This is a genomic window from Thalassococcus sp. BH17M4-6 (assembly GCF_049323015.1).
Classification (GTDB): Bacteria; Pseudomonadota; Alphaproteobacteria; order Rhodobacterales; family Rhodobacteraceae; genus Puniceibacterium.
In genome coordinates this window covers 1-54294 of the sequence record NZ_JBMPGU010000006.1, presented here as the reverse complement: position 1 = coordinate 54294, position 54294 = coordinate 1, and the positions used below count along the sequence as shown (strand labels likewise).

Sequence of the window (54294 nt, the reverse complement as noted above, 5' to 3'; positions counted from 1 at the left end):
GCGACGGGTTCGTGCCGCAGCTGCAGACCTGGCTGGACGAGAGCGGGGTCGATGCCCGGGTGGTGAACGCGGGCGTGTCGGGCGACACGACGGCAGGCGGGCTGGCGCGGGTCGAATGGTCGCTGGGCGCGGACACCGATGCGATGATCGTGGCGCTTGGGGGCAACGACCTCTTGCGCGGGCTGGACCCGGCCTCGTCCCGGCAAAACCTCGACGGCATCCTGCAGGTGGCCGAGGCGCGCGATCTCGAGGTGCTGCTTGTCGGTCTGCGGGCACCCGGCAATTACGGCCCCGAGTTCCAGCGGTCCTTCAACGCCATGTATCCCGAGCTGTCGGACACCTACGACACGCTGTTTGAGCCGGATTTCTTTGCCGGGCTCGCGGGGGAGGGCGCAAATCCTGCCCAGGTGCGCGGCTACATGCAGGCGGATGGCATCCATCCCACCGCGGAAGGCGTCAGCCGTATCGTGGCCGAGCTTGGCCCCCGCGTCGCCGAACTGGTCGAACGGGCTTCGGACTGACATGCCCGGGCGGCTGTTCCTTACCTCGTCCCTGGCCCGCGTGGCCGAGGCGGCCGGGGTGGAGCAGACGCTGGACGCAGAGCCGCCGCGCCGGAATATCGCGCCGGGGCAAGAGGTTGTGACACTTGGGCCAGAGGGGTTGCGACGCATGCGCTGGGGGTTGATCCCGCAGGGGCGGCGCAATGCGCGGGGGCGCCCGGTGATGGAGACCATCGTGAACGCGCGGTCGGAAACCCTGTTCGAGAAATCCGCCTTTGCCGGGGTGTCGCGCTGCGTGGTGCCCGCCGACGGCTGGTACGAATGGACCGGGGCGAAGGGGCGCAAGCAGCCCTGGGCGATTTCCGACCGGGACGGCGGGCTGCTGTGGTTCGCGGCGATTTTCGACATCTGGGTGGGGCCCGGGGGGATCGCGGTGCCGCAATGTGCAACCGTGACGTGTGATCCCAGCGGCGACGTGGCCGAGATACACGACCGGATGGGCGTGCTGTTGTCGCAGCGCGATCTGGCGCTTTGGCTGCGGGGGGACGAAGCGGCCGTGCGGCCCCTGATGCGCCCCTGGCCGGACGGAACGCTGCGGGTGGAGCGCGCCGAGGGTGTGGATTGGGCCGCGTCCTGACGGCTCAAACGAAAACGGGCGCCCCCGGCAGGGACGCCCGAAAATTCTTGCTACCTTTCGAAACCTCAGGCGAGGGCGAGGTTGATCGCTGCCTCGCGGCCATCACGGCCGGGTTCGATATCAAAGGTGACTTTCTGATTGTCGGCGAGGCCGGTCAGGCCCGAACGCTCAACAGCAGAGATGTGCACGAACACGTCCTTGCTGCCGCCGTCGGGGGCGATAAAGCCGTAGCCTTTGGTGGTGTTGAACCATTTGACGGTGCCAGTTGCCATCGTCTTTGCTCCTTCGTTCAGCTGCCCGCGGGATTGCGGCAGATCGGCTAGGTCAGTGACAGATCGAGTTGACTGAGCCTTGAAGGAGCAGTGGGGTCGATAGTGGTAACGTCGCGCCCTTTTTTATGCGGCCTGACCTGAGTCGTTGCAAGCGAAAGTTGATTCGCGGCCCGTCCCGGCGGTTTTCCGTGCACGGGTCGGGGTTTGTGCCCAAGTTACGGTCGAGTACCGTGTTGCGCACAGCCCCTTGTCCTGCGTCGCAGTCGCTCCATCTGCGAAGGAAACAACAAAGGAATGCGTGCCATGTCCGACGCCAAGGATGCCAAGAACCACCGGATCGACCCTGCCGTTCTGGATGCCCGCTACAAGGCCGCGGTCGCCGATCTGCGCCGCACGCAGCGGGTCGAGGACGGACAGGCAGGCGCGCTGGTCTATGCCGCGCTGGCCTATGGCGATGCGCTGGAGTCGAACAGCCTGTTTGCACGGGCATCGCACGTAGCCAAGCTGTTATGCATTGCGGCGGTGTTCGTGATCCCGAACCTGCTGGTGATTGCGGTCTTGCTGTAAACTGTCTGAGAGTGACGTCATTTGCCCGACTTTCCGGGCGTTACACGTCAGCCATTTAGGCTGAAAGCCTCGACCCGGAATAGGTCACAGATCTTTTACGTTTGTCAGGTAGGCGTCAGGCCCGGACCACGGATCCGTCGATTTCGTCCGATGACGGGCGCGTAAGGCTTAGGACGGCCATCAACGTCGCCATGGCGAGGCTGATGCTCAGGTAAAGGCCGAAGGCCGACAAGGCCGACAAGTCCCACATCAGCCAACCGGTGACCGACGCGAAAAGTCCCAGAACGCTTCCGATCACCAAACCGACGATTGCCATGCTTTCCATCCTTCGCTTGGTAGGACTATGCCCGTTTATTCCTTACCATGACATTAAGAACGGCGAAATCTGGCAAGATTAAGGCACGGGGGGGGCAGGACTCTGATCGGCGCGGAGTTTCGCCGATATCGCGCGTAAGATGTGGCGGGGTAGGCGGATAATCGTCCGACGTGTAATCTCTGAATACTCGGTTTCGCCCGCCAAGAGGCGCAAATAGTCCTGACGAAGCGCGGATGATTCGCGGAATCCGCGGATGAAACCGTGCCGGAAGGTCGGCAGGAACAGCAGCGGCCGAATCAGCCGCGACTGGGTGATGGCCGCATGAATCGGCTTCAGGGCGTTGCGGTAACGCGGCAGCGCCGTAGACGGCTGGCCTTGCGCCAGGGCGTCAATCGCGGCCTGCGCCGCCTCTTGTCCACTCTTGAGAGCAAAGGCGATGCCTTCGCCTGTGATTGGATCGACCAGCCCCGCGGCGTCGCCCGCCAGCAAGGTCGGCCCGCGCCCGGGCACGCGGCGAAAATTGCCAAAAGGCAGGAACTGACCCTTGATCGGCTGATCGTCCGGCAGACCCAGCTGCGCCAAGTAGCGGCGCAGGTTCGCCTTCATGTCCGGATTGCGGGACAGCACGCCGCCCACCCCTATGGTGCGGCCGCAGGTCTTGGGGAAGTCCCACCCATAGCCCCATTCGGCCGCGCCAAAGTCGATGCGCAGCTCGGTCCGGGCCGGGTGGTCCGACGGATGCTCTACCTCGAGCGCAAAGCCGATGCGGCGTTTGTCGAACGGCTGGCCGTAAAGCGCGCGGGCAGTCGGGCTGCTTACCCCGTCGGCGGCAATCAGCACGTCGGCGCTGAGGGTCCGGTCGCTCAGCGTGACCGTCGCGGTCGCGGGGGCGATGTCGGTGACGGTCGCGCCAGTGACATCCTCGGCCCCGGCGTCCAGGGCGGCCTGCATCAGCGCATGATCCAGCGTGCGCCGCATGGTCATGTAGAGCGGCGGAACTTCCGAATACCGGCCCAGCTCTTCCCCGAAGGCGCAGAAGGTGACCGAGCTGCGGTTCAGCATCGGGGCGTCCGGATGCTCGGCCCCGAAGATTTCCCGGAAATAGCGCATGGACCGACCGGTAAAGCCGCCTCCGCAGAGCTTGTTGCGGGGAAAGCGATGCTTGTCGATCAACGCTACGCGCAAGCCTGCCCGGGCCGCCGTCACCGCGGCGGCGCTGCCGCCGGGGCCTGCGCCCAGCACTATGACGTCGTATCGGCTCATGCCGACCGCCCTCCGGCGGAGTGGATCACAGGACGGTGACGGTGGTGCCGATCGGAACCCGGTCGTACAGATCCTTGACGTGCTCGTTCAGCATCCGGATGCAGCCGTTCGACACCGACCGCCCGATCGACCGTGGCGCTGTCGTGCCGTGGATACGGAAATATGTGTCGCGTCCGTTCTGGAAGAGGTAGAGCGCGCGCGCGCCCAGCGGGTTGCCCGGGCCGCCCGGCTGGACATAGTCATTGCCCTTGAACTTGGCGTAGGTCCGCGGCTCGCGTTCGATCATCTCGTCGGTGGGGCGCCAGGTCGGCCATTCCTTCTTGACCTGGATCTTGGCGGTGCCGGTGAACTCCAGTCCAGCCTTGCCAACGCCGACACCATAGCGCAGCGCCTCGCCCGGGGCGGTGATGTAGTAAAGAAAATGCGCCTTCGGCACGATCAGGATCTGACCGGGTGCATAGGCTTGGGTAAAGCTGACCTTCTGGGGTGTGAATTTCTTGTCGACCTGAAATCCCTGTGCCAGCGCGGGCAAAGGCAGGGCGGCCGCCGCGGCAGCGGAGGCAATCAATGTTCGGCGTGTGATCATGGCAGCGCTCTTTTCGGGTTTGCGAATAATGTAACGGAGCGAGTATTTTCGCATTTGGTTATTGTTTCAACACTGCCCGGGGCAGGTCTGTTCCGAACTGTGGCAAAGTTCGCGCGGTTTGGATCACGCGGGCGTGAGGCAGTTCTGACAGATCGCGCAAACGAAAACGGCCGCCCGGGAGGGCGGCCGCAGAACCGTTTCACGCCAAAGGCTTATGCCAGAGCGAGGTTGACCGCGCTTTCGCGGCCGTCGCGACCGGTTTCGATGTCGAAGGTGACCTTCTGGTCATCCTTGAGGCCGGTCAGGCCCGAACGCTCAACGGCGGAGATGTGCACGAACACGTCCTTGGAGCCGCCGTCGGGCTGAATGAAGCCGAAGCCTTTGGTTGCGTTAAACCATTTCACTGTGCCGTTGGCCATGTGAAGTATCCTTTGTTTTCAACGCTGTCCGCAATATGCGACAGCCCGGCGAGGTCACGTTCGAATCGAAGAACTGCGCGCCGGTGAAGGAAAACAGAAGGTCGAGTAGAAGATCGTCAGCCATGGCCACATGACAGGTCGCGCGCGGAACGGCAAGAAGATTCGCGGGGTCTGTGGCCGAATCGCCGTTTCGGTCGAGCGGTTCGGCGCGGGCATGAGGATGGACGGTGGCGACGTGGCGAGATTATTTTCGCGAGCCTCTAGGCGGCGATACGGGACAGTCGTATTTTAGGGGGTGAAGGCGCGCGACTCGGATGACTTTGCCCGAGGGCGGAAAAGGGAGATCGCGGCGCCGGTTTCGGAGACAATCATGCATCTTCTCGAAGGGGTGGCGGCCATTCTGGTGTCGGTCTGCATCTATGCCTGGGCCTATGGCAAACATCACGGCCCCGGGGCGCCGGGCTGGGCCAAGGGCCAGCTTTTCGCCTCGCTGATCAGCGTTTTGCTGGTCGCCCTGTTTCCCGTCGGCGCGGGGTTCGTCGCCTTGGGCCTGACCGAGGCGATGACGCCCGCAAGCTGGGCCGGACTGGTGGCGCTGGCGGTGCTGCCGGTGGCGATCTGGAAAGCGGTGCCTAGGCTGGCGCGCCGCGCATAACGCAGCCTTGACCCTGTCCGAGGCAGGCTGCGGGGATGTCCTGTTACCAGCGTCCCCGCCGCGCCGCCGCGCGCGTGTTCTTTACCGTCTGCCTCGCCCGGCCCGGCACGCGCCTGCTGACGGACGAGATCGTAAGTCTGCGCGAGGCTGTCAGGGTGACGCGGCAGAGGCGGCCCTTCGGCATCGACGCCTGGGTCGTGTTGCCGGACCATATGCACGCGGTATGCACCCTGCCCGAAGGCGATGCGAACTATTCCGACCGCTGGGGGTCGATCAAGGCGCGGTTTTCGAAATTCCTGCGACTGAAGCAAGCAGAGGTCCCGGTGGGACAGAACGGCAAGGTGGGTTACAAACCCACCCTACGCCCGGCGGACGCCTCGGGCCTGACCGAGGCGGAGCGGCTGCGGCGGATACGCAGCGCCAGCAAGCGCGGCAAACAGGATGCGGGGATTTGGCAGCAGAGGTTCTGGGAGCATCACATCCGGGATCAGGCCGATTACCATGCGCATGTGCGCTATTGCTGGATCAATCCGGTAAAGCACGGGCTGGTCTCCCGAGCTGCGGACTGGCCTTACTCGTCGATCCGTCGGGACATTGCCGCAGGCCGTGTCGATCCGCAGTTTGTCGGAGAGATCGTGGATGGAGATTTCAGTGAGATCGCAGCGCCCGGCGAAGGTGCCGACCAGCGTAGGGTGGGTTTGTAACCCACCCTACGGCTTTCCATCAGCGTGCAGCCTGACCCGCTAGGTGGCTCTACCGCGTGAACTTCTTGTGTTTCATCCGCTTCGGCTCTGCCGCATCCGGGCCGAGGCGCAGTTTCTTGTCTTCCTCGTAATCCTCGAAATTGCCTTCGAACCATTCCACATGCGCGTCGCCCTCGAAGGCGAGGATATGTGTGCAGATGCGGTCGAGGAAGAACCGGTCGTGCGAGATGACCACGGCACAGCCGGCGAAATCCACCAGCGCATCCTCGAGCGCGCGCAGGGTTTCGACGTCAAGGTCGTTGGTCGGCTCATCCAGCAGCAGCACGTTGCCGCCCTCTTTCAGAAGCCGCGCCATGTGCACGCGGTTGCGTTCACCGCCCGACAGGAGCGAGACCTTCTTTTGCTGCGTGGTGCCCTTGAAGTTGAAGGCTCCGCAATAGGCGCGGCTGTTGACCTCGGCATCGCCCAGCTGGATCAGCTCCGCCCCGCCCGAGATCGCTTCCCAGACGTTGTGATTGGGGTCGAGGTCGTCGCGCGACTGATCCACATAGGACAGCTGCACGGTGTCCCCCAAGGTGATCGAGCCTTCGTCCGGCTGTTCCTGACCGGTGATCATCTTGAAGAGCGTCGATTTGCCCGCGCCGTTGGGGCCGATCACGCCGACGATGCCGCCCGGCGGGATCGAGAAGGACAGATCCTCGATCAGGAGCTTGTCGCCCATGGCCTTTTTCAGGCCCTCGACCTCGATCACCTTCGATCCCAGACGTTCGCCGTTGGGGATGACGATCTGCGCCTTGCCGACGCGTTCGCGTTCGGACACCTCGGCCAGCTTTTCATAAGACGAAATCCGCGCCTTGGATTTGGCCTGCCGCGCCTTGGCGCCCTGCCGGATCCAGGCCAGTTCGCGCTCCAGCGTTTTCTGCTTGGCCTTGTCTTCGCGGGCTTCCTGCTCCAGCCGCTTGGCTTTCTGGTCGAGCCAGGCGGAATAGTTGCCTTCGTAGGGAATGCCACGGCCACGGTCGATTTCCAGGATCCAGCCGGTGATGCTGTCGAGGAAATAGCGGTCGTGGGTGACGATCAGGATTGTGCCCTTGTAGTCGATCAGGTGCTGTTGCAGCCAGGCAATGGTTTCCGCGTCGAGGTGGTTGGTCGGTTCGTCCAGCAGCAGCATGTCGGGCGCGTCGAGCAGCAGCTGGCAGAGCGCCACGCGGCGGCGTTCACCGCCCGAGAGCGTGGTGACGTCGGCATCGTCGGCGGGGCAGCGCAGCGCCTCCATCGCGATGTCGATCTGGTTGTCGAGCTCCCACAGATTCTCGGCGTCGATCTCGTCCTGCAGGGCGGCCATCTCGTCGGCCGTCTCGTCCGAGTAGTTCATCGCCAGTTCGTTGTACTTGTCGAGCTTGGCTTTCTTGGCCGCGACACCCAGCATGACGTTCTCGCGCACGGTCAGCTTGGGGTCGAGTTCGGGTTCCTGCGGCAGATAGCCGACGCGCGCGCCCTCGGCGACCCAGGCTTCGCCGGTGAAATCCTTGTCCTGGCCGGCCATGATCCGCATCAGCGTCGATTTACCCGACCCGTTGACGCCGACGACGCCGATCTTGACGCCGGGCAGGAAGTTCAGCCGGATGTTTTCAAAGCATTTCTTGCCGCCCGGATAGGTCTTGGAGACACCGTCCATGTGATACACGAATTTATAGGCTGCCATGTGAATGCTCCGTTGCGTGGGGATTCCCGCGGGGGGTTGGCGTGCTCTTTAGGGGATTTCGCGCGGCCTTGCCAGAGGGGGCAGGGCGGGCGCGGGCGCAAAAGACGTTGAAATTGCCGCCGGTCCGGTGTTTTTCGGGAGGGTGCCGCCGCCGGGAGAGCCTTGCCCATGACCACGCCGTTGACCTCTTCGGGGCTGTCGCTGCGGGCAGGCATGACCGTGGGCCTGCTGGGTGGGTCCTTCGATCCGCCGCATGCGGGGCATGTGCATATCACCAAAGAGGCGCTCAAGCGGTTCGGGCTGGACCGGGTCGTGTGGCTGGTGAGCCCGGGCAATCCGTTGAAACCCGACGGGCCTGCGCCGCTGGAGCGGCGAATGGCGGCGGCCCGGGCGATCATGGATCACCCGAAGGTCATCATCAGCGATGCCGAGGCGCGGCTTGGCACCCGGTTCACGGCCGCCACGCTCGAGGCGCTGATGATGCAGCACCCCGGGGTGCGCTTTGTCTGGCTGATGGGGGCGGACAACCTGGTGCAGTTTCACCTTTGGGACCGGTGGCGCTCGATCCTGGAGGCGGTGCCGGTGGGGGTCATCGCCCGCCCCGGAGAACGGACCGGCGCGCGCCGGTCAAAGGCGGCCCGGATGTACCGGCATGCCCGCATCGCCGGGCGCGCCGCGCGGCTCTTGCCCATGGCCGAGGCGCCCGCCTGGTGCTTCGTCAACGTGCCGATGGCCGATATCAGCTCAACCGCGATCCGTCAGCGGGGCGGCTGGACGAAATGACGCGCGCCCCAGCCGAGCCGAAATCACCCCGGACCCGATGATCACCGCCAGCCCGGCCCAGGTCAGCGCGTCGGGCAGGTCGCCGAAGATCAGCCAGCCCAGGACCGTCGCGGCGATCAGCTGGAAATAGACCATGGGCGCAATCGCGCTGGCCGTGCCGATCCGGTAGGCCATCAGCAAGAGCAGGTTGCCTGTCATCGAGAAAAGGCCCGAGGCCAGAAGCAGCAGCGCGGAGTCGGCGTCGATCACCGGCAGGTCGCGCAGCGCCAGCGGGGCAAGGAAGACCACCCCGGCCACCAGTTGTGTGAAGAGCAGCGCACGGGGGGCCGCCAGATGCGTCAGCGCGCGAGAGGCGGTGAGATAGGCGCCATAGAACACCCCCGCCAGCAGCGCGAAGAGCAGCCCCGGTTCGGTCGAAAAGCCGGGGCGCACGACCAGCAGCACGCCCAGAAAGCCCAGCCCCATCATCATCGACCGCAGCGGTGTCACCGCCTCGCGCAAGAGCAAGGCCGACAGGGCATAGCTGACGATCGGCCCGATGAAGAAGGCGGCGAAAACCGATGCGATGGGCGCCGTGGAAAGGGCGGTGAGGATCGAAAGGATACCGCAGGACAGCAGCGCCCCGCGCCCCCAGATCCGCCAGTCGCGAAACAGCCGGAGCGATCCGGCGGGCAGGAACATCCCCATCACCAGCGCGCCCAGCAGGAAACGCGCCCATCCGACGAAGGCCGGGCTGAAGCCGAATTCCGATGTCAGCAGCTTGCCCGCGCTGTCCCCGGCGGGGATGCAGGACATGGCGACAAACATGAGCGCAAGGGCGGTCCACATAACCGCTGCGCTATCACGCAGACGTGCCTTGCGAAAGTCGGCTGAGGCGGGTGGTGGTGCTTGTCTCGCCCCGGCGGCTCTGGTTATCTCTGCCGCATGACACGTCTGGTTTCCCGCAGAGCGTTCCTGTCGGGTGTCGCGGCCCTTGCCGCGACCCCGGCGTTCGCCGATCCGCCCCTGACCTCGCTGCGCCCGGTGGCGCGGGGCGAGGATCTGCTTCTCAAGACGCTGAAGCCTGTCGAGGCGCTGATCCGCGACGCGCGGCTGAACGGCACGGTCGGGTTCGCCGTCGCCGACGCGCGCGACGGTGCGCTTCTGGAAGGGCATGAACACGCGACCGGCCTGCCGCCCGCCAGCGTCGCCAAGGCGCTGACCGCATCCTATGCCCTGGACGTGCTGGGGCCGGCGCATCAGTTCGTGACGCGATTGCTGGCGACCGGCCCGGTGGCGGACGGCGTCTTGCAGGGCGATCTGGTGCTGGCGGGCGGCGGCGATCCGACGCTTGACACCGACGGGCTGGCACGGCTGGCGGCCAATCTGAAAGCAGCGGGTTTGCGCGAGGTGCGCGGGCGGTTTCTGGTCTATGGCGGGGCGCTGCCCTTTACGCCGGTGATCGACCCGGGACAGCCCGACCATGTGGGGTACAACCCGGCGGTGTCGGGGCTGGCGCTGAATTACAATCGGGTGCATTTCGAATGGCGCCGGTCGGGCAAGGGCTATGCCATCAACATGGATGCGCGGTCCGAAACCTACCGCCCCGATGTCGCGATGGCGCGCATGGTCGTGGTGGACCGCAAGGCGCCGCTTTACACCTATCGCGACGCTGGTGTGCGCGACGACTGGACGGTGGCGCAATGGGCGCTGGGCAATGGCGGCGCGCGGTGGCTGCCGGTGCGCAAGCCCGAGCTTTACGCGGGACAGGTGTTCCAGACCTTTGCCGGGTCGCAGGGCATCCGCCTCAAGGCGCCCGAACAGATCGACAGCCTGCCCGAAACCACAGACATTGCGGAACTGCAAAGCGCGCCGTTGCGGATCATCCTGCGCGACATGCTGAAATGGTCCACCAACCTCACGGCGGAGATGGTGGGCCTGTCGGCCACCAATGCGGTGCAGGGCGAGGTGGCGTCGCTGACCGCCTCGGCCGCGGCGCTGAACCAGTGGGCCAAGGAAACGCTGGGCCTGAACGATGTGGCCCTGGTGGATCATTCGGGTCTGGGCGATGCCAGCCGCATTTCGGCCGCCGACATGATGACCGCCATGGTCGCTGTGCGCCGCCGACTGGGGCTCAAGCCGCTGCTCAAGGCCTTTCCGATGCGCGATGCACAGCGCAATGTCATTCGGGATCATCCGCTCAGCGTGCATGCCAAGACCGGCACGCTGAATTTCGTGAGCGGTCTGGCCGGCTTCGTCGATCTGCCGGACGGGCGCGAACTGGCATTTGCCATCTTCGCCGCCAACAGCGCCGAGCGCGACCGGTTGAGCAAGGCCGAACGCGAACGGCCCCCGGGGGCGGCGGACTGGAACCGCCGGGCCAAGGGCCTGCAGCAGGCGCTGATCGAACGCTGGGGCGTGCTTTACAAGGCGTGACCGGCGGCGGCGTCAGTTCTGGATCACGACACGGACGTTCTTCATGCCGACCTGGCGCGTCAGTGCGAACAATCGCGAGGCATGATCGGGATGCAGCCGCACGCACCCGGCGGAGGCGGGGCGGCCCAGGCGGCTGATCTGGTTGGTGCCGTGGATCGCGTAATTGCCGCGAAAGAAGATCGCAAAGGGCATGGGCGCATTGTCATAAAGGCTCGACTTGTGGTGCCGCGACAGGAACTGCGGGGTAAAGGTGCCGCGCGGCGTGACCTTGCCGCGCCGCGCGGTCGACACCGGCCAGCGGTACGCGACCTTGCCATTCTGGATCACGGTCATGGTCTGGCTGGACACGTCGACCTTGGCGACGAGCGGCGCGGCTGCGCCCAGGATCGGAAGCAGGCACAGCAGCAGGGTCAGAATGAGGGTAATCGTCATTCGGTTTGATTTGAGGTGCATGGAAATCTCCTGGTCAAAAAGGCAGACTGAATGAAACGGGCGGTAATTGCCCTGTTCTCAGACTACTCTTTTTTGCCAGCGATACCAGTCAGGTATTCCCGACTCTGCCCGGGGATCAGGCCCGCATGTGCCGGGCGCGGGCGCCGCGTTCGATCGCGGCGGCGTGCAGCCGGTCGAGGTTGAGCTCGTAGCGGATTTCCTCGAGCAGGCGCAGTTCGGTTTCGTCCAGCGTGCCGTCGGCGGCGGCGACGTCGCAGGACAGCGCATAGGCGGTTTCGAAAAGCCGCTCGGGCAGGCCTTCGCGGATCAGGCCAAAGAGCGCGTCAAGGCCGTCCTCCTGTTCGAAGAGGTCGAAGACCAGCTGCGCCATGATGTTCATCCGGTCGATGTCGTATTCCGCAAAGATCGGCAGGTTGTTGACGGCGGACTGGATTTTCATCAGCTCGGCGGTCCGGATGTCCTCGTCCGAGGCGGACACCGCGATCATCAGCGCAACGAGGCAGTCCTGCGCGCTCATCGGGTGGGCGACGGGGTCTTGAAGCTGGTCTTGCACCTGAACGGCCTTCCTGCCTTGGGTCATCTGCCGCGCAGATTATTGACCCTTCCCGCCACCCGCAATAGGGAGTGGGCGCATGTTGACAGGGGCCCGGCGGGGCCCCGCCCAAAGGAGTACCCCGATGTCCGATCTGCGCGACGCTGCGATGACCTCAAAGGCCTGGCCTTTCGAAGAGGCGCGCCGGGTGCTCAAACGCTATGAAAAGGCGCCGCCCGAAAAGGGCCATGTGCTGTTCGAGACCGGCTATGGCCCCTCGGGCCTGCCGCATATCGGCACCTTCGGTGAGGTCGCGCGCACGACGATGATCCGCCGCGCGTTCGAGCTGATTTCAGACATCCCGACCCGGCTGATCTGCTTTTCCGACGATATGGACGGTATGCGCAAGGTGCCCGACAACGTGCCCGACCCGCGCCAGCTTGACGCACACCTGCAAAAGCCGCTGACCTCTGTGCCGGACCCTTTCGGCACGCACGAAAGCTTTGGCCATCACAACAACGCCATGTTGCGGCGATTCCTGGACACCTTCGGGTTCGAGTACGAATTCATCTCGGCCACCGAATTCTATGCCAGCGGCCAGTTCGACGAGATCCTGCTGCGCTGCGCCGAACGCTATGACGATCTGATGAAGATCATGCTGAAATCCCTGCGCGACGAGCGTCAGCAGACCTATTCGATCTTCCTGCCGATTCATCCCGAAACGGGTCGGGTGCTCTATGTACCGATGAAGCATGTCGATGCCGCGAAGGGCGAGATCACCTTTGACGACGAGGATGGCCGCGAATGGACGCTGCCGGTCACCGGCGGCAATGTGAAATTGCAGTGGAAGCCCGATTTCGGCGCCCGCTGGGCGGCGCTCGGTGTGGATTTCGAGATGTACGGCAAAGATCACAGCACCAACACGCCGATCTACGACGGCATCTGCCGGACGCTGGGGGTCAAGCCGCCGGAGCATTTCACCTATGAGCTGTTTCTGGACGACGCGGGCCAGAAGATCAGCAAATCCAAGGGCAACGGGCTGAGCATCGACGAATGGCTGAGCTATGCCAGCACGGAGTCGCTATCGTATTTCATGTACCTCAAGCCCAAGACCGCCAAGCGGCTTTGGTGGGACGTGATCCCCAAGGCGGTGGATGAATATCACCAGCAGCTGCGCGCCTTTCCGGATCAGGATGCGGCGCAAAAGGTCAACAATCCGGTCTGGCACATCCACGGTGGCGACGTGCCGGAAAGCAAGATGGTCGTGCCCTTCGCGATGCTGCTGAACCTCGCGTCCGTTTCGGGCGCCGAGGACACCGAAACCCTTTGGGGATTCATCCTGCGCTATGCGCCAGACGCGTCGCCCGAAAAGAACCCGGACCTTGATCAGGCGGCGGGTTTCGCGATCCGCTATTACGAGGATTTCGTGAAGCCCAAGAAGGTCTTCCGCGCCCCGGACGAAAAGGAAGAGGCGGCGCTGCGCGATCTGGCGGCACGGCTGCAGGCCTATGACGGGCCGGTCGAGGACGAGGCGCTGCAAACATTGGTCTTTGCCGTCGGCAAAGAGCACGGGTTCGAGCCGCTCCGTGACTGGTTCAAGGCGCTTTACGAGGTGCTGCTGGGCGCGAGCCAGGGGCCGCGGTTCGGAGGATTCATCGCGCTATACGGCGTGGAGGAAACGATCACGCTGATCGAACGGGGCCTTGCGGGCGAGCTGAGCTGAAACTTTGGCCGTCCGGGTTCCGTGCTTGACGGAAGGGAAAGGGGACATACCCTTTTCCCATCCGCCACAGGAGCGCCGCCATGAGACAGATCCTTTTCGCCCTCATTGCCTGCATCGGCCTGAGTCACGGTGCGCTGGCCCAGACCCAGTCGGGCGCTGACGTTCAGGACACGATCCAGCGTCAGCTTGATGCCTTTATGGCCGACGATTTCGACACCGCCTTTACCTTTGCGGCGCCCAACATCCAGGGCATGTTCGGCACGCCGGAGAATTTCGAGATGATGGTCAAACGCGGCTATCCGATGGTCTGGCGGCCCGCAGATGTCACCTTTGGCGATCTGCGTGACGACGGCGCGACCGTGGCGCAACGGGTGATCATCCGCGACCAGAAGGGCGCCACCCATGTGCTGGAATACACCATGGTGGACCAGGGCGGCATGTGGCGGATTGCGGGCGTGCAGATCATCCCGCAGGCGGGCGTTGCGGCCTGATCCCGGTCCTGCGGCCTCGGGCGCGCAACAGCCGCCGTCACGGTGCCCCCGGACGGCGTTAAGACCTGATCGGTAGTTCCCTTTCCCAGATGGGCCCGCGTGCGGCCCGGTGCCAGGAAAGGGACAGCGATGAACAAGGCGATTACCGACGGCGTGGTTCTGATGCCGCCAGAGTTTGGCGCGGGCCTGGGGGTCTGGGCGCGCGGCGACGGGGTGCCAGGATCGGACACCTACCAGTCCATCGCGACCGCCGCCTTCGTGCCTGCCGACCAGGATTTCGGTGGCTGTCTGGAATTGCAGAAGACCCAGAGCGTTCAGAAAATCCGTTACATGGGCGAAACGCCGCTGCTGCCGGGGTGCTATCTGCGCGTCACCGCGCGGGTCAAGGCGGTTGCGGGCAACCTGCCCGCGGTGCGCATCGCTGGCTGGGCCGGGGCGGCGGGCGGCGGCCATGTGAACGGCCTGACCGAGGTCGGCCCCGCCACCACGATCACCAACTACGGCGAGGTGGTCGAGGTCAGCGCCATCATCGGCGCGGGAAACCGCACCGGCGTCGACATGGTCTGGGGCGTGCAGCCGATCTACGGTCACTTCGGACTTGATCTGACCGGCCCCAACGGCGGCATCGTCCGGGTCGACGACATCGTGATCGAGGACGTGACCGAGGTCTTTCTGCGCAACATGCTGAGCATCGTGGACGTGCGTGACTTTGGCGCCATCGGCGACGGCAGCGCCAACGACAGCGCGGCCTTCGAGGCGGCGGATGCGGCGGCGAACGGGCGGCGGGTGCTGGTCTCGGCAGGTACCTACCGGCTGATACAGTCGGTGACCTTCGAAAGCCGGGTGACGTTCGAGGGCAGCGTGATCATGCCCGACAACGCCATCCTGTCCCTGACCAAGGATTTCAACCTGCCGACCTATATCGATGCCTTCGGCGGGGACGAGGAGTTGGCTTTCAAGAAGGCCGTGCAGTCGCTGATGAACAATGCCGACCACGAAAGCCTCGACATGGGGGGCAGGCGGGTGTCGGTCACCGCCCCGATCGACGTGCATGCGGCGGTCAACAACCGCCCCACCTATGCGCAGCGCCGGGTGATCCGCAACGGCCAGCTGCGCGCCGAAAGCACCGGCAACTGGGCGCCCACGGTCGTGACCAGCCAGGCGCGCTATGCCGCCAACGATCGGTTCAAGCTGACAAATGTGACAAATATCGCCAATGTCCCCGTCGGCGCGCTGGTAGAGGGCAGCGGCGTGGGCCGGGAAATCTATGTCCGCTCCAAGAACGTCGCTGCACAGGAGGTGACGCTGTCCCAACCGCTGTCGGACGCGGTGGGCACCCAGAACTACACCTTCACCCGGTTCAAGTACCTGCTGGATTTCAGCGGTTTCGCCCGTCTGGACCAGCTGGCGCTCGAGGATATCGAGTTTCAGTGCGCCGAAGAGGCCAGCGGCGTGTTGCTGGCCCCGCTGGGCACGATCATGCAGATCCGCGACTGTACCTTCAACCGGCCGGGGCATCGCGGCATCACCTCGCACGGCGAGGGCTGTCAGGGCATGCTTATCGACCATTGCCAGTTCATCAGCGCCGAAGGCGGCGCGCTGACGCAGAACCGGACCTCGGTGGCGATCAATACCAATGCGAACGACGTGAAGATCCGCAATTGCCGCGCCTCGCAATTCCGGCATTTTGCCGTGGTCAGCGGCGCGCATTCGGTGATCGCGGGCAATCACTTCTTCCAGGGGGACGATTCATCGAACGGGCTGCGCTCGGCCGGGATCGTACTGTGCCTGCGGGCCTGCAACGCGTCGATCACTGGCAACTACATCGACAATACCTTTATCGAATGGACCAACGAACGCGAGCCCGAGCCGGATTTCAGCGGCGGCTTCGGCTTTGCGGGCCTGTCGATCACCGACAACGTCTTCCTGTCGTCGAACGTCGCGCCGTGGTTTTCGTTCATCGTTGTGAAACCTTACGGCGCAGATCAGTTCGTCAACGGCCTGAACGTGTCGGGCAACACCTTCCGCTGCGTGGGGGCGACGATGAACCGGGTGGAGCGTGTGGACACGTCGTTCGCACCGTTGGATTTCAACCGGCTGAAAAAGATCTTCTTCAGCGGCAACACCTATCACAACATCGAATACGGGGCCGAAAATCCGCTGGTCGTGGCGCATTCGCAGAATACCCATGAAACCGTGTGGGAGGTCGAAGGCGGCCCGCGGCTGCCATTCAACGGCTATGCCAAGGACGTCGATGCGGTGGTGCTGCGCGGGCGGCTGCGCAATTCCGCGAACGTCAGCCGGTTCGACAATCCGCATGTCGAGGTCCTGCAGGGGCCGGGAAAGGATGTCGTGCACCTGACCTTTTCGACCCCGGTACGCGGCGATGTCAACGTGACGATCCGGGCGGACTGACCCGTGTTTGCGGCCCGGCCCCTTTGGGGCCGGATCATTCCTCCAGGTCGGCGGGGCTGAGCGTGTAGGCCTTGCCGAACCCGCCGTTGAGATGTCCTGCGGTGATATCAAAGCGCAGCAGCGAAAAATCCGCAAAGCCGATATAGAGTTTCGCCTTGGGCTGTTGCGTCAGGTAGTGCGCCGCAAGCGCGGCGTGCCCGTCTTCGCCGTGGCGCTGAAATCGCGCGCGCGCCTGAAGGCTAAGGCGTGGATGGGTCAGCGGATCGCCTTTGTCGCCAGGCTCCCCGAGCAGCAGGGCGCAGGCCGGATCGGCCTTGAGCGCGCGAGTGTGATGCGACAGGTCCGACACCAGCGAAAGGGGCAGGCCATCGGGGCCGGGGACCACGGCAATGCGGCTGATCATCGGCGTGCCGGTGTCGGGGTCGGTCACCGCCAGCGCGCCGAAGCGCGCATCGCGGATCAGGTCGCGGGCCAGCGCCCGGGCGTCGTCATCGGTGGGGCGGATCGGATCGGTCATGACCACAATCGTAGCGCGGTGCGCGGCCCGCCGGTAGGGGTCAGAAATGCTGCCAGAGCCCCAGCTTGATGCCAATCGTCTCATCCCCTTCCAGGCCGTAGCTGGCGCCGATCTCCAGCAGACGCGACTTGCCCAATGGGAACAGCACCGACGGCGCAATCCGCACGTAGGGATCGTAAAGCGCGGGCGCGCCGGACTGGATCTGCATCATGTATTTGCGCCCCTCCGGCATCGTCAGCCCCACCGTCAGGTCCATCTTGTAATCGGTCCGCCCGCTGTCGATCCTGATCTCGGCGAGGGTGTCGAGCGCCAGCCAGCCATAGGCGTCGCGCCACTGGAACGCGCGCCCAAGCGCCAGCCCGGGCCGCAGGACCGGCGCGCGGTCCATCCGCCCCAGCCCAAGCTCGGCCGCGATCTTGAATTGCTCGGTGCTGCCGGGCAGGGGCAGGCGCAGAAAGGCCACTGTCTTGCCCACCCCCGATTCGGACCGCCCCAGATCCAGGCCCAGGGTCAGGCGGTCGCTCAGCCCGTATTCCGCGTAGGTTCCGTAGTATTCGCCTGTGGGTTTCTGGGCGCTGAAATCCTGCGGCCAGGACAGGCGCAGGTCGGAAGAGACGAAAAACGTGCCCTTTTCGCGCGGCCAAGCCCCGGCCTGGGCCTGCGATGCGCCCAGTCCAAGCACCAGCAGGATTGCGCAGATGCGGATCATCGAAACCTCCGCCGCCAAGGCTAGGGTCGGGGAGCTTAAGACATGGTTAACCGGTGTTCATCCGCCGCCCCATGGTCTTTCTGATTCTGCGCGTGCAAAATGCCGCTTGGTAAGCAACAGAATCGGGGTTCTGGCATGGCAGGATCGGTCATCACGGTGGCGCAGCAGAAGGGCGGGTCCGGCAAGACCACGCTGGCGGCCAATCTGGCCATCGGCTTTCTGCGGCAGGGCAAGCGGGTGGCAATGGTCGATATCGACCCGCAGGGCAGCCTGGGCCGCTGGTTCATGACCCGGCTCGACGCCGCCCCCGACGCGGTAGAGGGGCTGGAATTCGCCACCTCGTCGGCCTGGGGCATCACCTATGAATGCCGCAAGCTGGCCGACACCCATGACATCGTCATCGTCGATACCCCGCCCAAGGCCGACAGCGATCTGCGCCCGGCGCTGCGCGCCGCCGACCTGGTGGTGGTGCCTGTGTCGATGAGCCATGTGGATCTTTGGGCGACCGAAGGCGTGCTGGATCTGGCCCGCCGCGAAAACAAGGAGGCGCTGGTGGTGATCAACCGCGGCCGCGCGGGCACCCGGCTGGCGGGGGACGTGGCCGAGGCGGCGCAAAAGCTCAACGCGCGGATCGCCGCAACGCAATTCGCCAACCGCGTCGTTTATGCCGAGGCGTTGGGAAAGGGCCGCGGCGCCGCCGAGGGGGCCAAGACCCCGGCGCGGGCCGAAGTCGATGCCCTGACCGCCGAGGTGGCGGAAGTGCTTGGCGAAAGCTGAGAGTCGGGCAGATGTTGAACGGCCGGAAACCGATTGGTTTCAGTCCGGTGGTAATTTCTTTGGCGGCGGCGAAGCACGGGACATGTTGTCCGGTGCGAGCCCAAATTGAGACCCCGACACCCTTCCGCCACCTTTTGAACCAGGAGGGCATCTGATCTTGTCAGACGCATGGGAGGGGATTGAATGTGACTGGCAGAAGGAGCCGCTTCCTTCTGCCAGGGCGAAGGCGACGGCAGAACGACTGGTCACGGCTGCGCGGATAGCCAGGTTTCCTCCTGAAGCCGCTCAAACAGGGTACGCGTCGACTGTTTGCCTGTTTTGGGATTCGGGTCGAATAGAAGTCGAGGTCTTCCCTGAAAGTTTCGAGCTATATCTTTTCCCGACGGCGGACTCCGGGGGACGTTTTTCCGTCGTGGAGTTTGAAGCGAGCGATCCGAAGGTACTGGACGCACTCCTCTCTGAAATCAGAAGAGTCCGATCCTTGGGAACTGAATGACCGCTCCTTCCTGCATAGCCGACCTTTCGGTGCGCGCAGGCATGCGCGGACCCCGCTACATTGCACACAAATGTCCAGATTGCCTTCGGCGGGCTTGACCCGATCGCTTGCCTTGCACCGAAAACCGGTTTCGTCCGCCCCGATTGCGCTTTACACCCGAAGGGCACAAAGCGGAGCCTGCCATGACCGACCTCGACGCCCTGCGCGACCTGATCCGCGCCGACAGCGCCACGCGGGGGCAGCCGATTTCAAAGCTGGGATATTTCTGCGCGCCCTTCCGGCCCAAGGATGGGCCGTTTGCTGACCGGGTCATCAAGGTCTATCGGGGCCTCAAGGATGCCGCGGCGCTGAACCGGCTGGCGCAGTGCCACGACGACTATGCCCAAGCGCTGCGGCAGGCCGGCGTGCCCTTGCCGGAAACGGAGTTCCTTCTGCTCGACATCGACGGCACCCGGGTGCCGGTCATCGTGCAAGAGGCGCTGCCCGCCGACAGCATGATGCGCCCGCAGATGCAGCGCGCCGATCTTGATGGCACCCTGCGGATGATGGAGGCCGCAGGCGACGTGATCGCGACCTTCTGGAACAACGCCGACCAGTTCGACACGCGCATCGGCTTTCACCCGTCGATCCGCAATTTCGCCATTCTGGACGGCAAGGCGGTGTTCTTCGACACCTTCCCGCCGCTCATCAACTATTCTCGCGAAGAGATGGGGCGCATGCTGCTGCAGTTTTCCGACAAGGCGCTGATGCGTTGGGTCGGGCCGCTCCTGCGGAAAAAGGTCACCGGCATCCAGGACGAATGGTATTCGCCGCCTGAAACGCTGGTGGGGCTGGTGGGGTCGGCCTGTCGGCTGCGCCCCGACGATGCGCAGGCCTATCTGGACTGGGGGCGGGCGTTCACCCGCCGCCGCATGGCGCGGTGGCAGGACGAGGCGCTGGCGGGTTTGTCGGAACCGCCGCGCCTGCCGGGCTACTGGACCGGGTTCCGCAAGCTTCTGGGCCTTCAGGGCGAACCCAACGTCTGAGGCGCGCAGCCCGGGGGCCACCACGGCCCAAAGCGGCATCCCTCCCTGATCTGGATCAAGGCGCGTGGCCTTCGTCACGGGCAATCTCGGGTCCAGCCAAACAGGAGAGACCGCCATGTACAGTAACATTCTTGTCCCGATTCTCTTTGATGACGACGACCGCATCCGGCACGCGATGGACGTGGCGAAACTGCTGGCCGGCGAGGACGGCGCCATCACCCTTCTGCACGTGATGGAGGATATTCCGACCTACGCGGTCAGATACCTCAGCGACGATTCCCTGAAGCTGGCGCAAGAGGCGATATCGAACCAACTCGACGCGCTGGCGGCCAGCTTGCAGCATGCAAAGGGGGTTCTCATCCACGGCCATTCCGGACGATCCGTGCTGGAATATGCCAGCGCAAACAGCAACGACCTGATCATCATCGCTTCGCACCGACCGGGGATGCAGGACCTTTTCCTGGGCTCGACCGCGACGCAGGTGGTGCGGCATGCGCAATGCGCAGTACATGTGCTTCGCTGAAGATTGACATCATCTCTGCGCGTGTCATGTGACCGGGCAGAGGTGACACATGACCGAAACCGAACTGGCCAAACGTGACAAGCTCCCCGATGCGCTGCGCACGCTTCTGGCAGATTTCCCGCGCGATGAATGGCAGGAGCATCCGAATTTTGCCGGGCTCGTGGCTTTCTGGCTCGACCGGCACATGATGTTCCGGCAGCTGACACAGGCCCTGCAGCACGACGCAGAGGCCGCCATCGACCGCAAGCTGGATCCGCAGGCGCACAAGGCGCGGCTGTCGCGCTACGGCGGGATGCTGGTCAGCAACCTGCACGGACACCACCAGATCGAGGATCATCACTATTTCCCGGTGCTCAGCGGCAAGGAACCGAGCCTGCAACGCGGCTTTGGCATCCTTGATGCCGATCACCACGCGATGGACGGCCTTCTGAACCGCTTCACCACCTCCGCCAACGGCGTCTTGCAGGATACCGCCGAACCGGGCGCTTTCCGGTCGGAATTGCTGTCCTTCGGGGCTATGCTGCACCGGCATCTGGAGGATGAAGAGGATCTGATCGTGCCGGTCATCCTCAAGCTCGGGCCGGAGGGGCTGCAATGAGAGCTTTGATTTTTTTGGGTTTTCTGACTCTTCTGACCGGCTGCGGCGTGCCCTTCGTGCCGCTGATCTGATCGCTCCCTTCTTCGGTTTCCAATCACCTCAGAGAGCACGAGAGACTGGTCTCTCGTATGCCGCAGGCATGTTCGCCTACGCAGGTTGCGCCGGATAGAGCGCATGACATTGCGCCGTTTCCGTCGAGGCAGTGCGCCGAAGGCCCGGCAACGCGCGCGCGAGTTCTCTCTGCCGCGCCGTCAACGCCCGCACATCCACCGGCACCTTGCGCGTCACAGGCTGCATGTCCTCGCGAAAGCAGGGATAAACCCCGCCACCCGCGATGCGGCAGGTCGCGCGGCGGGTGACCTTTTCAAACCGCGTTTTGTAGACGAACCCCCGCTCGAGGTCGCGGGCGTTGCGCGCCTGTTCGGCCAGCGCCGCGCGGTAAGGCGCGGCGGCATCGGTCTCGCAAGCCTCGCGCGGGGTGGCGCAGGCGGCGAGCATCAGGGCGGCGCAAAGGAACAGGGGTAGACGTGTCATGGCATCAGTCTATCCGCTGCGGGTGGCGCTGAGAATGCAAACCTCACCTCCTCGCAGCAGCGTGACCGGGGACACCCGCTCAGTTGCGGATCACCACCGCGTTGATCTTGTCCCAACCGTTGTCGGCGTTGGAGTGAAAATCGATCTCGACCACGTCCCCGGCCTTGAGGTCCGCGGGCACCACGTCGAGGGTTTCCAGCGACCACACGGTCTTGTCGGTCAGGACCATGACATTGGCGACCCGGTCGAAGGCCAGGACGGTGCCCTGGGTGCTGTCGGCAAAGGCGGGCAGGGCGGCAGAGGCGAGAAGGGCGGAGACAAGAAACGCGCGCATGGGCGATGATCCTTCGGATCGAGGGTGCAGTTGCGCTGGGTAAATGGGATGGCCGCGGCGCCGCACAAGAGGCGCGCAAGGGTGGCCTGAAACTAAACTTCCCGCAGTGCCGCAAACCAAAAAAGCGCGGACCCCGAGGCCCGCGCTCTTTGTTGTTCTGTCGGGTCCGAGCGTCGCTCAGATCCGTGCCGATCCACCCCGGGGGCCTGCGACCAGCCAGGCGATGAAGCCAAGCACCGGCAGAATCAGGATGACCAGGGTCCACACGACTTTCGCAAGGGTCGATGCGCCCGAGGTAAACACGTTGTAGATCGCGTAGATGTCGGCGATGAGGATGATAATCCCGAGAAGTCCATATTCCATTGTCGTCTCCTATGTTCTGGCAAGACAACGCACGGCATCGTGACATCCGTTCCCGGAAATGTTTTTTCGGTGGGAGGGAACTTTGAGCGGGATGGAAAGTTTGGCTCGCCTTAAGGCGGTTAGCGCACTAGAAATACCCACTAACCATTTTGCAAATCGAAAAGGTTCTTTGACTCATTCATGAGATGAAAGATTTTTTGGCACTAGTGAAGGTATGTGAAAAAGGATTTCACCTAACCTATCTGCGAAGGTGAAGACCATGTTCGCATCCTCGGTGGTCGGCGGTAGGTCTTTCGTATCTGCGTGGCGAATTGAGTTCGCGTCCAACCTAACCTTGTGACCCCATTCCGACATTTCTTTGGTGATAAGGCCATCAATGACTGCTGCCTCGATACGCTGAAACAGCGTACCCTCTGAGAGCCCTCGTGCTTTAAGCATGGCGTCTATAGCTGAGGACGACATTAGTATCGAAGCGTCAGGGCTTGAAAGCGTTTGTCGTGCCTGCTTCAGATATCGTTTTGCTTCCTCTGGCAAAGAGTCGAACGGGACCCACGGAGGTGGTTCAATAAGAAGATGCCAACTGGAAGCTCGCGGTCTCTCCTGCCTCGCTTGGACGCTTAAGGGGCCCGCACAGGATTCACATGCGTACCAAGCCCACAGCAGTTTTCTTCCAGATGAGTGTGCGGTCCAAGTTGTTTGAGGGTCTGTTCTCAAGGTTATCAGAGGGTTCTTAATCCCGCACCGAGGGCACTCATCAATATTTCTCAACTGCTTAAAGAATGGACTTGGATGATCGTCCGTCGTGGTAACGGTTATCTTTCTTGTCATTTTACCGCTTCTTCCGCCGCTGCACATTCCCACCGCGCATCCCGCCACGGCCTGCCGTCGACCTGCCCGAGGCCTTGGTCGCGGCGTCCGTTGCCGCCTCGATGGCCGACTGCCGCGCCAGCGGGTCGTCCGCGACGGCGAGGTCCACCGCCTCCAACCGCTTGACCTCGTCGCGCAGGCGGGCGGCCTCTTCGAACTCCAGGTTCTCGGCGGCCTTGCGCATGTCGGTGCGCAACCCTTCCAGCACCGCCTGCAAGTTGCCGCCGTGGGCCTTGTCGACCTTGGCGGTGACGCGGTTCATGTCCACATCGCCCTTGTAGAGCCCCTGCAGGATGTCATCGACGTTCTTCTTGATCGTCGCGGGCGTGATGCCGTGTTCGGCGTTATAGGCGATCTGCTTTTCGCGGCGGCGGTTGGTTTCGGCCAGCGCCCGTTCCATCGACCCGGTGATGCGGTCGGCATACATGATCACCCGGCCTTCCGCGTTCCGCGCCGCCCGCCCGATGGTCTGGATGAGCGAGGTTTCCGAGCGCAGGAACCCTTCCTTGTCTGCATCGAGGATGGCCACCAGTCCGCATTCGGGAATATCCAGCCCCTCGCGCAGCAGGTTGATGCCGATCAGCACGTCGAAGGCCCCCAGCCGCAGGTCGCGCAGGATCTCGATCCGTTCGATCGTGTCGATGTCCGAATGCATGTAGCGCACGCGGATGCCCTGTTCGTGCATGTATTCGGTCAGATCCTCGGCCATGCGCTTTGTCAGCGTGGTGCAAAGCGTGCGGTAGCCGTCGGCGGCCACCTTGCGCACCTCGTCCAGCAGGTCGTCGACCTGCATGTCCACGGGGCGGATTTCGACCTGCGGGTCCAGCAGACCGGTCGGGCGAATGACCTGTTCGGTGAAGACACCGCCCGTCTGCTCCATCTCCCACGCCGCGGGCGTGGCGGAGACGAAGACGGATTGCGGGCGCATGGCGTCCCATTCCTCGAACTTCAGGGGCCGGTTGTCCATGCAGGACGGCAGGCGGAAGCCGTGTTCGGCCAGGGTGAACTTGCGCCGGTAGTCGCCCTTGTACATGCCGCCGATCTGCGGGACCGAGACGTGGGATTCATCCGCAAAGACAATGGCATTGTCGGGGATGAATTCGAACAGGGTCGGGGGCGGCTCGCCGGGTGCGCGACCCGTCAGATAGCGCGAATAGTTCTCGATCCCGTTGCAGACGCCCGTGGCCTCCAGCATCTCGATATCGAAATTTGTGCGCTGTTCCAGCCGCTGCGCCTCCAGCAGCTTGCCTTCGTTCACCAACTGGTCGAGCCGCTGGCGCAGCTCTTTCTTGATGTTGATCACCGCCTGGTTCATCGTCGGCTTGGGCGTCACGTAATGCGAATTCGCATAGACCCGGATGCGGTCGAAACTGCCAGTTTTCTCGCCGGTCAGAGGATCGAATTCGGTGATCGCCTCAAGCTCTTCGCCGAAAAAGCTCAGCTTCCAGGCGCGGTCCTCGAGGTGGGCGGGAAAGATTTCAAGCGAATCGCCGCGCACCCGGAAGGACCCGCGCTGGAATGCCTGATCGTTGCGCCGGTACTGCTGCGCCACCAGGTCGGCCATGACCTTGCGCTGGTCATATTCCTTGCCGACGTGCAGATCCTGCGTCATCGCGCCGTAGGTCTCGACCGAACCGATGCCGTAGATGCACGACACCGACGCGACGATGATCACGTCGTCGCGTTCCAAGAGCGCCCGGGTGGCCGAATGGCGCATCCGGTCGATCTGTTCGTTGATCTGGCTTTCCTTCTCGATATACGTGTCCGACCGCGCGACGTAGGCTTCGGGCTGGTAGTAATCGTAGTAGCTGACGAAGTATTCGACCGCGTTGTCGGGGAAGAACCCCTTGAATTCGCCGTAAAGCTGCGCCGCCAGCGTCTTGTTGGGGGCCAGGATGATCGCGGGGCGCTGGGTTTCCTCGATCACCTTGGCCATGGTGAAAGTCTTGCCGGTGCCCGTCGCGCCCAGCAGCACCTGATCGCGTTCCCCGTCCATGACGCCGCTGGCCAATTCCTTGATCGCCGTTGGCTGATCGCCCGCCGGTTCAAAGTCGGTGGCCATGCGGAAGCGAATGCCGCCTTCGAGCTTTTCGCGGCTCTTCACGTCGGGGGCGGGCGCGTGCATCAGCACGGGCGGTGTGTCTGACTTGTCGGAATGGGCGTAGGGCATGGGGGAATCCTTTGGCTGTCCTACATTTGTTCGCGCGGCCCCCGGGTTCAAGCCCCGCGCTGACCGTTTCTGTCAGCAGTCGCCGATCCGGGGTGCCCTGGCCCGCCAACCGCCGCTTGCACTGGCGCGGCCTTTGCCCGATAAAGCCGAAGACGATCAAGGAGGCTGCCCCATGCGCGCACGCATCTACCAACCGAGCCGAACCGCAATGTCCTCGGGTCAGGCCAAGACCCATCACTGGGTGCTGGATTTCGCCCCAGACAGCGCGCGCGAGGTCGATCCGCTGATGGGCTGGACCTCGTCCTCGGACACGCAAAGCCAGGTGCGGCTGCGGTTCGCGACCAAGGAAGCGGCGGTGGAATATGCCAAGGATCACGGCATCGACGCCCAAGTGATCGAGCCGAAAAAGCGCAAGGCCAACGTCCGTCCGCGCGGCTATGCCGAGAATTTCGCCGTCGACCGCCGGGGCGCCTGGACGCACTGACGCGCGAGGGAGGGGCCTGAGGCCCGCCTGATCCCGCGCCGCCTTGCTTACCGCCCCGCTTGCAAAACCATGTCGATCATCGCCTGCGTGCCGCGCACGAATTCCAGCGGGCAGGGGTATGCCGTGCCGTCCCGGACCGAGGCATTGAACGCCGCGACTTGCAGCACGTAGTGGTTGGCGGCGGGAAAGCGCCAGCTTCGGGTGGTCAGGTCCGGCCCGTGCAGCTCGATCCGCGCCTCGCCGTAGACCTGGGCATTGAAGGGCACGCTCAGCCGCATCCACGCCTTGTCGCCGTGAAACGTCACCTCCTGTAGCGGCGCCATGCGCATCGACACCAGCCCCGAATAGCGGAACGACGGAAAGCGCGCGGTGATCGCGGCGGTGGTGTCGAAATCCTGCTGCCAGTCGATATCCGCCGAAAGGATCTCCTCGGGTTCCTGGCCGGTAACAAAACGCGTGCCGCCGAAGATATAGACGCCGATGTCGCGCAGCCCGCCGCCGCCCATGCTGGGTTTGTTGCGCACGTTGCCGGGATCGGGGTTGTTGTAGGTGAAATCGCAATCCACCCGCTTGATCTCGCCCAGCACGCCCTCTTCGTAAAGCGCCTTGGCCTTCTGCCACTGCGGGTGATGCACGATCATGTAGGCTTCGGCGATCAGCAGCCCGGTGCGGTCGCGCAGGGCGATCAGATCGTCGATCTCCGACGCCTCCAGGGCAATCGGCTTTTCGCACAGCACATGCTTGCCCGCCTCTGCCGCCTTGGTCGCCCATTCCACGTGCAGGTGGTTGGGCAGCGGAATATAGACCGCGTCGATACCCGGATCGGCCAGCAGCGCGTCATAGCTGTCGTGCACCCTCAGGTCCGGGCACCAGCTTTGGAACGGTTCGGCTTTGGCGGGGTCCGAGGTCGCAAGCGCCGCCAGCCGCCCGCCGCCCGCCGCGTGGATCGCGGGCCCCATGTGGTTGTGCGCAAAGTTCGACGCACCCAGAATGCCCCAGTTCACATGATCCGCCATCTTGGCCCCCTTTCCAGTTCCGAGCGAAGTTAGCGCAATCAGGTCATCGGCAAAAGCCGATCGCTTCTTCATCTGTCCATAAATACTTCAGAGAGCGCGAGAGACTGGTCTCTCGCATGCCGCAGGCATCCGGAAAAAAGAACGGCGGCGCCCATCCGGGAGCCGCCGTTTTCCGTCCTGCCGCACCGATCAGGCGCTGATCAGCATGCCCTGATCCTTGGCCAGATCGCGCATCCGCTTTTGCAGCTTCTCGAACGCCCGCACCTCGATCTGGCGGATACGTTCGCGGCTGACATCGTATTGCGCGCTCAGATCCTCGAGCGTCACAGTCTTTTCCGACAGCCGGCGCTGGGTCAGGATGTCCTTTTCGCGGTCGTTCAGAACATCCATGGCCTCGGCCAGCAGCGCGCGGCGGGCCTGCAATTCGTCCCGTTCGGCGTAATCCTCGGCCTGATCGGCATCTTCGTCCTCAAGCCAGTCCTGCCACTGCATCGTGCCTTCGCCCTCGGACCCGACCGTCGCGTTGAGCGAGGCATCGCCGCCCGACATGCGCCGGTTCATGCTGATCACCTCGTCCTCTGTGACGCCCAGGTCGGTGGCGATCTTTTCCACGTGTTCGGGCCGCAGGTCGCCGTCTTCCAGCGCGCCGATGCGGGATTTAGCCTTGCGCAGGTTGAAGAACAGCTTCTTCTGCGCCGAGGTCGTGCCCAGTTTCACCAAGCTCCAGGACCGCAGGATGTATTCTTGGATCGAGGCGCGGATCCACCACATGGCATAGGTCGCAAGGCGAAAGCCCTTTTCGGGGTCAAAGCGTTTCACAGCCTGCATCAGGCCGACGTTGGCCTCGGAAATCACCTCGGCCTGCGGCAGGCCGTAGCCGCGATACCCCATGGCGATCTTCGCGGCGAGGCGCAGGTGGCTGGTGACCATCTTGTGCGCGGCCTCGGTGTCCTGTTCCTCGACCCAGCGCTTGGCCAGCATGTATTCTTCTTCCGGCTCCAGAAGCGGAAACTTCCGGATTTCCTGCAAATAGCGGCTCAGGCCGCCTTCCGGCGTCGGTGCCGGCAGATTTGCGTAGTTGGCCATCCCTCTTCCCTCCAATGTTTAGGGGCTTAACATCCATATGGTGTCGCGCCCGAGGGGTTGCAAGCGTCATAGAACGCATTTCGTTGTCGAGAGATTAACGCATGAGCCCGGGAAATGGATGCGTATGTCAGTGCTTTCACGCGCATGTGCTCTGCGCGAGAGCGATTTTCAGACTCAACTGGCCCCGACGCGCGGGGCCGATGGCGGTTACCGGCGCAGCACGTCAAGCAGTGCGGCCATATCCTGCGGCATCTCTGCCTCGAACGCCATCCAGTCGCCGCTGACCGGGTGATCGAAGCCCAGTTCGGCGGCATGCAGCGCCTGACGGGGAAACCCGCGCACCGCGTCGGCGGCCGCTGGCGTCACCGCCGTCGCGGCCAGCTTGCGCCGTCCGCCATAGACCGGATCGCCCACCAGACCGTGGCCGACATGCGCCATATGCACCCTGATCTGATGCGTTCGCCCGGTTTCCAGCCGACATTCCAGCAGCGCCAGCGCGGCGGGCGTGCCGAACCGGTCCAGCACCCGCGCGCGGGTCACCGCGTGTCGGCCCGGACCAAAGAACACCGCCTGCCGCTGCCGGTCGGTCCGGTGCCGGGCAAGCTGCGTGGTGATGCAGATGACATTGCCCGGTTCGGCCGACACGCCGCGCACGCCGCGCAGACGCGGGTCACCGGTATCGGGCACGCCGTAGCAGAGCGCCCGGTAGGATCGCGCCACGCTGTGCTTTTCGAACTGCGCCGCAAGCCCGTGATGCGCCCGGTCGGATTTTGCCACCACCAGAAGCCCGCTGGTGTCCTTGTCGATGCGGTGCACGATGCCCGGGCGCATCTTGCCGCCGACGCCGGACAGGTGGCCGCCGAAATGATGCAGCAGCGCGTTGACCAGCGTCCCGCCGGGGCTGCCCGGGGCAGGGTGCACGACCATGCCCGCGGGTTTGTTCACCACGACCAGATCGTCATCCTCGAACAGGATATCGAGCGGGATATCCTCGGGGCCGATATGGCTGTCCTGCGCCACCGGCACGACGATCTGCAGCACGTCGCCTTCATCGACCCGTGCCTTGGGGTCGGTCAGCACTTCGGTCCCGCGCAGCACATGGCCATCGGCGATCAGCCGCGCCAGCCGCGTGCGCGACAGCGCCGCGTCGTCTGGCACATCCCGGGCCAAGGCCTTATCAAGGCGCGGCGGCGGTGCCGCCTTTATCGTCACGCGCAACAATGTGGATGCCATGGCCGACACTCCTCCGCCGTCTTCGGACACACCCGAAGAACCGGCCAATCTGAAATTCCTGCGGCTGCTGGTCACGATCCTGACCGCCACGATGATTGTCGGGCTTGTAGTCATCGTGAGCCTGATTGTCATCCGCTACCGCGACAGCTCCGCGCCGCTGCCCGAGGTGATTACCCTGCCGTCGGGCGCCAGTGCGACCGCGTTCACGCAAGGGGCCGACTGGTATGCGGTTGTGACCGAGGATGACAGGATCCTGATCTACGACCGCGCCACGGGGTCCCTGCGCCAGACCATCACGCTGGAGGCCGCCTCGCCCTGAGCGGCCTTGACCCGCGCCGAAGAAACTTTGGCGGCACTCCCGAGAAACGAAATTGTATTCGCGCCCCGCACTGCCTTTAATGCGCGGAACACGGCCCCAGGAAGGTGAACACCATGCCCGACGACAAGACCGCTTTGGTCATATCCGCGCATTCCGCCGATTTCGTCTGGCGCGGCGGCGGTGCCATCGCGCTGCACCGGGCGATGGGATACGCGGTCACGGTGGTCTGCCTGTCCTACGGCGAACGCGGCGAAAGCGCCAAGCTCTGGAAGCAGGACGGCATGACTCTGGAAAAGGTCAAGACCGCCCGCCGGACCGAGGCCGAGAACGCTGCCGCCGAACTGGGCGTCACCGATATCCGGTTCTTTGATGTTGGGGATTATCCGCTGGACCTTGGCCCCGACACGCGCGACCGCATGGTCGACGTCATCCGCGAGGTGCAGCCCCGTTGGATGATGACCCATTCGAAGTGGGACCCCTACAACACCGATCACATGAACACGATGCGGTTCACGCTCGACTGTCGGATGGTCGCGCAGGCCTGGGGGCACAACCCGGGGCAAAAGGTGCTGGGCGCGCCGCAGCTTTACCTGTTCGAGCCGCACCAGACCGAGCAGATGGGCTGGACGCCCGACGTCTTCCTCGACATCACCGAGGTCTGGGACCGCAAATGGGCGGCGATCCAGTGCATGCAGGGGCAGGAACACCTGTGGAGCTATTACCGCAACGTGGCCGAGAACCGCGCCAACCACCTGCGCCGCAATTCCGGCGGGCAGGCGGGCGGGCGCGCGGCGAAATACGCCGAGGGGTTCCAGACGGTCTTTCCCCGCACCGTGGATGCCCTGGAATGACCGCCGGGGTGGGACAGGCGGGCGAATTGAGGTGCGGCATCCACACCATGCTCGGGCGGCTGGCCGATGCGGGCCTGACCGGCCGCTAGGACCCTGCAAGAGGAGACGACGATGCCCGTGCCGACGACCCCCTCATTCGACATCGCGCATCTGGGCCATGTCGAGCTTCTGACCGACAGGTTCGACGACAGCCTGGATTTCTTTACCCGGGTCTATGGCCTGAAGCTGTCGGCGCAGGATGAGGGTGTGGCCTATCTGCGGGCCTGGGATGACTACGAGTTTCATTCGCTGAAGCTGACCCGCGCGGACACAACCGGGGTGGGGCACATCGGCTACCGCGCCGCCAGCCCGCAGGCGCTTGAGCGGCGCGTGGCGGCGATCGAGGCATCGGAGTTCATCTCCCACGGCTGGACCGATGGCGACCTGGGCCATGGCCCCGCTTACCGGTTCGAGGATCCGTCGGGCCATCTGTTCGAGATCTACCATGACACCCGCCGCGCCCCCCGCGAAGGCGCAGACGAGCCCGCGCTCAAGAACAACGCCTCACGATTTCACGCGCAGGGGGCGTGCCCGCGGCGGATCGACCACGTGAACTTGCTGAGCGCGGATGTCGCCGAATTCCGCCGCTTCATGGAAACCTGTCTGGGCAGCCGCGTGACCGAGATGATCCAGCTGGACAACGGACGCATCGGCGGCTGCTGGTTCACCGTCAACAACAAGACCTACGATCTGGCCTGCACCGAGGACCACAGCGGCGGGCGGGCACGGCTGCATCACGTCACCTATGCGACCGACCAGCGCGAGGATATCCTGCGCGCCGCCGACATCTTTCTGGAAAACGGCGTGCATATCGAAACCGGGCCGCACAAGCACGCGATCCAGGGCACGTTCTTCCTTTATGTCTGGGAACCGGCCGGCAACCGGGTGGAGCTGGCCAATGCCGGGGCGCGGCTGATCCTCGCCCCCGATTGGGAGCCGGTGGTCTGGACCGAGGCGGACCGCAGGAAGGGCCAGGCCTGGGGGCTGAAAACCATCGAGTCCTTCCACACCCACGGCACACCGCCCACGGACCCCGCACAGCGAAAGGGCGATGCATGAGGCCAGAGGCGGCCTATGATGCGGGTATTCCCTGCCTCTGGATGCGCGGCGGCACGTCGAAAGGCGCCTACTTCGAAGCGCGCGACCTGCCGTCCGACCGTGCCGGGATCGACGCGCTCCTGTTGCGGATCATGGGCTCTCCGGACCTGCGGCAGATCGACGGGATCGGCGGGGCCGATCCGCTGACCTCCAAGGTGGCGATCCTGTCGCCGCCGTCGCGCGACGATGCGGATGTGGATTACCTTTTCCTGCAGGTCTTTGTCGACGCGGCGCGGGTGTCGGATGCGCAGGGCTGTGGCAACATCCTGGCGGGCGTCGGCCCGGCGGCGATCGAGCGGGGCATAGTGCCTGTGACGGGGGACGAAACCCCGGTGCGCATCCACATGGTCAATACCGGCCAGATCGCGGTCGCCCGTGTGGCGACGCCCGGGGGTCGCGTCACCTACGACGGCACCGCCGCCATCGACGGCGTACCGGGCCGTCACGCCCCGGTGCCGCTGATGTTCACGGGCATCGCCGGGTCGATGTGCGGCGCGCTGCTGCCCACGGGCAACGCGATGGATGTCATCGCCGGTGTCGAGGCGACGCTGATCGACAACGGCATGCCCTGCGTGATCCTGCGCGGGGCGGATTTCGGGATCACCGGCACCGAGAACCGCGAGACCTTGCAGGCGATGACCGACCTTGGCGCCCGGCTCGAGGGGATCCGCCTGCAGGCCGGTCCGCTAATGAACCTGGGCGATGTCAGTGAAAAATCCGTGCCGAAGATGACGCTGGTCTCCGCGCCGATTTCGGGCGGGGTGATCTCCACCCGCTCGTGGATTCCGCACCGCGTCCATGCCTCCATCGGCGTCTTCGCCGCGATCAGCGTCGCCACCGCCTGTACGCTGGATGGCGCGCCTGCGGCGGCTTTGGCGGCCTTGCCCGGTGACGACAGGTTCGCCGTCGAACACCCCACAGGCGCGGCGGAGGTGCTGCTGGACCGCGATGCCGCCGGCGCTGTCCAGTCTGCCGGGACGCTGCGCACGGCCCGAAAGCTTTTTGACGGCCGCGTCTTCCCGGCGCCCCCGGGCGTGCTTTCATCAGACGGCTGATCCCGCGCCGGTAAGGGCCGGCACGGGACCAGAAGGCTCATGTGGGCAGGGATTGTGCCGTCAACCCGAAGAGCAACAGCGCTGCCGCAAGGCCGCAGGCGACGGTGCGCACCGTGTTCCAGAAGGTCCAGCGCGGCAGGTAGGTGCCGGTCCAGTAGCGTTGGGTGTCGGCCTGCGACAGGTCCATTCCGGCCAGCGCCTCGTTCATCGGCACGTTGAAGACGACCGTGACCGCAAAGCAACCGATCAGATAGGCGAGCCCGGCCGCGGAGATCAGCGTGGCCGTCGCCCCGTCGAGCAGCAATACGGCCTGGGCGACCAGCACCAGCGACACTGCCGCGAGGCCAAGGAAGAGGGTCATGAAAACCCAGCGGAAGACCTCGCGGTTGATGACCTGCATGGCCTCTGCACCGCCCTGGCCGCTGATGCGCGACAGCGCGCGCATGATGAAATCGGAAAAGGCGAGGAAGACGCCACCGACCAACGCATAGGCCAGCACGGTAAGGTGAGCGACGTAGTAGATGAAGGGTGACATTGTGCGGAACTCCAATGGTTTGGGAGGCGGCGCGACCGCAGGGGCCGCGCCGGTTATCGGTCATTGCGCGGGATGCGCGTCGGGAACCGAGGCGCTTGATCCCCACAGGCGGTGGCGGAACGCAGCCAGAAGAAGGGCCGCGACCGCGACCTCGAAGCCGAGGGCTGCGATCACGCTGCCCGATGGCAGGCCGTCCAGCGCCAGCCCGACCAGTCGTCCCGCCGGGAAGGCGACGAAGACCGTGAGCGCCACGACGGCCGAGACGGGCAGCAGCGTGCGCCGCCAGAGGCCAAGCAGCATCAGGAGCCCAAAGGCGGCGAGGCCCGCCCCGGGCGCGCGCAGTTCGCTGAGCAGGGAGGCATCCGGTCCGAGCGCGATGCCGTAGCCCGCGTAGAACGCCTGCGGGGCCGTGGTGATGAAGCCGCCGATGGTGAGCGCGGTCAGCCCGGATATGGCGAGCGCGATTTTTTCGAGGACTGTCGGGGTCATGTCGAAATCCTTTCTCGTGTGGTGATCAGGCGGCGCTGGTCCAGGCGCCACTGTGAGCCGCGGCTTGCGCGAATTCGGCAAAGTCGCGGGGGGCACGTCCAAGCGCGCGCATCACGCCGTCGGTCGTGTGGGCGTTGCGACCATCGAGCGTTTCGCGCGCGATGCCGGTGAAGACATCAGCGACGAAATCACCGCCTGCCTGGGCAACATTCGCGTGGAACGCCTCGAAGCTGATCGGTACGTGCCGGATCTCGCGGCCCGTGGCCTGCGACAGCGCGGCGGCCATCTCGGCAAAGGTCATCAGCCGCGGGCCTGTGACCTCGTAAAGCTTGCCCTTGTGGCCGTCCTCGGTCAGCGCGGCGACCGCGACGTCGGCGATATCGTCGATGTCGATGATCGGCTCTGCGATAGCGCCGCCCGGCATCGGCAGAACACCTGCAAGGATCGGATCGCGCAGGTAGCCTTCGGAAAAGTTCTGCGCGAACCACGCTGCGCGGACGATGGTGAAATCGATGCCCGAGGCGCGGACCACGTCCTCGCCCAGACGGGCATGATGCTCGCCCCGGCCTGAGAGCAGGACAAGGTGGGCCACCCCGACATCCCGGGCCGTCTCGCAGAGCGATTCTAGCTTATCCACCGCGCCGGGAAAGGCGAGGTCGGGGAAATAGGTGACATAGGCGGCGCGCACGCCGGTCAGCGCCGGTGCCCAGGTGTCGGGGGCGTCCCAGTCGAACGGGATGGCGGCGTTGCGCGCGCCGCGGCGGACGGCCACTCCACGCGCCTCAAGGCGGGTTGCAACGCGGCGGCCGGTCTTGCCGGTGGCGCCGATGACGAGGATGGGTTGGTCTTGCATGGGGTCTCTCCCTGGCTGTCGGTTTCGGTATCCAAGGGAATAGCCTGAGGGGGGGCGCCCGATCTTGACCGCGCTCGCCAGGGTTTTGACCGTCGTTGCCAACCGGCCTCAGAGATCCGTGCGTGCCTTGCGGTAGCTCGCCGGGGTGGTGCCCATCCAGCGTTTGAAGGCACGGGTAAAGGCGCTCTGCTCGGAAAACCCGGTGAGAAAGGCAATCTCGGCCAGGGAATGCCGGTCGTCGCGCAGCAGGCCTTCGGCAAGGTCCCGGCGCGTTTCCTCGGTCAGGGCGTGGTAGCTCATCCCGTGTTCCGACAGCCGCCGGTGGAAGGACCGCGCGCTGAAGCCAAGGCTGCGCGCGATCTCGGCCATCTTGGGCGTCCCCTCGCTCAGCGCCTGCGCGATGGCATCCCTGGCCTGGGTCACGACCTCTGGGGTGTCCGAGATCCGCGACAGCTCTGCATCGAGATGCGAGAGGAGGTAGCGCGAAATCCCCTCGTCACCGAGGATGTTGGGCCGGGCCAGCGTCTCGTTCGCGTAGAGGACCGCGTCGAGATCCGCGCCGAAGCGGACCGGGCAGCCGAACCAGTCCTCGTGCGCGGCGACGGATCGGGGCGCGTCATGCCGCACCAAAACCATCTTGGGCGACACGGGCTGCGCGCTGACCTGCCGCGCGATCGACACCGCACTGGCCAGGGTCGCCTCGTTGGACAGCCGCATGCCCAGGCGGCGCTCCCCCGCGCGGTGCAGGATGAAAAGCGTACCGCCCGCGACCGCCCGCAATTCGTACTCGACAACGCTGGTCCAGAGCCGGGCATATCGCTCGATCCTCGCGTAGGACGCGCCAAGCGTCGTCGCCGCCTTGAACGCCAACCCGAGCGCGCCGTATTCGTCCAGCCGCATCGACGCGCCGGTGCGCACGGGCAGATCGGTCACATCAATCTGCGCGGCCATGCGTTCGAGCATGTCGTAGTACCGCGCGGCCGGGATCATCTGGCCGGTGTCCCAATCGCTTGCCGGATCGAGCCCGACAGACGACAGCATCTCCTCCGCGTCGATGCCATCACCAGCCGCAGCCACCATCTTGCGAGCGAAGAGCGAGGTCACGTATCCCATGCACTTAGGCCATCCGAACTGCCCATTACCGCTTCGTCACTTCCAGGATAAACACGTCCTCGTGCTCCCCTTTCTCAGGGCGACTGAAAGCGGGAAACAAAATTCCTTTCTGGCCGGTTGCATATGGTTGCATGCAAATGAGACACCTAAACCGAAATTCCGCAAGTTTTCTGCCATCCGATGTCAAGATCGCCCGAACTCGGCCATCGGGCAAGTGTGCACCTCCGCGCGCGGTGTCGGTCGCCGCGCGAATGCCTGAAGTGCGAATACATCGTACCGCACATCCGTACACTGTTGGTCGGTTCGACTCGATCCGCCGCGGGTTTTGACTCGCTGAAGCGGGTCAGGTTTTATGGTTTGAACTGATGCGGAGGATTGATGCGACCCAGCTCCTTCGCACGCTTCGTTCAGGTGATCGCCGCGCGGTTCGACGCCTTTGGGGCGGGCACTCTTGCCGTCCTAGCAATGGCTTTGGGAACAACGGCGACCACCCTGACCGTTGCTGTGGGAGGGCGTCTGGCGCGGCTATTGATCGGTATTGGCCAGTCTTCCAACCCGGAGTTCAGTCCCGGCATCTGGTGGATCGGATCGAGGATGAATCGATCGGGTTCTGAAGTCCGGATTTGGCAGATGTAGTCGTATGGCGTGAGGCCGCTGAGCGTCTTTAGACGGCGCGCGTAGTTGTAGGCATCAAGGAAGTCGCCGAGGTGTCCACGAAGCTCGTCGTGGCTGCCGTAGTGGTATCGCTTGACGTTGGCTTCCTTGGACGGTTTCTTCTATGAAACGGTGCATCTGTCCAGCCGTGCCAAGCGGCACCTGAAAGACGTGGCGGAGTGGTAGAGACTTTGCGTAGACTGAACTTTGCCATCCTCTTGGCGACTCTCGGGACCTTGGCCGCCTGTGGCGGGCGGGAAAGCGCCTCGCTGGATGCGAGAGAGCACGATTGCATGGCGCGGGCGATGTATTTCGAGTCGAACCGGTCGAGCCGCGACGGCATGATCGCCGTGGGCACGGTTGTCATGAACCGGGTGGATTCGCCGGACTTTCCCGGAACGGTCTGCGGCGTGGTGGGGCAAAAGCGTCAGTTCGCGCCCGGGGTTATGTCACGCAAGATGCAGGGGCGTTCCGTTGCGCTGGTCCGCGAAGCCGCGGCCGCGGTCCTGCGCGGAGAGCGGCACCCGCGGATTGTCCGCGCTCGGTTCTTTCACGCGGCCGGATATCGCGCGTCGTACAACAACATGCACTACGTCCTCACGACAGGTGGCAACGCGTTCTACGAAAAGCGTAGACCCGAATTCGTCACGCAACCGGTGCCCCTCGAACCTCTTGAGGGGATCACTGGTCGGTCGCTGTGAGCAGAATGAGGAGCCTCGGGGAGACCGGGGCACGACTGCCGTCAGGGCTTGGCGATTCTTGTGCATCAAAGCAGTTCCTACATGTTTTCGCGCCCGCGTCAGAAAGGTCCGCGAGTGGCAGCAGTCGCTTCCGGTGACGGGCAGCGCGATCAGAAAGCACGCTCCACACTGTCGTATGACGTCAAGCCGAGCCGGGTGCGTATCGCAACCGGCTCGCGACCTTACCCTGATGTCCGGGCATCGGCTCTGCGAAGCCATCAAGATTGATGAAGATAATCCCACTCAAGACTCGCCGTTACTCGTCGCGCGGCGTTCCGTAAGATTTTAGCGATCAGGACTGCACACCCGCCATCTGCGCGCCTTTCAACCAGACAAGATCGGACAGGTTCACCGCTGATTTTTCAGCGGTGAACCACGCAGCCCAGCGGAAGACGATAGGGCCGATCCTAGGAGAACAGGAAGTCCGCTTCGGTCAGATCCGACGCGCTGACACCGACCACAATCACCGTATGATCGCCGTAGGAGAAGGTCGCAGCTTCCTGCCCCTCATAGGTCGTGTCCGTGATGTCGAGCCTTCCTAGCGGATCAGGCGGGTTCCGCAGACCGGTGACACGCATCACATCGATACCATCCTCGAAATCCTCGATCACCGTCGTGCCGCCGCCGAACAGGGCGTTGAAGATGAAGGTATCGGCCCCCTCACCGCCGCTGACCGTATCTTCGCCAAGGCCGGAGTTGATCGTGTCATCACCCGCGTCGCCATGGATTTCATCATTGCCATTCCCGCCCGTCAGCAGATCGTTGCCGTCACCGCCGAACATCGTGTCATTGGCAAAGCTGGCACCGGACCGGTCGTCGCCGTCGCCCAGATCGATCAGGTCGCGGCCGTAGCCACCATTGAACGTGTCATCGCCCGCACCGCCCATCACGGTATCGTTCCCGGGGCCGGCACCGCCACCGTCGTTGCCGTCGCCGCCATCCATGTAGTCGTCGCCGTCCCCGCCGCCAAGGCGGTCATTGCCGTCGCCACCGTACGAGGTGTCATTGCCAGCGCCGGCCGGAAGACGGTCATTGCCATCCCCGCCTTCGAGCAGATCATCGCCATCGCCGCCCTTGATCCCGTCGTCACCAGAGTTTCCGAACAGCCTGTCGTTGCCATCGCTGCCAGTCAGCCTGTCATCGCCATCCTCGCCCTGGAACGTGATGCCGCCGCTGGTGCCCGCCGCCGTCATGACGTCATCCAGCTGAGACCCGCGGAACCCTTCGATGCCCGTGAAGGTGTCGGTGTTGCCCTGCGTGTCGATGGCCGTCCCTGCGGCCACATCAACCGACACGGCACCGCCGGGGCCGTCGTAGTTATTGGCCTCGAAGTTATAGGCGATCTCGTCAAAGCCGTCGCCGCCCTGAAACGTATCGGCGCCGTCCATTCCCACGAACCCCTGGAAACGATCCTCGTCCGCCCCGATGAACAGGTCGCCGTCGCTTGATCCGACGAAATAATTGGCGAAGGTAAAGCTGTCGTTGACCAGTCCCGGCGTGCCGCTGACCACCGTGCCCGTGCCATCGGCCCCGATCATGAAGGTCAGACCCCCGACCCCCGCAAGGTCGTCATAGATCAGGTCGATACCATCGCCTTGGGACCATAGACCGGCATGACCAATCACCGTGTCGGATCCCAATCCAGGATTGACGACATCGCCGAACTCCTGACTTGCGGCGCTGCCGCCTGACGCATCCAAAAGATCGTCGCCATCTCGACCGCGCAAGAAATCGCGCCCGCCGCCACCGACAAGCGTGTCATCTCCGGCATCGCTTTGCAGCCGGTTGTCATTGTCGTCGCCGGTGATGATCACGTTCCAGTCGCCATAGAATTCGACGTTCTCGAGCTCCGACAGGCTGTCCCGCCCGACGGTGCTGCCAACACGCCCCTGAATGCCGGTGACCAGGTTGATCTCGGCGGTATTGAAAGGAAGTCCGATCACGTCGGTCACAAGGGTGTCGGTTCCCGACCCGCCGATATAGGTGTCTTCGCCGCCTTGGGTGACCAGGCGGTCATCGCCTGGGCCCCCGTCGACATGGTCGTTGCCCGGGCCGTCGCGCAGCCTGTCGTCACCGTCGCCGCCGATGATGCTGTCGTTGCCGTCATCACCCCGAAGTCTGTCGTTGCCATCGCCACCGATAAGTGTGTCGTTGCCGTCTTCGCCCCGGAACTCGATATCCGCGGTGGTGCCGGCGGCGGTCATCGTATCCCCGAATGGCGAGCCGACGATTTCTTCGATGCCGCTGAATTCGTCGGTATTCCCTTGCGTGTCGATCACCGTGCCTGCGGCGACATCGACCATGATCGGGCTGCCGACGCCGCCGAAATAATCGGCCTCGAAGGCATAGGTGAGCTGATCATAACCGCCGCCCCCCATGACGGTATCGGCCCCGCCCAAGGGCGCGAATCCTTCAAAGCGGTCGTCGTCCGATCCGGTGATCAGATCGTCATCCTGCGACCCCTCGAAAAAATTGACGAACGTGAACGTATCGTCGACGAGCCCCGGCGTGCCGCTGACGGCTGTTCCCGTCCCGTTGGTGCCAACTGTGATGGTCAGGCCACCGATACCGGTCAGATCGCCATAGCTCAGGGCGACTCCGCCCCCCATGGCCCAAAGAGCGGCATGCCCGTCGATGGTGTTCTGACCAAGCCCGGGCCGGACATAATCTCCAAAGCCCTGGCTTTCGGCACTGCCGCCCGAGGCGTCGAGGCTGTCGTTACCGTCGGCGCCGACCAGTCTGTCACGGCCATCACCACCGTCCAGCGTGTCATTGCCATCCTCGCCATAAAGGCTGTCATTTCCGAGCCCGCCGGTAACCGAGTCGTTTCCCGCTCCTGCAAAAATTTCGTCATCCCCTGCGGTGCCCGGCAGGTCTTCACCCAGTGGTGTTCCAAAAATCGGCATAGTTCCCCCTGAAATGTCGTGTCCTCAGTTAATGCCGATCCCGACTTGGAAGCTGTAATTTCAGGCTTCCCTGCAACAGTAACGAAGCGAAACACCTTAAACGCGCCTCATCTCGTTTTGTCCGAATCCGTGATCGACCAGCAGATTTTACCCAAAGATGAGTTCATTTCAAAAATGGCTGTCTCTGCTGCAAGCGCGCTGGTGCCAAATCCAGGCGGGCGTTCCCCTCACATCGGCCCGGGCCGTATTGACAAGAAGGGGTCACAGTCGCCTTTAAACGCGATCTGAACCTGTCACGCGTCTTTGTCGGCCCGAGTGCTCGTTCAGGCCACTGTCCACCTGAAGACGACCAGGCTTTTCCAGCCAATTGGCGGGTGCCGTCGACGCGCGTTGTAAAAGCCATCGATGATTTCGAAGCACCGCGAGGGGTTACAGAAGGATCGCTCGTATCGCCATGGCAACCAGTCCAAGCAGAAGAACGCTTGCAAGCCAAAGGCCGATGAACCAAAGCCATTTCGAAAGCTGCGCGCGCCCCATCAGTGATACCCTTCCGATGGGTCCATCTTCCCCCTGAACACCCAGTAGGCGTAGGCGGTGTAGGCAAGGATGATCGGCACGAGGATCACCGCCCCGACAAGGGCGAAGGCGAGGCTCGAGTCCGGTGCCGCCGCCTGCCAGATCGTCACCGAAGGTGGGACCATCATGGGATAGAAGCTGATGCCGAGCCCGATGAAGCTGACAACGAAGAACCCCAGTGCCGACAGGAACGGCCGAAGATCTTTTCCGTCGTTCAGCCCGGTAAAGAAGCTCCATGCGAGGCCCAGCATGAGGATCGGCACGATCATTGCGAAAAGGCTGCCCGGCAGGTTGAACCAGCGCTGGAAATACTCCGGCTCCTGGAACGGGGTCAGGATGCTCACGATGCCGATGAGGCCAAGTGTCGCCGCGCCAAGCCACCAGGCATAGCGTTGCATCTGGTTCTGAAGCTTATTCTCCGTTTTCAGCACAAGCCATGTGGCACCGAGGAGCGCATAGCCGACAACAACGGCGAAACCGGTCAGGATGGAGAACGGTGTCAGCCAGTCGAACCAGCCACCGGCATAGGCGCGACCGTCGACCTCGATTCCCTGCACCAGTGCACCAAGGGCAATGCCCTGACAGAATGCGGCAAGAAATGACCCCCCGAAGAACGCGGCATCCCAGATGCCTTTCCCTCGCACCGTGCGCCACCGGTATTCAAAGGATACGCCCCGAAACACGAGCGCCAGCAGCATCAGTGTGATGGGCATGTAGAGTGCGGGCATCACGATTGCATAGGCCAGCGGGAAGACGGCAAAAAGACCGCCGCCCCCCAGAACCAGCCAGGTTTCGTTTCCATCCCAGACCGGCGCGACCGAATTCATCATCATGTCCCGATCACGCTCGGATTTGCCGAACGGGAACAGGATGCCGATGCCAAGATCGAACCCGTCGAGGATGACGTAGACCAGAACCGCAAAGGCGATCAGCCCGGCCCAGATGAAAGCGAGATCGAGTTCCATTTTTCTGTTCCTATTCGCCGGGGATGAAGTCGGGGTCGACCTGCGGGGCGGGTGTGACGCCGGCCGTTCGGATCGGTCCGTCACGCAGGCCCAGCCTGGGCGTTGCGGGGCGTTTGTTCATCATTCGCAGCAGGTAGAAGGTTCCTGCGCCAAAGACCGCGAAATAGACGATGATGAACGCGATGAGCGAGGTCGCGACAGCCGGGGCATCGATTGGCGCCAAACTGTCGGCGGTGCGCAGAAGACCGTAGACCGTGTAGGGTTGGCGGCCGACTTCGGTCGTGATCCAGCCGGCAAGCACGGCGACAAACCCCGATGGCCCCATGGCAAGGCTGGCGCGGTGCAGCCATTTCGCCTCGAAGAGCGTGCCACGCCAGCGCGCCCAGGCCGACCAAGCGCCAAGCCCGAGCATCAGAAAGCCAAGGCCGACCATGACCCGGAAGGACCAGAAGACGATGAACACCGGCGGCTGGTCTTCATCCGGGACCGTGTCGAGCCCCTTGGTCGGATAGTCGAGCGGATGCTCGAAGATCAGATTGCCAAGGCCGGGAATGCCGACGGCATAGTCCAGCCTTTGTTGCGCGTCATTCGGGATGCCGAACAGGTAGAGCGGCGTCCAGCCTTCGGGGTGGCTTTCGTAATGGCCTTCCATGGCCATGATCTTGACCGGCTGATGCTCGAGCGTATTGAGCCCATGTTCGTGTCCAGCAAAGATCTGAATCGGCGTGACGATCACCGCCATCCACATGGCCATGGAGAACATCCGCCGCGCTTCGCGGTCGGTCCGGTTGCGGAGCAGGTGCAGCGCACCGACCGCACCGACGACCAAGGCGGTGGTCAGGTAGGCCGCCAACACCATGTGGAAGAGGCGATAGGGAAAGGACGGGTTGAAGATGATCGCCCACCAGTCTTCGGGTACGAATTGGCCATTTTCGGCGATGGAATAGCCCGCAGGCGTCTGCATCCAGCTGTTCACCGACAGGATCCAGGTCGCCGACATGAGCGTCCCGAAAGCCACCATCGCGGTTGCGAACATATGAAGCTTTTCGCCCACCCGTTCGCGACCGAAAAGCATGATGCCCAGGAACCCGGCCTCGAGGAAGAAGGCCGACAGCACCTCGTACGCCATCAGGGGCCCGACCACCGGCCCGGCCTTGTCGGAAAACACCGACCAGTTGGTGCCGAATTGGTAGGACATCACGATGCCCGACACGACGCCCATGCCGAAAGCGACGGCAAAGATCTTCTTCCAGTATTCGAAGAGCGTGAGATAGGTCTCATCCCGTGTCTTCAGCCAGAGCCCGTTCAGCACCGCCAGATAGCTCGCGAGACCGATGGAAAAGGCCGGGAAGATGATATGGAAGGAGACCGTGAACGCGAATTGCACGCGCGCCAGGATTTCCGCACTGAAACCGTTGAGCATGGGAGTTGTCCTTGCGTGTTATTCGTTGATATCGACCGTGCGCAGGTAGGGTCGGATCGTGTCAAAGCCCTGCGGGAACTTCACTCTGGCATCGGCGTCCGTGATGGACGGGGGAATGATCGCAGACATCCCGGGCCGCCAGTCGGCAGGCAGCGCCACGCCCTTTGCGTCACTGGTTTGCAGCGCGTCGATCACGCGCAGAATCTCGTCAAAATTGCGGCCCACGCTCATCGGGTATGTCATGCTCAGGCGCAGCTTCTTGTCAGGATCGATGATGAAAACCGAGCGCACGGCAGCCGTCATCGACTCGCCGGGATGGATCATCTCGTAAAGCTTGGCGATCTTGCAGTCCGGGTCGGCGACGATGGGAAAGCGCAGGGTCGTGTTCTGCGTGTCGTTCACATCATCGATCCAATTCAGGTGTTCTTCGACAGTGTCGGTGCTAAGCCCGATCGGCTTCACACCGCGGTTGGTAAACTCTGCGCTCAGCTGCGACGTGCGCCCCATCTCGGTCGTGCAGACAGGTGTGAAATCTGCCGGATGGCTGAAGAAGAAGGCCCAGTCATCCCCGATCCAGTCGTGGAAGGTGATACGTCCGGTGGTCGTGTCAGCGGAAAAGTCGGGAACGGTGTCTCCAAGAAGCAGTGGCATGGCGTTTTCCTTTCGATGCGGTTGAGCGGTACGTAGCGCTTTGTCGCTTCGGCGTTCAGTGACAAGATCACCGATCTTGCAAAAAACTTATATCATGGATAGAGCTTTCAAGGCGGAGGACCAGGTGAAACTCACGGCTTACTCGAACTATGCGCTGCGGTCGCTTCAACTTGCCGCACTCAAGGCACCCGATCGCATCAGGGTGGACGATGTAGTGCGCGTCCACGGTCTGGCACGCCCGCATATCGTCAAGATCGTTCACGAACTCGGGCGCGCAGGATATCTGGAGACGCTGCGGGGGCGCGGTGGCGGGTTCCGACTCGCGCGGTCGGCCGAGGACATCGTCATCGGCGATGTCGTGCGTCTGACAGAGGGGCCGCTCGAGCTTGTGGAGTGCTTCAATCCCGAACGAAACACCTGTCCGCTCATCGGGATCTGCAAGCTGTCGCGCGCCTTGCAGACCGCGACCAGGGCGTTCATGGCCGTGCTCGATGATCTGACGCTCGCGGATATCGCGTCCAACAGGGGCGAGTTACTGGCGCGGATCGCTCCCATTGAAGACGGTATCGTCGCGCCGATGCGGAGGACGAAATGAACCTCGGGGACTGGACCGAGAAGTTTCAGGGCACAAAGGCGCTTCCGCGAGAGGTCCGAGATCGGCTGCTCAAGGTTGCTCAGGTAAGAACCTATGAGAAGGGGTATCAGGTTTTCGGGCCGCGCAATATCCCCGACAACCTGCTGTTTCTGTTTGAAGGGACAATTCGCGTTTCGCAGACGTCGGACAACGGGCGGGATATCGTCCTCTATCGTGTCGATGCGGGCGAGAGCTGCGTTCTGACCACGGCCTGCATGCTTGCCGAGGAAGCCTACAACGCGGAAGGCGTGGCCGAGACAGACGTCACCGTCATTGTCCTTCCCAAGGTTGCGTTCGACGGTCTCGTGGCTGACGAGCCGGCCTTCAGGAGTTTCGTCTTTGCAGCGTATTCCAGACGGCTGATCGACCTTCTGCGCGTGGTCGACGATGTCGCGTTCGGCCGCATCGATGTGCGCCTCGCTGACCGGCTGCTGACGCTGGTCGGTGGCGACAAGGAGATCTCGGCGACACATGCCCAGATCGCCAGCGAGCTTGGGACCGCGCGCGAGGTGATCAGCCGTGTGCTGCATGATTTCCAGAAGCGGGGCTACATCGCGCAATCCCGGGGACGGATCGCGGTTGTGGACAAGCCTGCGCTTCGTGCTCTCGCCTCCAGCGACTGAGCGGGGCGGAAAATCGGCGTTGGGTGACATTATCACTGAAGCGCGCGCCGATAACTTCTATCTGGTGGTCAACTTAACTCTCTGGAGGCCGCCATGACGACCAATGTTGGTACCATCGACCGTGTTCTGCGCGCAGCCCTTGGCATCGTGCTCCTCTATCTGGCTTTCTTCAGCGGTTTGCCGACCTTTACCGAGCCGCTTTTCAAATATGGAGCGGCGATCGTGGGCATCGTGATGCTGGCGACCTCGACGCTGAAGCTCTGCCCGCTCTATTCGATCTTCGGCATCAAGACCTGCAAGGACTGCTGAGATGGAGACGGTGTTCACACCCTTCGCCTCGTTCAGCGGCGGCCTTCTGATCGGTCTTGGGGCCGTGCTGCTGATGCTTGGCCTTGGTCGCATCTTCGGCGCGACGGGTATCCTGTCGGGGGCCGTTTTCGTCGAGAACCGCGAAGAGATGACCTGGCGCCTTGCCCTGATCGCCGGGATGATCCTGGCCCCCGGCCTGATATTCTTTTTGACCGGTGCCATGCCGGTGCTGACGGTGCCGGTCAGCCCGATCATGATTGTCGCCGGTGGCGTGATCGTCGGTCTTGGCGCAAGTCTTGGATCGGGGTGCACATCCGGCCACGGCGTCTGCGGGCTGTCGCGCCTGTCGGTCCGGTCGCTGGTCGCGGTGCCGACCTTCATGGCGACCGCTGCCATCACCGTTTTCCTGATCCGGCACGTGTTTGGAGGCTAGGCACTTGAAACATCTTTTTGCCCTGATCACCGGCCTCGTCTTTGGCACGGGTATCGCCATTTCCGGCATGATGGACCCAGCCAAGGTTCTGAACTTCTTTGACATCGCGGGCAGCTGGGATCCCAGCCTTGCCTTCGTGATGGGCGGTGCGCTGGTCGTCACCTTCATCGGGTATCAACTGGTCTGGCGCCGCAACGCCCCGCTGTTCGGCGGTCGGTTCCAGGTGCCGACGTCCACAGTGCTCGATGGCAAGCTGATTGGCGGTTCGGCGCTGTTCGGCATCGGCTGGGGTATCGCGGGCCTTTGCCCCGGCGCCGCGATCCCGGCGCTTGGCACGGGTCGCTGGGAGGTGGCGCTGTTTCTCATCGCCGTTGTCGGCGGCTTCTTCCTGCGCCGACTTCTGGCCCCAGTCCTAACAGCAAAAGCCGTATGACGTTGCAACAGGGACGCGGCCACCCAAAGGCCCGTCCGTCGAGATCTAGGAGAAACGATATGACCGACTATCCTGTGAACATGGACATCAAACCGGACGTTCAGGCGTTCTTTGACGACGCGACGAACACGATCAGCTACATCGTGAAGGATCCCACATCGAACGCATGCGCGATTGTCGATAGCGTCATGGACATCGACTATGCCGCAGGCCGGATCACCTACGATCATGCCGACACGTTGATCCGCCAGATCGAAAGCCAGGGGCTCAAGCTCGAGTGGATCATCGAGACCCATGTTCATGCCGACCATCTGAGCGCCGCCCCCTACATCCAGCAGAAACTGGGCGGCAAGATCGGTATCGGGGCCAAGATCATGGTCGTGCAGGAAACCTTCGGGAAGGTCTTCAACGAAGGGACCGAGTTCCAGCGTGACGGATCGCAGTTCGATCGCCTGTTCGAGGATGGCGACACCTACATGGTCGGCAACATGCAGGCTTTCGCCATGTACACGCCGGGTCACACGCCGGCCTGCATGGTGCACGTGATGGGCGATGCGGCCTTTGTCGGCGATACGCTTTTCATGCCCGACGGCGGCTCCGCCCGGGCAGACTTTCCCGGCGGCGACGCAGGTGAACTTTACGACAGCATCCAGAAGGTGCTGGCGCTGCCGGACGAAATGCGCCTTTTCATGTGCCACGACTACGGGCCGAACGGGCGCGATATCCAGTGGGAAACGACAGTCGGCGACGAGAAGGCGCACAACATCCACGTCGGCGGCGGAAAGACGAAAGAAGAGTTCGTCAAGTTCCGGACCGAGCGCGACGCTCAGTTGGCAATGCCCAAGCTGATCATTCCCTCGCTTCAGGTGAACATGCGCGCGGGCGAAGTGCCGAAAGACAAGGATGGAAATCCGATGCTCAAAGTGCCCGTCAACGGGCTCTGATTTCGCGGGGAGGCGAGATTTATGGAACTGAAGAAAATCACGGAAAAGCTGACCGTCAGCCCACAGATCACGGCGGACGATATGTCGGCGATTGGTCAGTCGGGGTTCCGCGCCATCATCTGCAACCGCCCCGACGGCGAAGGCGCGGACCAGCCCAGCTTTGAAGAGATCGAGGCGGCGGCCAAGGCCGCCGGGATCGAGGCGCGCTACGTGCCGGTCCAATCCGGGATGGTCACCGACGAGGATGTCGCGGCTTTCGGAGAGGCCCTGGAGGATTTGCCGCGCCCGGTCCTGGCCTATTGCAGGACCGGCACACGTTCCGCGACGCTCTGGTCATTTCACGAGGCAAAGAAACGCCCGATGCCGGAAATCCTGGCCGCGACCAAGGCCGCCGGCTATGACATGAACGGCGTGGCACGGCGCATTGCCAACGGCGGCAAGACACCGACCGACACGGGTGATGCGAAATACGATGTGGTGATTGTGGGCGCAGGTGCGGGCGGGATCTCTGTCGCCGCGAGCCTCAAGTCGCGCAAATCCGGTCTGAGCATCGCCGTCATCGACCCGGCTGATATCCACTACTACCAACCGGGCTGGACGATGGTTGGCGGCGGCATTTTTGAGGCGAGCCAGACCGCCAAGACCATGGGCAGCCTGATCCCCGGCGGCGTGAAATGGATCAAGGCAGCCGTCGCCGCATTCGAGCCGCAGAACAATGCCGTGATCCTGGATGGTTGCCGGGTGGTGAAATACGACCGCCTTGTTGTCTGCCCCGGGCTGAAGCTGGACTGGGGCAAGGTCGAGGGGCTGGAGGAAACACTTGGCCGCAACGGCGTGACATCGAACTACCGCTATGACCTCGCCCCCTACACCTGGCAGCTTGTGCAGAAGATGAAGTCCGGTCGCGCGCTCTTCACCCAACCGCCCATGCCGATCAAATGTGCGGGCGCCCCGCAAAAGGCGTTGTATCTGTCGGGGGATGCGTGGTTCAGGCGCAATGTGCTGAAAAACATCGACATCCAGTTCATGAATGCAGGCGGGGTGCTTTTCGGGGTCAAGGATTATGTCCCGGCCTTGATGAAATATATCGACAAATACGACGCGACGCTGAACTTCTTCCACAACCTCATTTCGGTCGACGGTCCGGCAAAGACCGCGACGTTCAAGGTCGCCAAGCCGGACACCGATCCGACAGAGGTCACGGTCGAATTCGACATGATGCACGTCTGCCCACCGCAGGTGGCGCCTGACTTCATCCGTGTCTCGCCGCTGGCAGACAGTGCGGGTTGGGTCGACGTGGATCAGGCCACCCTGCGTCACAAATCCTACGACAACATCTGGTCGCTGGGGGATGTGATGAATGCCCCGAATGCCAAGACGGCCGCCGCCGCGCGCAAGCAGGCCCCGACCGTTGCCGAAAACATCGTCGCCGATATTCGCGGTCGGTCTGCCGTCGCGCAATATGACGGGTACGGATCCTGCCCGCTGACCGTCGAACGCGGCAAGATCGTGCTGGCCGAGTTCGGCTATGGCGGGGCGCTGAAACCGTCGTTCCCCACCTGGCTTGTCGACGGGACCAAACCGACCCGCGCCGCGTGGTTCCTGAAGGAAAAGATGCTTCCGCCGATTTACTGGCAGGCCATGCTGAAGGGCAAAGAATGGATGGCCAAGCCCGAGCAATTGAAAGTCGCGGCCGACTAGATCGGTTCCGCTTTTCCTGGTGGCGCCCATCCTCGTCACCTTCGAGATGGCCGACCCCTCCCTGTCTGGCCTGTACCTGGGCGGTCGGGTGCCTTGCGCACCTGACCGCCATTTCCCGAATGTGAAACGCCCATGCCCAGCCTGCGCCAGTACCTTCCCATCCTCGATTGGGGCCGCACCTATGACAGGTCCGCCCTGTCGAATGATCTTGTCGCCGCCGTGATCGTCACGATCATGCTGATCCCCCAGTCGCTGGCCTATGCGCTTCTGGCGGGTCTGCCCCCCGAGGCGGGCATCTATGCGTCGATCGCCCCGATCCTCCTTTACGCGATTTTCGGCACCAGCCGCGCCCTTGCAGTCGGTCCAGTCGCCGTGGTGTCGCTCCTGACCGCATCGGCGGTCGGTCAGGTCGCCGAACAGGGCACGGCAGGCTATGCCGTCGCCGCGCTTACCCTGGCCTTTCTGTCCGGCGGGTTCCTGATGCTGATGGGGGTATTCCGGCTTGGATTTCTTGCCAATTTCCTGAGCCACCCGGTCATCGCGGGGTTCATCACCGCCTCCGGCCTCCTCATTGCCACGAGCCAGCTGAAGCACATTCTCGGCGTTGAGGCCCATGGCCACACGCTGCCCGAAATGCTGGCATCGATTTTCACCCATCTCAATCAGGTGAACTGGATCACGGTCTTGATCGGTGTGACCGCGACCGGTTTCCTGTTCTGGGTCCGCAAGAACCTGAAACCCGCCCTGCGCAAGCTGGGCACGCCGCCTCTTCTCGCCGATATCCTGACCAAAGCCGGTCCGGTGGCTGCCGTCGTCACGACCACTGTTGCTGTGTGGCTGTTCGGACTTGCCGACAAAGGCGTCAAGATCGTTGGCGAAGTGCCCCAGAGCCTGCCGCCCCTGACGCTTCCGGGCTTCTCACCCGATCTGCTCGGCGCACTTCTGGTTCCGGCGATCCTGATTTCGATCATCGGCTTTGTCGAGTCGGTCTCTGTCGCGCAAACCCTCGCGGCGAAGAAACGTCAGCGGATCGACCCCGATCAGGAACTGATCGGGCTTGGGGCCGCGAACCTCGGTGCGGCCTTCACCGGTGGATATCCCGTCACCGGCGGATTTGCCCGCTCCGTCGTGAACTTCGATGCCGGAGCAGAGACACCCGCCGCTGGTGCGTTCACCGCCGTCGGTCTTGCGATTGCCGCCGTCGCCCTGACACCTCTGGTCTACTTCCTGCCGAATGCAACGCTGGCGGCCACGATCATTGTCGCGGTGCTCAGCCTTGTTGACCTCTCGATCCTCAAGAAGACATGGGGCTACAGCCGCGCCGATTTCACCGCCGTTGCGGCAACGATCCTCCTCACACTCGGCTTGGGCGTGGAGGTCGGTGTGGCAACCGGCGTCGCAATCTCGGTCCTGCTGCACCTTTTCAAGACCTCGCGCCCGCATGTCGCCGAGGTGGGGCTGGTACCCGAAACCCAGCATTTCCGGAACATCCATCGCCACACAGTCGAAACCGATCCGGCGCTCGTCACACTTCGCGTCGACGAGAGCCTTTATTTCGTCAACGCGCGCTTTCTCGAGGACCTGATCCAAAGGCGGGTCACGAACGGCAGCGACGTGCAGAATGTCGTCCTGATGTTTTCCGCCGTGAACGAGGTCGATTACTCAGCGCTCGAAAGCCTTGAGGCGATCAATCACCGTCTCAAGGACATGGGCGTCGGCCTGCACCTGTCCGAGGTGAAGGGACCGGTCATGGACCGGCTGAAACGGTCGCATTTCATCGACGAACTCAATGGCCGGGTTTTCCTGTCGCAATACGACGCGTGGAAAGAACTGACATTGGCACCGCGTTCAAGGATAGCCGAATAGTTGAAACGGTCATGCGTGCCAGTTTTCGCTTCTGAAAACCGGAAATCCCTAGATGCTATGACTGGTCAAGTTGGATCTCTAGATGCGTTTCGAAGGCGGCGAGGTTCATCGTCCGCATACCTCGGTTCGATCTATCGCAAGAGCCGATCTTGCAAGACTTCGGACTCGCGCGCCACATCCTGGCCGCGGGCAAGTTGGTCCATGATGGTGCGCGCGGTCGGGTCTTCCTCGCGCGCCGCGGCGTGACGCAGGATGGGCCGGCTGTTGATGTTGCCCGTCCGGATCAAACTGCGCGCCGCTTCGACCCGAACAGACGGGTCGGGATCGCGCAGGCCGTTGGTTGCGAAAATCTGGAAACTGTTCGATCCCGGAAGACCGGCCAGCGTGCTGAGCGCGGCGCGGCGCACGTTGGCGTCCGGGTCTCCGATCGCCAGCTCTTTCAGACGCCCGACAGCCTCGGGGTCGGCGTCGTAGCCAAGCTTGATGACGTCGCGCACCGCTGCCGCTTGTACACTTGGGTCTTTGGCGGGCGCGGCGGGTTGCGGTTCGGATTCATCAATCTGGGCGGAGAGTTGAGCCGCCGGGGCGGCCGGTTGTCCGTCTGCGACGATCCAGACCTTTCTAATTGAGGCAGGCCCGATGCCGGAATCGTCGTAGAAAAGGACCACAGACGCCTCTCCAAGAAGCCGCTTCAAGGCCTGTTCCACTGACAAATCTTCGAACGCTACCGGGCGGTGGAGCAGCCCGAGAGGGAAGTCGATCCTTACCCCTGCATTCGCAAGCGCGGCGATTTGCGCGACGATGTCCGAACGATCGGCCCCCTTGGGCGCGTGCAGGGTGACGGTGTGATCTTCGGTGTCGTATGACAGTGTCGCCTGAGCCACCGGTTCGGGTGTCTGTGCCCTGGTCCCTGCCGCCATGCAGACCAGCATGGCGGCAAGCACTGCCGAGGCGATCGCTTTTGGCGGTCGCGCTCGCGTCATTTCCGAAGTTTCGATCCGCGATAGAGGAGCGACTCTGCCGTGGCGACTTTGGCCTTGCTGCTGGCCTTGTCGGTGCCGTTCACCGACGAGGTCGTCTGCGAGAAAACCTGTACAGCATGTGCGACCGCGTCGCTCATCTGGTCGAGCGCCTCGAGACTGATGTTGTCGAAAGTGTCGCAGGTCAGGTGATAGCAGGGATCGTATTGCTCGCCCGCTGTCCCACCGTAGATTGCGACCTCTTCTTCGGTCTTGATGCCTTCTGCACCGGTGAACAGCCCGCCCGCCGGAATGCCCACGGCGATAAAGGGACCGTAATCCGAACGACCGTCGAAGGCGGTCGGTTCGACCGGCAGGTTCTGGCTGGCGAAATAGTTAAGGAACACGCCTTCGATGTTTCCAGAGCCGTTGGGGCCTGCGGTTCCGGTTGCGTCCCCGTCCCCGTCATAGACGAAACGCACGAAGTTCGGCGATCCGATCATGTCGAAGTTGAGGTTGAGCGCGATATCCTTGATGTCGCGCTTGCCAAGCTGTGAGACGTAGTATTCCGCGCCAAGCAGGCCGGCCTCTTCGGCGCCCCACCAGGCAAAGCGTAGCTTGTTGACCGGCTCGATCTCCAGTTCCGCCATCTGCAGTGCGACCTCAAGAATCGCCGCCGATCCAGATCCGTTGTCCTGAATGCCGGGGCCTTCGTCGACGGAATCCAGGTGTGCGCCGACAACCACCACGCGGTCGTCCCGACCCTGTTCGCTTTCCGCGATGACGTTGGCGGAGAGCCGGTTCTCCGACACCGCGTCGACGAACATGCGCACCTCGACCGGAATGGGATCGTCATTCTCATCTAGGGTGACGGTGGCCAATTCCACACCGACCGCGTAGGACGCGGCAACGATGGGAATGTCGAAATCCGGGCTACCCAGCGTTCCGAGGAAGGCATCGGTACGGCCGTCCTGCCCTTCGTTGAAGATGACCACGCCGATGGCGCCGGCATTGGCGGCATTCTCTGCTTTCTGGGCAAAGGAACAGGTCCCCCGCTGGATGATCGCGATGTTCCCGACCTGGAAATCGTCGAAGTCCGAAGCCTCGCACCCGCTGGTCGACGTGTTGGCCGTTGCTGCCGCCGGAATAATCAGGTCGACACCCTGCGCCGTCCCGGTGACGTCGCCAGAGCCTGAATAGGTCATTGTCACAAAACCGGTGACATCAAAATAGGGATAGACCGTCGGAGCAGGGCTGAGTTGCTCTAGAACAGCGGCAGTCAATTCCTCGAAAAAGGGGTACTCGAAGGGTTGTATGGCCACAGTGTAGCCTGCCGCGCTCATTTGCTGCGCGACGTAATTGACCGAGGCAAAATATCCCGGGCTCGACGCTTCGCGGGTGCCGCCATTGGCGTCCGCAAAAGCCTGAAAGGCCGCCTGGTGTTGGCGGACGCCCTGGACTGTGACCGCCTCGCGCAGTTCTGTCGTGTCAGCACCCACGGCCGTCATCGCCGGTCCGCTCAGGACGGTTGAGAGTGCCAGAGCAGACGTTCCTAGCAGACATAATCTCAAATACATTGTTGTTCTCCCTGACTTTATTATTTCGATTGTTGTTGGAGTCGGTGATTCATCTTATGCGAAACTCACAGTTCTGTGAACCGATAATAGTGTGACCGGTGCAGTCCAAAGTCAGAATGCTGTCGCCGTAGATCGTCGAAATTGCCGCCGCCGCGAAAGCCTAGCAAACCGAACCGGCACCGTTAGCTGTTCGGGACCCGTTCAGAGAAGCCAGTTCCCGACCCGATGCGTCATCGACAAAATACAAGTCGGTACGCAACCGGCGCGTCCATCTTCCAGTCGTTCGGGCTGCTTGAAAACCACTGTCGGCTTCGTCCTCGGGGCAAGCGTCCACCAGCCCCTATCGCTCTCAAGAGCAGCGAACTACGGCTTGGCTGGAAATCAACTCCGGCGGTAGAGCGGTCTTTAAGAGCTTGTCAGTCCCCCGAGACGTCCCCGACAGCCGCTTTCGGGATGCTGCACTGTGTCGGCGTCAGGTCGCTCGGCGGTGCGGAAAGGGCCGGAAGATACGCCGGCCCGATGTGAGGAGGCGTGACATCTGCTGCACCGCCGCACGTCCGCTTCGAACCTCAGGTTCCGCACACCCCGACAAGTCATTCTGGCAGTTTTCAGCACGCTTTTCCTGCCGATCTCTGGACTCAAGGCCCACTGGTCTGCGAACATGAACACCATGCGGCCCGAAAATGATCGACGCGCCATAGTCTGGGATAGACCTGCTCTATTCGCTGAACTGTGCCATCCGGCTCACTCCCGCATCGGACGCCAAATCTCCCGCTTCTTCAGATCGTCAAGCCACGGAGCCCAACCATGTCCAGAAACACCGACGTGCAGGTAGACCTGATCAGCCCGGCTGGCGCGCTTCCCCTGCAGATACGATCCTCCACCGGTCGCACCGGCTTAATGATAAGCGGCGTCCAGGGTAGCTTGGTTCTCTTGGTTGCGTCGTTGATATGGTTGGAGGTGATCCCCGTCGGCGGTGTCGTCGTATCCATCGCCGTCGCCTTGGTCGGAGTGTTCCTGCTGATCCGCGGCGTGCGCAAGAGAGGCGGCTGGCGGGAATTCCTTGTGGATGCGCAGACCGTCTCACAGACCGGTGGCCCCGGCGGCCCCTGGAGCGAACCGCTCAGCGCCTTGGACCTGTCACGCTTTCGTGCCGCTCCGATTGCTCACTTATGCAGCCTTTGCTTTGAAGGCCAAAGGGCTTTTCCAGCCGAGTGCTGAATGCCTCCGTCGCGGATTGTAGAAGCCATTGATGTATTCAAAGATGGAGATCTCGGCGTCGCGACGTGTGCGCCAGGAGCGTTGCCACAGCAACTCAGCCTTGATCGTTTTGAAGAAGGTTTCCACCGCTGCGTTGTCGTAGCAATTTCCAGTGCCACT

General features: G+C 63.3%; 60 protein-coding genes and 1 pseudogene (1 of these 61 only partly in view). 30 read left to right on the top strand and 31 right to left on the bottom strand.

The genetic code is table 11. The features are described 5' to 3' along the window. Positions 1-521 carry the 3' portion of an arylesterase gene (locus tag ACOXXX_RS10300; RefSeq protein WP_422826492.1) on the top strand. 154 nt of this gene lie to the left of the window's left edge, so only the last 521 of its 675 coding nucleotides appear in the window; its start codon lies off the left edge, out of view; it ends in the stop codon at positions 519-521. A 1-nt stretch (position 522) separates the two neighbouring features. Continuing rightward, entirely contained in the window at positions 523-1137 is a 615-nt protein-coding gene (locus ACOXXX_RS10295) for an SOS response-associated peptidase (protein ID WP_422826491.1), read from the top strand. Between the two features lie 65 nt (positions 1138-1202). Here the strand turns inward: ACOXXX_RS10295 and ACOXXX_RS10290 are convergent, their stop codons facing one another. Continuing rightward, complete coding sequence (locus ACOXXX_RS10290; RefSeq protein WP_422826490.1) at positions 1203-1409, bottom strand: cold-shock protein; 207 nt, start codon at positions 1407-1409, stop codon at positions 1203-1205. A gap of 303 nt (positions 1410-1712) precedes the next feature. Between ACOXXX_RS10290 and ACOXXX_RS10285 the strand changes: the two genes are divergently transcribed. After that, the gene (locus tag ACOXXX_RS10285) at positions 1713-1976 is read left to right on the top strand and encodes a hypothetical protein (protein WP_422826489.1); all 264 of its coding nucleotides are present in this window, start codon (positions 1713-1715) and stop codon (positions 1974-1976) included. A 115-nt stretch (positions 1977-2091) separates the two neighbouring features. Here ACOXXX_RS10285 and ACOXXX_RS10280 read toward each other — a convergent pair whose 3' ends face one another. The 4 genes from ACOXXX_RS10280 to ACOXXX_RS10265 all read right to left on the bottom strand — a co-directional run bounded on the left by ACOXXX_RS10280 (position 2092) and on the right by ACOXXX_RS10265 (position 4560). Further along, complete coding sequence (locus ACOXXX_RS10280) at positions 2092-2292, bottom strand: hypothetical protein (RefSeq protein WP_422826488.1); 201 nt, start codon at positions 2290-2292, stop codon at positions 2092-2094. A gap of 78 nt (positions 2293-2370) precedes the next feature. Next, positions 2371-3555, bottom strand: coding sequence for a geranylgeranyl reductase family protein (locus ACOXXX_RS10275; RefSeq protein ID WP_422826487.1), 1185 nt, complete (start codon positions 3553-3555; stop codon positions 2371-2373). A gap of 25 nt (positions 3556-3580) precedes the next feature. Then, the gene (locus ACOXXX_RS10270; protein WP_422826486.1) at positions 3581-4141 is read right to left on the bottom strand and encodes a L,D-transpeptidase; all 561 of its coding nucleotides are present in this window, start codon (positions 4139-4141) and stop codon (positions 3581-3583) included. A gap of 212 nt (positions 4142-4353) precedes the next feature. Next, positions 4354-4560 carry a cold-shock protein gene (locus tag ACOXXX_RS10265; RefSeq protein ID WP_422826485.1) on the bottom strand — a complete coding sequence of 69 codons (207 nt, stop codon included), beginning with the start codon at positions 4558-4560 and terminating at the stop codon, positions 4354-4356. A gap of 370 nt (positions 4561-4930) precedes the next feature. Here ACOXXX_RS10265 and ACOXXX_RS10260 point away from each other — a divergent pair, with 370 nt between their 5' ends. Together ACOXXX_RS10260 and ACOXXX_RS10255 are read left to right on the top strand one after the other, a co-directional pair. After that, on the top strand, positions 4931-5215 hold the full coding sequence (locus tag ACOXXX_RS10260; protein WP_422826484.1) for a hypothetical protein: 285 nt from the start codon (positions 4931-4933) through the stop codon (positions 5213-5215). A 35-nt stretch (positions 5216-5250) separates the two neighbouring features. Beyond that, positions 5251-5919 carry a transposase gene (locus tag ACOXXX_RS10255; RefSeq protein ID WP_422826483.1) on the top strand — a complete coding sequence of 223 codons (669 nt, stop codon included), beginning with the start codon at positions 5251-5253 and terminating at the stop codon, positions 5917-5919. Between the two features lie 49 nt (positions 5920-5968). On the opposite strand, the gene ettA is transcribed toward ACOXXX_RS10255, so the two are convergent. After that, positions 5969-7624 carry an energy-dependent translational throttle protein EttA gene (ettA, locus tag ACOXXX_RS10250; RefSeq protein ID WP_422826482.1) on the bottom strand — a complete coding sequence of 552 codons (1656 nt, stop codon included), beginning with the start codon at positions 7622-7624 and terminating at the stop codon, positions 5969-5971. Between the two features lie 168 nt (positions 7625-7792). On the opposite strand from ettA, the gene ACOXXX_RS10245 reads away from it, so the two are divergent. Further along, a complete protein-coding gene (locus ACOXXX_RS10245) occupies positions 7793-8407 on the top strand; it encodes a nicotinate-nucleotide adenylyltransferase (RefSeq protein ID WP_422826481.1) in 615 nt (204 codons plus the stop codon). Here ACOXXX_RS10245 and ACOXXX_RS10240 read toward each other — a convergent pair. Further along, positions 8369-9235: a DMT family transporter gene (locus tag ACOXXX_RS10240; RefSeq protein WP_422826480.1), complete on the bottom strand. Its 867-nt coding sequence runs from the start codon at positions 9233-9235 to the stop codon at positions 8369-8371. The genes ACOXXX_RS10245 and ACOXXX_RS10240 overlap by 39 nt on opposite strands. 96 nt (positions 9236-9331) lie before the next feature. On the opposite strand from ACOXXX_RS10240, the gene dacB reads away from it, so the two are divergent. Next, positions 9332-10822, top strand: coding sequence for a D-alanyl-D-alanine carboxypeptidase/D-alanyl-D-alanine endopeptidase (dacB, locus tag ACOXXX_RS10235; RefSeq protein ID WP_422826479.1), 1491 nt, complete (start codon positions 9332-9334; stop codon positions 10820-10822). A 12-nt stretch (positions 10823-10834) separates the two neighbouring features. Here the strand turns inward: dacB and ACOXXX_RS10230 are convergent, their stop codons facing one another. Together ACOXXX_RS10230 and ACOXXX_RS10225 are read right to left on the bottom strand one after the other, a co-directional pair. Continuing rightward, a complete protein-coding gene (locus tag ACOXXX_RS10230; protein ID WP_422826478.1) occupies positions 10835-11254 on the bottom strand; it encodes a L,D-transpeptidase in 420 nt (139 codons plus the stop codon). Positions 11255-11390: 136 nt separating this feature from the next. After that, entirely contained in the window at positions 11391-11792 is a 402-nt protein-coding gene (locus ACOXXX_RS10225; protein ID WP_422826667.1) for a tellurite resistance TerB family protein, read from the bottom strand. 160 nt (positions 11793-11952) lie between these two features. Between ACOXXX_RS10225 and ACOXXX_RS10220 the strand changes: the two genes are divergently transcribed. The 3 genes from ACOXXX_RS10220 (at position 11953) to ACOXXX_RS10210 (ending at position 16436) form a co-directional block, all read left to right on the top strand. Then, on the top strand, positions 11953-13530 hold the full coding sequence (locus ACOXXX_RS10220; protein WP_422826477.1) for a lysine--tRNA ligase: 1578 nt from the start codon (positions 11953-11955) through the stop codon (positions 13528-13530). A gap of 80 nt (positions 13531-13610) precedes the next feature. Further along, positions 13611-14021: a DUF4864 domain-containing protein gene (locus ACOXXX_RS10215; RefSeq protein WP_422826476.1), complete on the top strand. Its 411-nt coding sequence runs from the start codon at positions 13611-13613 to the stop codon at positions 14019-14021. Between the two features lie 129 nt (positions 14022-14150). After that, on the top strand, positions 14151-16436 hold the full coding sequence (locus ACOXXX_RS10210; RefSeq protein WP_422826475.1) for a glycosyl hydrolase family 28-related protein: 2286 nt from the start codon (positions 14151-14153) through the stop codon (positions 16434-16436). 34 nt (positions 16437-16470) lie between these two features. On the opposite strand, the gene ACOXXX_RS10205 is transcribed toward ACOXXX_RS10210, so the two are convergent. Together ACOXXX_RS10205 and ACOXXX_RS10200 are read right to left on the bottom strand one after the other, a co-directional pair. Continuing rightward, a complete protein-coding gene (locus ACOXXX_RS10205; RefSeq protein WP_422826474.1) occupies positions 16471-16953 on the bottom strand; it encodes a HugZ family protein in 483 nt (160 codons plus the stop codon). Positions 16954-16993: 40 nt separating this feature from the next. Then, entirely contained in the window at positions 16994-17662 is a 669-nt protein-coding gene (locus ACOXXX_RS10200; protein ID WP_422826473.1) for a hypothetical protein, read from the bottom strand. 135 nt (positions 17663-17797) lie between these two features. Between ACOXXX_RS10200 and parA the strand changes: the two genes are divergently transcribed. The 4 genes from parA (at position 17798) to ACOXXX_RS10180 (ending at position 21081) form a co-directional block, all read left to right on the top strand. After that, positions 17798-18439 (top strand): ParA family partition ATPase, encoded by a 642-nt coding sequence (gene parA / locus ACOXXX_RS10195; RefSeq protein WP_422826472.1) that lies wholly within the window; start codon positions 17798-17800, stop codon positions 18437-18439. A 678-nt stretch (positions 18440-19117) separates the two neighbouring features. Next, positions 19118-19960 (top strand): DUF6206 family protein, encoded by an 843-nt coding sequence (locus ACOXXX_RS10190; RefSeq protein WP_422826471.1) that lies wholly within the window; start codon positions 19118-19120, stop codon positions 19958-19960. A 115-nt stretch (positions 19961-20075) separates the two neighbouring features. Further along, the gene (locus ACOXXX_RS10185; RefSeq protein WP_422826470.1) at positions 20076-20483 is read left to right on the top strand and encodes a universal stress protein; all 408 of its coding nucleotides are present in this window, start codon (positions 20076-20078) and stop codon (positions 20481-20483) included. 49 nt (positions 20484-20532) lie between these two features. After that, complete coding sequence (locus tag ACOXXX_RS10180) at positions 20533-21081, top strand: hemerythrin domain-containing protein (RefSeq protein ID WP_422826469.1); 549 nt, start codon at positions 20533-20535, stop codon at positions 21079-21081. 147 nt (positions 21082-21228) lie between these two features. Here the strand turns inward: ACOXXX_RS10180 and ACOXXX_RS10175 are convergent, their stop codons facing one another. The 5 genes from ACOXXX_RS10175 to uvrB form a co-directional block, all read right to left on the bottom strand. Further along, positions 21229-21615: an excinuclease ABC subunit B gene (locus ACOXXX_RS10175; protein WP_422826468.1), complete on the bottom strand. Its 387-nt coding sequence runs from the start codon at positions 21613-21615 to the stop codon at positions 21229-21231. A 79-nt stretch (positions 21616-21694) separates the two neighbouring features. Then, positions 21695-21949 carry a hypothetical protein gene (locus tag ACOXXX_RS10170; protein WP_422826467.1) on the bottom strand — a complete coding sequence of 85 codons (255 nt, stop codon included), beginning with the start codon at positions 21947-21949 and terminating at the stop codon, positions 21695-21697. Between the two features lie 177 nt (positions 21950-22126). After that, positions 22127-22312 carry a PLDc N-terminal domain-containing protein gene (locus tag ACOXXX_RS10165; RefSeq protein WP_422826466.1) on the bottom strand — a complete coding sequence of 62 codons (186 nt, stop codon included), beginning with the start codon at positions 22310-22312 and terminating at the stop codon, positions 22127-22129. Positions 22313-22486: 174 nt separating this feature from the next. Next, on the bottom strand, positions 22487-23140 hold the full coding sequence (locus ACOXXX_RS10160; protein WP_422826465.1) for a DUF4145 domain-containing protein: 654 nt from the start codon (positions 23138-23140) through the stop codon (positions 22487-22489). 1 nt (position 23141) lies between these two features. Continuing rightward, positions 23142-25349, bottom strand: a complete 2208-nt coding sequence (uvrB, locus tag ACOXXX_RS10155; protein WP_422826464.1) for an excinuclease ABC subunit UvrB — start codon at positions 25347-25349, stop codon at positions 23142-23144. A 172-nt stretch (positions 25350-25521) separates the two neighbouring features. On the opposite strand from uvrB, the gene ACOXXX_RS10150 reads away from it, so the two are divergent. Further along, positions 25522-25833 (top strand): ETC complex I subunit, encoded by a 312-nt coding sequence (locus tag ACOXXX_RS10150; RefSeq protein WP_422826463.1) that lies wholly within the window; start codon positions 25522-25524, stop codon positions 25831-25833. A gap of 47 nt (positions 25834-25880) precedes the next feature. Here the strand turns inward: ACOXXX_RS10150 and ACOXXX_RS10145 are convergent, their stop codons facing one another. From ACOXXX_RS10145 to ACOXXX_RS10135, 3 genes are all read right to left on the bottom strand, one after another. Further along, positions 25881-26849, bottom strand: a complete 969-nt coding sequence (locus ACOXXX_RS10145; RefSeq protein ID WP_422826462.1) for a Gfo/Idh/MocA family protein — start codon at positions 26847-26849, stop codon at positions 25881-25883. 189 nt (positions 26850-27038) lie between these two features. After that, complete coding sequence (rpoH, locus tag ACOXXX_RS10140; RefSeq protein ID WP_422826461.1) at positions 27039-27935, bottom strand: RNA polymerase sigma factor RpoH; 897 nt, start codon at positions 27933-27935, stop codon at positions 27039-27041. A 207-nt stretch (positions 27936-28142) separates the two neighbouring features. Next, positions 28143-29168, bottom strand: coding sequence for an RluA family pseudouridine synthase (locus ACOXXX_RS10135; RefSeq protein ID WP_422826460.1), 1026 nt, complete (start codon positions 29166-29168; stop codon positions 28143-28145). On the opposite strand from ACOXXX_RS10135, the gene ACOXXX_RS10130 reads away from it, so the two are divergent. The 4 genes from ACOXXX_RS10130 (at position 29167) to ACOXXX_RS10115 (ending at position 32530) form a co-directional block, all read left to right on the top strand. Next, positions 29167-29487, top strand: coding sequence for a DUF6476 family protein (locus ACOXXX_RS10130; RefSeq protein WP_422826459.1), 321 nt, complete (start codon positions 29167-29169; stop codon positions 29485-29487). The two genes, ACOXXX_RS10135 and ACOXXX_RS10130, sit on opposite strands and share 2 nt — an antisense overlap. A 113-nt stretch (positions 29488-29600) precedes the next feature. Continuing rightward, positions 29601-30338: a PIG-L deacetylase family protein gene (locus ACOXXX_RS10125; RefSeq protein ID WP_422826458.1), complete on the top strand. Its 738-nt coding sequence runs from the start codon at positions 29601-29603 to the stop codon at positions 30336-30338. 111 nt (positions 30339-30449) lie between these two features. Continuing rightward, complete coding sequence (locus ACOXXX_RS10120) at positions 30450-31436, top strand: VOC family protein (protein WP_422826457.1); 987 nt, start codon at positions 30450-30452, stop codon at positions 31434-31436. Continuing rightward, complete coding sequence (locus ACOXXX_RS10115) at positions 31433-32530, top strand: 4-oxalomesaconate tautomerase (RefSeq protein ID WP_422826456.1); 1098 nt, start codon at positions 31433-31435, stop codon at positions 32528-32530. Before ACOXXX_RS10120 ends, ACOXXX_RS10115 begins: the two co-directional genes overlap by 4 nt. Before the next feature lie 37 nt (positions 32531-32567). Here ACOXXX_RS10115 and ACOXXX_RS10110 read toward each other — a convergent pair whose 3' ends face one another. The 4 genes from ACOXXX_RS10110 to ACOXXX_RS10095 all read right to left on the bottom strand — a co-directional run bounded on the left by ACOXXX_RS10110 (position 32568) and on the right by ACOXXX_RS10095 (position 35520). Continuing rightward, a complete protein-coding gene (locus tag ACOXXX_RS10110; protein WP_422826455.1) occupies positions 32568-33065 on the bottom strand; it encodes a DUF1772 domain-containing protein in 498 nt (165 codons plus the stop codon). Between the two features lie 60 nt (positions 33066-33125). Then, positions 33126-33554, bottom strand: coding sequence for a DUF4345 domain-containing protein (locus ACOXXX_RS10105; protein WP_422826454.1), 429 nt, complete (start codon positions 33552-33554; stop codon positions 33126-33128). A gap of 25 nt (positions 33555-33579) precedes the next feature. Then, complete coding sequence (locus ACOXXX_RS10100) at positions 33580-34407, bottom strand: NAD(P)H-binding protein (RefSeq protein ID WP_422826453.1); 828 nt, start codon at positions 34405-34407, stop codon at positions 33580-33582. A gap of 108 nt (positions 34408-34515) precedes the next feature. Then, positions 34516-35520, bottom strand: coding sequence for an AraC family transcriptional regulator (locus ACOXXX_RS10095; protein WP_422826452.1), 1005 nt, complete (start codon positions 35518-35520; stop codon positions 34516-34518). A 378-nt stretch (positions 35521-35898) separates the two neighbouring features. On the opposite strand from ACOXXX_RS10095, the gene ACOXXX_RS10090 reads away from it, so the two are divergent. Then, positions 35899-36156 carry a hypothetical protein gene (locus ACOXXX_RS10090; protein ID WP_422826677.1) on the top strand — a complete coding sequence of 86 codons (258 nt, stop codon included), beginning with the start codon at positions 35899-35901 and terminating at the stop codon, positions 36154-36156. On the opposite strand, the pseudogene ACOXXX_RS10085 reads toward ACOXXX_RS10090, so the two are convergent. Next, positions 36078-36325 (bottom strand): annotated as a pseudogene (locus ACOXXX_RS10085) (IS3 family transposase); the annotation flags it as partial. The gene ACOXXX_RS10090 and the pseudogene ACOXXX_RS10085 overlap by 79 nt on opposite strands. An 85-nt stretch (positions 36326-36410) precedes the next feature. Here ACOXXX_RS10085 and ACOXXX_RS10080 point away from each other — a divergent pair. Beyond that, positions 36411-36875 (top strand): cell wall hydrolase, encoded by a 465-nt coding sequence (locus tag ACOXXX_RS10080; protein WP_422826666.1) that lies wholly within the window; start codon positions 36411-36413, stop codon positions 36873-36875. Between the two features lie 446 nt (positions 36876-37321). Here ACOXXX_RS10080 and ACOXXX_RS10075 read toward each other — a convergent pair whose 3' ends face one another. Next, on the bottom strand, positions 37322-39820 hold the full coding sequence (locus ACOXXX_RS10075) for a calcium-binding protein (RefSeq protein ID WP_422826451.1): 2499 nt from the start codon (positions 39818-39820) through the stop codon (positions 37322-37324). 129 nt (positions 39821-39949) lie between these two features. On the opposite strand from ACOXXX_RS10075, the gene ACOXXX_RS10070 reads away from it, so the two are divergent. Continuing rightward, positions 39950-40108, top strand: coding sequence for a hypothetical protein (locus tag ACOXXX_RS10070; protein ID WP_422826450.1), 159 nt, complete (start codon positions 39950-39952; stop codon positions 40106-40108). Positions 40109-40356: 248 nt separating this feature from the next. On the opposite strand, the gene cydB is transcribed toward ACOXXX_RS10070, so the two are convergent. From cydB to ACOXXX_RS10055, 3 genes are read right to left on the bottom strand one after another with little or no spacing between them, the layout of a single operon-like run. After that, positions 40357-41361, bottom strand: coding sequence for a cytochrome d ubiquinol oxidase subunit II (gene cydB / locus ACOXXX_RS10065; RefSeq protein ID WP_422826449.1), 1005 nt, complete (start codon positions 41359-41361; stop codon positions 40357-40359). Positions 41362-41371: 10 nt separating this feature from the next. Continuing rightward, positions 41372-42784 carry a cytochrome ubiquinol oxidase subunit I gene (locus ACOXXX_RS10060; protein ID WP_422826448.1) on the bottom strand — a complete coding sequence of 471 codons (1413 nt, stop codon included), beginning with the start codon at positions 42782-42784 and terminating at the stop codon, positions 41372-41374. Positions 42785-42802: 18 nt separating this feature from the next. Further along, positions 42803-43435: a peroxiredoxin gene (locus ACOXXX_RS10055; RefSeq protein ID WP_422826447.1), complete on the bottom strand. Its 633-nt coding sequence runs from the start codon at positions 43433-43435 to the stop codon at positions 42803-42805. 94 nt (positions 43436-43529) lie between these two features. Between ACOXXX_RS10055 and ACOXXX_RS10050 the strand changes: the two genes are divergently transcribed. From ACOXXX_RS10050 to ACOXXX_RS10015, 8 genes are all read left to right on the top strand, one after another. Further along, positions 43530-44030, top strand: coding sequence for an RrF2 family transcriptional regulator (locus ACOXXX_RS10050; RefSeq protein ID WP_422826446.1), 501 nt, complete (start codon positions 43530-43532; stop codon positions 44028-44030). Beyond that, positions 44027-44692 carry a Crp/Fnr family transcriptional regulator gene (locus ACOXXX_RS10045; protein ID WP_422826445.1) on the top strand — a complete coding sequence of 222 codons (666 nt, stop codon included), beginning with the start codon at positions 44027-44029 and terminating at the stop codon, positions 44690-44692. Before ACOXXX_RS10050 ends, ACOXXX_RS10045 begins: the two co-directional genes overlap by 4 nt. A 93-nt stretch (positions 44693-44785) precedes the next feature. Next, positions 44786-45001, top strand: coding sequence for a YgaP family membrane protein (locus tag ACOXXX_RS10040; RefSeq protein WP_422826444.1), 216 nt, complete (start codon positions 44786-44788; stop codon positions 44999-45001). A 1-nt stretch (position 45002) separates the two neighbouring features. After that, on the top strand, positions 45003-45434 hold the full coding sequence (locus ACOXXX_RS10035; RefSeq protein WP_422826443.1) for a YeeE/YedE family protein: 432 nt from the start codon (positions 45003-45005) through the stop codon (positions 45432-45434). A gap of 4 nt (positions 45435-45438) precedes the next feature. Then, entirely contained in the window at positions 45439-45867 is a 429-nt protein-coding gene (locus tag ACOXXX_RS10030) for a DUF6691 family protein (RefSeq protein ID WP_422826442.1), read from the top strand. 59 nt (positions 45868-45926) lie between these two features. Continuing rightward, positions 45927-46811 carry an MBL fold metallo-hydrolase gene (locus tag ACOXXX_RS10025; RefSeq protein WP_422826441.1) on the top strand — a complete coding sequence of 295 codons (885 nt, stop codon included), beginning with the start codon at positions 45927-45929 and terminating at the stop codon, positions 46809-46811. A 21-nt stretch (positions 46812-46832) separates the two neighbouring features. Then, the gene (locus ACOXXX_RS10020; protein WP_422826440.1) at positions 46833-48512 is read left to right on the top strand and encodes a TIGR01244 family sulfur transferase; all 1680 of its coding nucleotides are present in this window, start codon (positions 46833-46835) and stop codon (positions 48510-48512) included. 132 nt (positions 48513-48644) lie between these two features. Next, positions 48645-50378 carry a SulP family inorganic anion transporter gene (locus tag ACOXXX_RS10015; RefSeq protein WP_422826439.1) on the top strand — a complete coding sequence of 578 codons (1734 nt, stop codon included), beginning with the start codon at positions 48645-48647 and terminating at the stop codon, positions 50376-50378. 131 nt (positions 50379-50509) lie between these two features. Here the strand turns inward: ACOXXX_RS10015 and ACOXXX_RS10010 are convergent, their stop codons facing one another. From ACOXXX_RS10010 to ACOXXX_RS10000, 3 genes are all read right to left on the bottom strand, one after another. After that, a complete protein-coding gene (locus ACOXXX_RS10010) occupies positions 50510-51361 on the bottom strand; it encodes a HEAT repeat domain-containing protein (protein WP_422826438.1) in 852 nt (283 codons plus the stop codon). Further along, positions 51358-52845: a M28 family peptidase gene (locus tag ACOXXX_RS10005; RefSeq protein WP_422826437.1), complete on the bottom strand. Its 1488-nt coding sequence runs from the start codon at positions 52843-52845 to the stop codon at positions 51358-51360. Before ACOXXX_RS10005 ends, ACOXXX_RS10010 begins: the two co-directional genes overlap by 4 nt. Before the next feature lie 1239 nt (positions 52846-54084). Then, positions 54085-54294: integrase core domain-containing protein (locus ACOXXX_RS10000; protein ID WP_422826436.1), on the bottom strand; the 210-nt coding region annotated here is incomplete at its 5' end.

Coding starts and splice junctions, on each gene's coding strand:
- ACOXXX_RS10255 (WP_422826483.1), top strand. CDS start 5,251: ATGTCCTGTTACCAGCGTCCCCGCCGCGCCGCCGCGCGCGTGTTCTTT.
- ACOXXX_RS10200 (WP_422826473.1), bottom strand. CDS start 17,662: ATGATCCGCATCTGCGCAATCCTGCTGGTGCTTGGACTGGGCGCATCG.
- ACOXXX_RS10280 (WP_422826488.1), bottom strand. CDS start 2,292: ATGGCAATCGTCGGTTTGGTGATCGGAAGCGTTCTGGGACTTTTCGCG.
- ACOXXX_RS10050 (WP_422826446.1), top strand. CDS start 43,530: ATGGATAGAGCTTTCAAGGCGGAGGACCAGGTGAAACTCACGGCTTAC.
- uvrB (WP_422826464.1), bottom strand. CDS start 25,349: ATGCCCTACGCCCATTCCGACAAGTCAGACACACCGCCCGTGCTGATG.
- ACOXXX_RS10260 (WP_422826484.1), top strand. CDS start 4,931: ATGCATCTTCTCGAAGGGGTGGCGGCCATTCTGGTGTCGGTCTGCATC.
- ACOXXX_RS10150 (WP_422826463.1), top strand. CDS start 25,522: ATGCGCGCACGCATCTACCAACCGAGCCGAACCGCAATGTCCTCGGGT.
- ACOXXX_RS10215 (WP_422826476.1), top strand. CDS start 13,611: ATGAGACAGATCCTTTTCGCCCTCATTGCCTGCATCGGCCTGAGTCAC.
- ACOXXX_RS10225 (WP_422826667.1), bottom strand. CDS start 11,792: ATGAGCGCGCAGGACTGCCTCGTTGCGCTGATGATCGCGGTGTCCGCC.
- ACOXXX_RS10020 (WP_422826440.1), top strand. CDS start 46,833: ATGGAACTGAAGAAAATCACGGAAAAGCTGACCGTCAGCCCACAGATC.
- ACOXXX_RS10220 (WP_422826477.1), top strand. CDS start 11,953: ATGTCCGATCTGCGCGACGCTGCGATGACCTCAAAGGCCTGGCCTTTC.
- ACOXXX_RS10190 (WP_422826471.1), top strand. CDS start 19,118: ATGACCGACCTCGACGCCCTGCGCGACCTGATCCGCGCCGACAGCGCC.
- ACOXXX_RS10245 (WP_422826481.1), top strand. CDS start 7,793: ATGACCACGCCGTTGACCTCTTCGGGGCTGTCGCTGCGGGCAGGCATG.
- cydB (WP_422826449.1), bottom strand. CDS start 41,361: ATGGAACTCGATCTCGCTTTCATCTGGGCCGGGCTGATCGCCTTTGCG.
- ACOXXX_RS10090 (WP_422826677.1), top strand. CDS start 35,899: ATGCGACCCAGCTCCTTCGCACGCTTCGTTCAGGTGATCGCCGCGCGG.
- ACOXXX_RS10295 (WP_422826491.1), top strand. CDS start 523: ATGCCCGGGCGGCTGTTCCTTACCTCGTCCCTGGCCCGCGTGGCCGAG.
- ettA (WP_422826482.1), bottom strand. CDS start 7,624: ATGGCAGCCTATAAATTCGTGTATCACATGGACGGTGTCTCCAAGACC.
- ACOXXX_RS10005 (WP_422826437.1), bottom strand. CDS start 52,845: ATGACGGCCGTGGGTGCTGACACGACAGAACTGCGCGAGGCGGTCACA.
- ACOXXX_RS10100 (WP_422826453.1), bottom strand. CDS start 34,407: ATGCAAGACCAACCCATCCTCGTCATCGGCGCCACCGGCAAGACCGGC.
- ACOXXX_RS10290 (WP_422826490.1), bottom strand. CDS start 1,409: ATGGCAACTGGCACCGTCAAATGGTTCAACACCACCAAAGGCTACGGC.
- ACOXXX_RS10060 (WP_422826448.1), bottom strand. CDS start 42,784: ATGCTCAACGGTTTCAGTGCGGAAATCCTGGCGCGCGTGCAATTCGCG.
- ACOXXX_RS10210 (WP_422826475.1), top strand. CDS start 14,151: ATGAACAAGGCGATTACCGACGGCGTGGTTCTGATGCCGCCAGAGTTT.
- ACOXXX_RS10035 (WP_422826443.1), top strand. CDS start 45,003: ATGGAGACGGTGTTCACACCCTTCGCCTCGTTCAGCGGCGGCCTTCTG.
- ACOXXX_RS10045 (WP_422826445.1), top strand. CDS start 44,027: ATGAACCTCGGGGACTGGACCGAGAAGTTTCAGGGCACAAAGGCGCTT.
- ACOXXX_RS10015 (WP_422826439.1), top strand. CDS start 48,645: ATGCCCAGCCTGCGCCAGTACCTTCCCATCCTCGATTGGGGCCGCACC.
- dacB (WP_422826479.1), top strand. CDS start 9,332: ATGACACGTCTGGTTTCCCGCAGAGCGTTCCTGTCGGGTGTCGCGGCC.
- rpoH (WP_422826461.1), bottom strand. CDS start 27,935: ATGGCCAACTACGCAAATCTGCCGGCACCGACGCCGGAAGGCGGCCTG.
- ACOXXX_RS10095 (WP_422826452.1), bottom strand. CDS start 35,520: ATGGGATACGTGACCTCGCTCTTCGCTCGCAAGATGGTGGCTGCGGCT.
- ACOXXX_RS10240 (WP_422826480.1), bottom strand. CDS start 9,235: ATGTGGACCGCCCTTGCGCTCATGTTTGTCGCCATGTCCTGCATCCCC.
- ACOXXX_RS10075 (WP_422826451.1), bottom strand. CDS start 39,820: ATGCCGATTTTTGGAACACCACTGGGTGAAGACCTGCCGGGCACCGCA.
- ACOXXX_RS10120 (WP_422826457.1), top strand. CDS start 30,450: ATGCCCGTGCCGACGACCCCCTCATTCGACATCGCGCATCTGGGCCAT.
- ACOXXX_RS10125 (WP_422826458.1), top strand. CDS start 29,601: ATGCCCGACGACAAGACCGCTTTGGTCATATCCGCGCATTCCGCCGAT.
- ACOXXX_RS10265 (WP_422826485.1), bottom strand. CDS start 4,560: ATGGCCAACGGCACAGTGAAATGGTTTAACGCAACCAAAGGCTTCGGC.
- ACOXXX_RS10025 (WP_422826441.1), top strand. CDS start 45,927: ATGACCGACTATCCTGTGAACATGGACATCAAACCGGACGTTCAGGCG.
- ACOXXX_RS10285 (WP_422826489.1), top strand. CDS start 1,713: ATGTCCGACGCCAAGGATGCCAAGAACCACCGGATCGACCCTGCCGTT.
- parA (WP_422826472.1), top strand. CDS start 17,798: ATGGCAGGATCGGTCATCACGGTGGCGCAGCAGAAGGGCGGGTCCGGC.
- ACOXXX_RS10160 (WP_422826465.1), bottom strand. CDS start 23,140: ATGACAAGAAAGATAACCGTTACCACGACGGACGATCATCCAAGTCCA.
- ACOXXX_RS10135 (WP_422826460.1), bottom strand. CDS start 29,168: ATGGCATCCACATTGTTGCGCGTGACGATAAAGGCGGCACCGCCGCCG.
- ACOXXX_RS10010 (WP_422826438.1), bottom strand. CDS start 51,361: ATGACGCGAGCGCGACCGCCAAAAGCGATCGCCTCGGCAGTGCTTGCC.
- ACOXXX_RS10040 (WP_422826444.1), top strand. CDS start 44,786: ATGACGACCAATGTTGGTACCATCGACCGTGTTCTGCGCGCAGCCCTT.
- ACOXXX_RS10205 (WP_422826474.1), bottom strand. CDS start 16,953: ATGACCGATCCGATCCGCCCCACCGATGACGACGCCCGGGCGCTGGCC.
- ACOXXX_RS10110 (WP_422826455.1), bottom strand. CDS start 33,065: ATGTCACCCTTCATCTACTACGTCGCTCACCTTACCGTGCTGGCCTAT.
- ACOXXX_RS10145 (WP_422826462.1), bottom strand. CDS start 26,849: ATGGCGGATCATGTGAACTGGGGCATTCTGGGTGCGTCGAACTTTGCG.
- ACOXXX_RS10275 (WP_422826487.1), bottom strand. CDS start 3,555: ATGAGCCGATACGACGTCATAGTGCTGGGCGCAGGCCCCGGCGGCAGC.
- ACOXXX_RS10115 (WP_422826456.1), top strand. CDS start 31,433: ATGAGGCCAGAGGCGGCCTATGATGCGGGTATTCCCTGCCTCTGGATG.
- ACOXXX_RS10105 (WP_422826454.1), bottom strand. CDS start 33,554: ATGACCCCGACAGTCCTCGAAAAAATCGCGCTCGCCATATCCGGGCTG.
- ACOXXX_RS10175 (WP_422826468.1), bottom strand. CDS start 21,615: ATGACACGTCTACCCCTGTTCCTTTGCGCCGCCCTGATGCTCGCCGCC.
- ACOXXX_RS10165 (WP_422826466.1), bottom strand. CDS start 22,312: ATGGAATATGGACTTCTCGGGATTATCATCCTCATCGCCGACATCTAC.
- ACOXXX_RS10185 (WP_422826470.1), top strand. CDS start 20,076: ATGTACAGTAACATTCTTGTCCCGATTCTCTTTGATGACGACGACCGC.
- ACOXXX_RS10055 (WP_422826447.1), bottom strand. CDS start 43,435: ATGCCACTGCTTCTTGGAGACACCGTTCCCGACTTTTCCGCTGACACG.
- ACOXXX_RS10270 (WP_422826486.1), bottom strand. CDS start 4,141: ATGATCACACGCCGAACATTGATTGCCTCCGCTGCCGCGGCGGCCGCC.
- ACOXXX_RS10180 (WP_422826469.1), top strand. CDS start 20,533: ATGACCGAAACCGAACTGGCCAAACGTGACAAGCTCCCCGATGCGCTG.
- ACOXXX_RS10230 (WP_422826478.1), bottom strand. CDS start 11,254: ATGACGATTACCCTCATTCTGACCCTGCTGCTGTGCCTGCTTCCGATC.
- ACOXXX_RS10170 (WP_422826467.1), bottom strand. CDS start 21,949: ATGCGCGCGTTTCTTGTCTCCGCCCTTCTCGCCTCTGCCGCCCTGCCC.
- ACOXXX_RS10130 (WP_422826459.1), top strand. CDS start 29,167: ATGGCCGACACTCCTCCGCCGTCTTCGGACACACCCGAAGAACCGGCC.